Source organism: Candidatus Pseudoscillospira sp. SGI.172 (genome assembly GCF_050313575.1).
Lineage (GTDB): Bacteria > Bacillota > Clostridia > Oscillospirales > Oscillospiraceae > Vermiculatibacterium.
Genome location: NZ_JBNPLQ010000018.1, coordinates 1 through 53,662, shown reverse-complemented (window position 1 = coordinate 53,662; position 53,662 = coordinate 1). Strand labels below are relative to the sequence as shown.

Annotated in this window: 61 protein-coding genes, 2 tRNA genes and 3 pseudogenes; 31 read left to right on the top strand and 35 right to left on the bottom strand. The window is 61.0% G+C overall.

Annotation, left to right across the window (positions count from 1 at the left end; translation table 11 throughout):
• Positions 1–31: 31 nt before the first annotated feature.
• From ACQRD3_RS08460 to gudD, 3 genes and pseudogenes are all read right to left on the bottom strand, one after another.
• Positions 32–613, bottom strand: a complete 582-nt coding sequence (locus ACQRD3_RS08460; protein ID WP_158082895.1) for a LysR family transcriptional regulator — start codon at positions 611–613, stop codon at positions 32–34.
• A gap of 76 nt (positions 614–689) precedes the next feature.
• A pseudogene (locus tag ACQRD3_RS08455) lies at positions 690–1,483 on the bottom strand (DUF4147 domain-containing protein).
• Positions 1,365–1,939, bottom strand: a pseudogene (gudD, locus tag ACQRD3_RS08450) (glucarate dehydratase); the annotation flags it as partial. The pseudogenes gudD and ACQRD3_RS08455, both read right to left, overlap by 119 nt.
• Positions 1,940–2,183: 244 nt before the next feature.
• Between gudD and ACQRD3_RS08445 the strand changes: the two are divergent.
• The 4 genes from ACQRD3_RS08445 (at position 2,184) to ACQRD3_RS08430 (ending at position 6,773) form a co-directional block, all read left to right on the top strand.
• On the top strand, positions 2,184–3,053 hold the full coding sequence (locus tag ACQRD3_RS08445) for an EamA family transporter (protein WP_427780974.1): 870 nt from the start codon (positions 2,184–2,186) through the stop codon (positions 3,051–3,053).
• 50 nt (positions 3,054–3,103) lie between these two features.
• Positions 3,104–5,263, top strand: coding sequence for a Tex family protein (locus ACQRD3_RS08440; protein ID WP_427780973.1), 2,160 nt, complete (start codon positions 3,104–3,106; stop codon positions 5,261–5,263).
• 78 nt (positions 5,264–5,341) lie between these two features.
• Positions 5,342–6,007, top strand: coding sequence for a MerR family transcriptional regulator (locus ACQRD3_RS08435; protein WP_427780971.1), 666 nt, complete (start codon positions 5,342–5,344; stop codon positions 6,005–6,007).
• Positions 5,907–6,773 carry a hypothetical protein gene (locus tag ACQRD3_RS08430; protein WP_427780969.1) on the top strand — a complete coding sequence of 289 codons (867 nt, stop codon included), beginning with the start codon at positions 5,907–5,909 and terminating at the stop codon, positions 6,771–6,773. The genes ACQRD3_RS08435 and ACQRD3_RS08430 overlap by 101 nt, the downstream gene beginning before the upstream one ends.
• Positions 6,774–6,876: 103 nt before the next feature.
• On the opposite strand, the gene ACQRD3_RS08425 is transcribed toward ACQRD3_RS08430, so the two are convergent.
• Complete coding sequence (locus ACQRD3_RS08425; protein ID WP_427780968.1) at positions 6,877–8,286, bottom strand: uracil-xanthine permease family protein; 1,410 nt, start codon at positions 8,284–8,286, stop codon at positions 6,877–6,879.
• Between the two features lie 248 nt (positions 8,287–8,534).
• Between ACQRD3_RS08425 and ACQRD3_RS08420 the strand changes: the two genes are divergently transcribed.
• On the top strand, positions 8,535–8,915 hold the full coding sequence (locus ACQRD3_RS08420) for a metallopeptidase family protein (RefSeq protein ID WP_427780966.1): 381 nt from the start codon (positions 8,535–8,537) through the stop codon (positions 8,913–8,915).
• Between the two features lie 21 nt (positions 8,916–8,936).
• On the opposite strand, the gene ACQRD3_RS08415 is transcribed toward ACQRD3_RS08420, so the two are convergent.
• The 22 genes from ACQRD3_RS08415 to ACQRD3_RS08310 all read right to left on the bottom strand — a co-directional run bounded on the left by ACQRD3_RS08415 (position 8,937) and on the right by ACQRD3_RS08310 (position 29,377).
• Positions 8,937–10,670 carry an ATP-binding protein gene (locus ACQRD3_RS08415; RefSeq protein WP_080906218.1) on the bottom strand — a complete coding sequence of 578 codons (1,734 nt, stop codon included), beginning with the start codon at positions 10,668–10,670 and terminating at the stop codon, positions 8,937–8,939.
• Positions 10,671–10,785: 115 nt separating this feature from the next.
• Complete coding sequence (locus tag ACQRD3_RS08410) at positions 10,786–11,454, bottom strand: response regulator transcription factor (protein ID WP_427780963.1); 669 nt, start codon at positions 11,452–11,454, stop codon at positions 10,786–10,788.
• 22 nt (positions 11,455–11,476) lie between these two features.
• Positions 11,477–12,124, bottom strand: a complete 648-nt coding sequence (gene phoU / locus ACQRD3_RS08405) for a phosphate signaling complex protein PhoU (RefSeq protein WP_080906216.1) — start codon at positions 12,122–12,124, stop codon at positions 11,477–11,479.
• Between the two features lie 12 nt (positions 12,125–12,136).
• The gene (gene pstB, locus ACQRD3_RS08400) at positions 12,137–12,901 is read right to left on the bottom strand and encodes a phosphate ABC transporter ATP-binding protein PstB (protein WP_427780961.1); all 765 of its coding nucleotides are present in this window, start codon (positions 12,899–12,901) and stop codon (positions 12,137–12,139) included.
• A gap of 14 nt (positions 12,902–12,915) precedes the next feature.
• Positions 12,916–13,773 carry a phosphate ABC transporter permease PstA gene (gene pstA / locus ACQRD3_RS08395; RefSeq protein WP_080906214.1) on the bottom strand — a complete coding sequence of 286 codons (858 nt, stop codon included), beginning with the start codon at positions 13,771–13,773 and terminating at the stop codon, positions 12,916–12,918.
• Positions 13,774–13,800: 27 nt separating this feature from the next.
• Positions 13,801–14,649, bottom strand: coding sequence for a phosphate ABC transporter permease subunit PstC (gene pstC / locus ACQRD3_RS08390; protein WP_427780979.1), 849 nt, complete (start codon positions 14,647–14,649; stop codon positions 13,801–13,803).
• A gap of 182 nt (positions 14,650–14,831) precedes the next feature.
• Positions 14,832–15,704 (bottom strand): phosphate ABC transporter substrate-binding protein, encoded by an 873-nt coding sequence (locus ACQRD3_RS08385; protein ID WP_427780959.1) that lies wholly within the window; start codon positions 15,702–15,704, stop codon positions 14,832–14,834.
• A gap of 201 nt (positions 15,705–15,905) precedes the next feature.
• On the bottom strand, positions 15,906–16,556 hold the full coding sequence (locus tag ACQRD3_RS08380) for an HAD family hydrolase (RefSeq protein ID WP_427780957.1): 651 nt from the start codon (positions 16,554–16,556) through the stop codon (positions 15,906–15,908).
• A gap of 18 nt (positions 16,557–16,574) precedes the next feature.
• Positions 16,575–17,921, bottom strand: a complete 1,347-nt coding sequence (gene rpoN, locus ACQRD3_RS08375) for an RNA polymerase factor sigma-54 (protein ID WP_080906210.1) — start codon at positions 17,919–17,921, stop codon at positions 16,575–16,577.
• A 157-nt stretch (positions 17,922–18,078) separates the two neighbouring features.
• The gene (locus tag ACQRD3_RS08370) at positions 18,079–18,558 is read right to left on the bottom strand and encodes an L-2-amino-thiazoline-4-carboxylic acid hydrolase (RefSeq protein ID WP_198933178.1); all 480 of its coding nucleotides are present in this window, start codon (positions 18,556–18,558) and stop codon (positions 18,079–18,081) included.
• Positions 18,559–18,587: 29 nt separating this feature from the next.
• On the bottom strand, positions 18,588–20,261 hold the full coding sequence (locus ACQRD3_RS08365; protein WP_080906208.1) for a sigma 54-interacting transcriptional regulator: 1,674 nt from the start codon (positions 20,259–20,261) through the stop codon (positions 18,588–18,590).
• 15 nt (positions 20,262–20,276) lie between these two features.
• Positions 20,277–20,927, bottom strand: a complete 651-nt coding sequence (gene dhaL / locus ACQRD3_RS08360; RefSeq protein ID WP_080906207.1) for a dihydroxyacetone kinase subunit DhaL — start codon at positions 20,925–20,927, stop codon at positions 20,277–20,279.
• A gap of 13 nt (positions 20,928–20,940) precedes the next feature.
• The gene (dhaK, locus tag ACQRD3_RS08355) at positions 20,941–21,930 is read right to left on the bottom strand and encodes a dihydroxyacetone kinase subunit DhaK (protein ID WP_427780954.1); all 990 of its coding nucleotides are present in this window, start codon (positions 21,928–21,930) and stop codon (positions 20,941–20,943) included.
• 20 nt (positions 21,931–21,950) lie between these two features.
• Positions 21,951–22,655, bottom strand: coding sequence for an ABC transporter ATP-binding protein (locus ACQRD3_RS08350; RefSeq protein WP_427780952.1), 705 nt, complete (start codon positions 22,653–22,655; stop codon positions 21,951–21,953).
• Complete coding sequence (locus tag ACQRD3_RS08345; RefSeq protein ID WP_080906204.1) at positions 22,648–23,418, bottom strand: ABC transporter ATP-binding protein; 771 nt, start codon at positions 23,416–23,418, stop codon at positions 22,648–22,650. The genes ACQRD3_RS08350 and ACQRD3_RS08345 overlap by 8 nt, the downstream gene beginning before the upstream one ends.
• Before the next feature lie 15 nt (positions 23,419–23,433).
• Positions 23,434–24,492 carry a branched-chain amino acid ABC transporter permease gene (locus tag ACQRD3_RS08340; RefSeq protein ID WP_080906203.1) on the bottom strand — a complete coding sequence of 353 codons (1,059 nt, stop codon included), beginning with the start codon at positions 24,490–24,492 and terminating at the stop codon, positions 23,434–23,436.
• Between the two features lie 3 nt (positions 24,493–24,495).
• Complete coding sequence (locus ACQRD3_RS08335; protein ID WP_427780949.1) at positions 24,496–25,374, bottom strand: branched-chain amino acid ABC transporter permease; 879 nt, start codon at positions 25,372–25,374, stop codon at positions 24,496–24,498.
• 201 nt (positions 25,375–25,575) lie between these two features.
• Complete coding sequence (locus ACQRD3_RS08330) at positions 25,576–26,781, bottom strand: ABC transporter substrate-binding protein (protein WP_427780947.1); 1,206 nt, start codon at positions 26,779–26,781, stop codon at positions 25,576–25,578.
• 138 nt (positions 26,782–26,919) lie between these two features.
• The gene (locus tag ACQRD3_RS08325; RefSeq protein WP_080906201.1) at positions 26,920–28,191 is read right to left on the bottom strand and encodes an L-serine ammonia-lyase, iron-sulfur-dependent, subunit alpha; all 1,272 of its coding nucleotides are present in this window, start codon (positions 28,189–28,191) and stop codon (positions 26,920–26,922) included.
• Positions 28,192–28,669: 478 nt separating this feature from the next.
• A complete protein-coding gene (locus ACQRD3_RS08320) occupies positions 28,670–28,999 on the bottom strand; it encodes a sigma-70 family RNA polymerase sigma factor (protein WP_427780945.1) in 330 nt (109 codons plus the stop codon).
• Positions 28,980–29,192 carry a hypothetical protein gene (locus ACQRD3_RS08315; RefSeq protein WP_080906199.1) on the bottom strand — a complete coding sequence of 71 codons (213 nt, stop codon included), beginning with the start codon at positions 29,190–29,192 and terminating at the stop codon, positions 28,980–28,982. Before ACQRD3_RS08315 ends, ACQRD3_RS08320 begins: the two co-directional genes overlap by 20 nt.
• An 11-nt stretch (positions 29,193–29,203) precedes the next feature.
• Positions 29,204–29,377: a hypothetical protein gene (locus tag ACQRD3_RS08310; RefSeq protein WP_427780943.1), complete on the bottom strand. Its 174-nt coding sequence runs from the start codon at positions 29,375–29,377 to the stop codon at positions 29,204–29,206.
• Positions 29,378–29,452: 75 nt separating this feature from the next.
• Here ACQRD3_RS08310 and ACQRD3_RS08305 point away from each other — a divergent pair.
• From ACQRD3_RS08305 to ACQRD3_RS08290, 4 genes are all read left to right on the top strand, one after another.
• Positions 29,453–29,528, top strand: a tRNA-Thr gene (locus tag ACQRD3_RS08305).
• An 11-nt stretch (positions 29,529–29,539) separates the two neighbouring features.
• Positions 29,540–29,624, top strand: a tRNA-Tyr gene (locus ACQRD3_RS08300).
• A gap of 313 nt (positions 29,625–29,937) precedes the next feature.
• Positions 29,938–30,216 carry an autorepressor SdpR family transcription factor gene (locus ACQRD3_RS08295; RefSeq protein WP_080906198.1) on the top strand — a complete coding sequence of 93 codons (279 nt, stop codon included), beginning with the start codon at positions 29,938–29,940 and terminating at the stop codon, positions 30,214–30,216.
• A gap of 16 nt (positions 30,217–30,232) precedes the next feature.
• Complete coding sequence (locus tag ACQRD3_RS08290; RefSeq protein WP_427780941.1) at positions 30,233–30,856, top strand: SdpI family protein; 624 nt, start codon at positions 30,233–30,235, stop codon at positions 30,854–30,856.
• A 418-nt stretch (positions 30,857–31,274) separates the two neighbouring features.
• Here ACQRD3_RS08290 and nrdG read toward each other — a convergent pair whose 3' ends face one another.
• From nrdG to ACQRD3_RS08275, 3 genes are all read right to left on the bottom strand, one after another.
• Positions 31,275–31,799 carry an anaerobic ribonucleoside-triphosphate reductase activating protein gene (gene nrdG, locus ACQRD3_RS08285; RefSeq protein ID WP_080906196.1) on the bottom strand — a complete coding sequence of 175 codons (525 nt, stop codon included), beginning with the start codon at positions 31,797–31,799 and terminating at the stop codon, positions 31,275–31,277.
• A complete protein-coding gene (gene nrdD, locus ACQRD3_RS08280) occupies positions 31,796–33,958 on the bottom strand; it encodes an anaerobic ribonucleoside-triphosphate reductase (RefSeq protein WP_427780938.1) in 2,163 nt (720 codons plus the stop codon). Before nrdD ends, nrdG begins: the two co-directional genes overlap by 4 nt.
• 176 nt (positions 33,959–34,134) lie before the next feature.
• A complete protein-coding gene (locus ACQRD3_RS08275) occupies positions 34,135–35,208 on the bottom strand; it encodes a M24 family metallopeptidase (protein WP_427780936.1) in 1,074 nt (357 codons plus the stop codon).
• Positions 35,209–35,354: 146 nt separating this feature from the next.
• Between ACQRD3_RS08275 and ACQRD3_RS08270 the strand changes: the two genes are divergently transcribed.
• From ACQRD3_RS08270 to ACQRD3_RS08260, 3 genes and pseudogenes are all read left to right on the top strand, one after another.
• Complete coding sequence (locus tag ACQRD3_RS08270; protein ID WP_427780934.1) at positions 35,355–35,561, top strand: hypothetical protein; 207 nt, start codon at positions 35,355–35,357, stop codon at positions 35,559–35,561.
• Positions 35,562–35,576: 15 nt separating this feature from the next.
• Positions 35,577–35,792, top strand: a pseudogene (locus ACQRD3_RS08265) (class I SAM-dependent methyltransferase); the annotation flags it as partial.
• Positions 35,793–35,795: 3 nt separating this feature from the next.
• Positions 35,796–36,095, top strand: a complete 300-nt coding sequence (locus tag ACQRD3_RS08260; protein WP_427780932.1) for a hypothetical protein — start codon at positions 35,796–35,798, stop codon at positions 36,093–36,095.
• 177 nt (positions 36,096–36,272) lie between these two features.
• On the opposite strand, the gene ACQRD3_RS08255 is transcribed toward ACQRD3_RS08260, so the two are convergent.
• Positions 36,273–37,193, bottom strand: coding sequence for a pseudouridine-5'-phosphate glycosidase (locus ACQRD3_RS08255; RefSeq protein WP_080906192.1), 921 nt, complete (start codon positions 37,191–37,193; stop codon positions 36,273–36,275).
• Positions 37,194–37,236: 43 nt separating this feature from the next.
• Complete coding sequence (locus ACQRD3_RS08250; protein WP_080906191.1) at positions 37,237–38,316, bottom strand: PfkB family carbohydrate kinase; 1,080 nt, start codon at positions 38,314–38,316, stop codon at positions 37,237–37,239.
• A gap of 143 nt (positions 38,317–38,459) precedes the next feature.
• Between ACQRD3_RS08250 and ACQRD3_RS08245 the strand changes: the two genes are divergently transcribed.
• From ACQRD3_RS08245 to ACQRD3_RS08230, 4 genes are all read left to right on the top strand, one after another.
• Positions 38,460–39,221 (top strand): hypothetical protein, encoded by a 762-nt coding sequence (locus ACQRD3_RS08245; protein ID WP_427780930.1) that lies wholly within the window; start codon positions 38,460–38,462, stop codon positions 39,219–39,221.
• A 538-nt stretch (positions 39,222–39,759) separates the two neighbouring features.
• Complete coding sequence (gene asnS / locus ACQRD3_RS08240) at positions 39,760–41,154, top strand: asparagine--tRNA ligase (RefSeq protein ID WP_080906189.1); 1,395 nt, start codon at positions 39,760–39,762, stop codon at positions 41,152–41,154.
• 151 nt (positions 41,155–41,305) lie between these two features.
• Positions 41,306–42,100 carry a TIGR04255 family protein gene (locus tag ACQRD3_RS08235; RefSeq protein ID WP_080906188.1) on the top strand — a complete coding sequence of 265 codons (795 nt, stop codon included), beginning with the start codon at positions 41,306–41,308 and terminating at the stop codon, positions 42,098–42,100.
• 223 nt (positions 42,101–42,323) lie between these two features.
• Positions 42,324–43,766 carry a nicotinate phosphoribosyltransferase gene (locus ACQRD3_RS08230; RefSeq protein ID WP_427780927.1) on the top strand — a complete coding sequence of 481 codons (1,443 nt, stop codon included), beginning with the start codon at positions 42,324–42,326 and terminating at the stop codon, positions 43,764–43,766.
• 56 nt (positions 43,767–43,822) lie between these two features.
• On the opposite strand, the gene ACQRD3_RS08225 is transcribed toward ACQRD3_RS08230, so the two are convergent.
• On the bottom strand, positions 43,823–44,617 hold the full coding sequence (locus ACQRD3_RS08225; RefSeq protein WP_080906186.1) for an ATP-binding protein: 795 nt from the start codon (positions 44,615–44,617) through the stop codon (positions 43,823–43,825).
• Positions 44,618–44,843: 226 nt separating this feature from the next.
• Here ACQRD3_RS08225 and rplM point away from each other — a divergent pair, with 226 nt between their 5' ends.
• On the top strand, positions 44,844–45,275 hold the full coding sequence (gene rplM, locus ACQRD3_RS08220) for a 50S ribosomal protein L13 (RefSeq protein WP_080906185.1): 432 nt from the start codon (positions 44,844–44,846) through the stop codon (positions 45,273–45,275).
• A 19-nt stretch (positions 45,276–45,294) separates the two neighbouring features.
• Positions 45,295–45,699 (top strand): 30S ribosomal protein S9, encoded by a 405-nt coding sequence (gene rpsI / locus ACQRD3_RS08215; RefSeq protein WP_080906184.1) that lies wholly within the window; start codon positions 45,295–45,297, stop codon positions 45,697–45,699.
• Positions 45,700–45,836: 137 nt separating this feature from the next.
• Here rpsI and ACQRD3_RS08210 read toward each other — a convergent pair whose 3' ends face one another.
• Complete coding sequence (locus ACQRD3_RS08210) at positions 45,837–46,139, bottom strand: hypothetical protein (protein WP_331904474.1); 303 nt, start codon at positions 46,137–46,139, stop codon at positions 45,837–45,839.
• An 895-nt stretch (positions 46,140–47,034) separates the two neighbouring features.
• Between ACQRD3_RS08210 and ACQRD3_RS08205 the strand changes: the two genes are divergently transcribed.
• The 3 genes from ACQRD3_RS08205 (at position 47,035) to ACQRD3_RS08195 (ending at position 49,569) form a co-directional block, all read left to right on the top strand.
• Positions 47,035–47,367 (top strand): DUF6431 domain-containing protein, encoded by a 333-nt coding sequence (locus ACQRD3_RS08205; RefSeq protein WP_235254622.1) that lies wholly within the window; start codon positions 47,035–47,037, stop codon positions 47,365–47,367.
• 91 nt (positions 47,368–47,458) lie between these two features.
• A complete protein-coding gene (locus ACQRD3_RS08200; protein WP_427780923.1) occupies positions 47,459–49,321 on the top strand; it encodes an S-layer homology domain-containing protein in 1,863 nt (620 codons plus the stop codon).
• The gene (locus ACQRD3_RS08195) at positions 49,318–49,569 is read left to right on the top strand and encodes a helix-turn-helix domain-containing protein (RefSeq protein WP_235254624.1); all 252 of its coding nucleotides are present in this window, start codon (positions 49,318–49,320) and stop codon (positions 49,567–49,569) included. Before ACQRD3_RS08200 ends, ACQRD3_RS08195 begins: the two co-directional genes overlap by 4 nt.
• Positions 49,570–49,604: 35 nt before the next feature.
• On the opposite strand, the gene ACQRD3_RS08190 is transcribed toward ACQRD3_RS08195, so the two are convergent.
• Positions 49,605–49,814, bottom strand: coding sequence for a helix-turn-helix domain-containing protein (locus tag ACQRD3_RS08190; RefSeq protein WP_427780921.1), 210 nt, complete (start codon positions 49,812–49,814; stop codon positions 49,605–49,607).
• A 169-nt stretch (positions 49,815–49,983) separates the two neighbouring features.
• Here ACQRD3_RS08190 and ACQRD3_RS08185 point away from each other — a divergent pair, with 169 nt between their 5' ends.
• From ACQRD3_RS08185 to ACQRD3_RS08140, 10 genes are all read left to right on the top strand, one after another.
• Complete coding sequence (locus tag ACQRD3_RS08185) at positions 49,984–50,109, top strand: hypothetical protein (RefSeq protein WP_427780919.1); 126 nt, start codon at positions 49,984–49,986, stop codon at positions 50,107–50,109.
• Positions 50,110–50,232: 123 nt separating this feature from the next.
• Positions 50,233–50,520: a hypothetical protein gene (locus ACQRD3_RS08180; RefSeq protein WP_427780917.1), complete on the top strand. Its 288-nt coding sequence runs from the start codon at positions 50,233–50,235 to the stop codon at positions 50,518–50,520.
• A gap of 11 nt (positions 50,521–50,531) precedes the next feature.
• A complete protein-coding gene (locus tag ACQRD3_RS08175) occupies positions 50,532–50,741 on the top strand; it encodes a hypothetical protein (RefSeq protein WP_427780915.1) in 210 nt (69 codons plus the stop codon).
• Positions 50,734–50,964, top strand: a complete 231-nt coding sequence (locus tag ACQRD3_RS08170) for a hypothetical protein (RefSeq protein ID WP_118358536.1) — start codon at positions 50,734–50,736, stop codon at positions 50,962–50,964. The genes ACQRD3_RS08175 and ACQRD3_RS08170 overlap by 8 nt, the downstream gene beginning before the upstream one ends.
• 11 nt (positions 50,965–50,975) lie before the next feature.
• The gene (locus tag ACQRD3_RS08165; RefSeq protein ID WP_256152928.1) at positions 50,976–51,206 is read left to right on the top strand and encodes a hypothetical protein; all 231 of its coding nucleotides are present in this window, start codon (positions 50,976–50,978) and stop codon (positions 51,204–51,206) included.
• A gap of 49 nt (positions 51,207–51,255) precedes the next feature.
• A complete protein-coding gene (locus tag ACQRD3_RS08160; protein WP_427780913.1) occupies positions 51,256–51,513 on the top strand; it encodes a hypothetical protein in 258 nt (85 codons plus the stop codon).
• Between the two features lie 16 nt (positions 51,514–51,529).
• The gene (locus ACQRD3_RS08155) at positions 51,530–51,973 is read left to right on the top strand and encodes a hypothetical protein (protein WP_427780911.1); all 444 of its coding nucleotides are present in this window, start codon (positions 51,530–51,532) and stop codon (positions 51,971–51,973) included.
• On the top strand, positions 51,963–52,121 hold the full coding sequence (locus tag ACQRD3_RS08150; RefSeq protein WP_302635290.1) for a hypothetical protein: 159 nt from the start codon (positions 51,963–51,965) through the stop codon (positions 52,119–52,121). The genes ACQRD3_RS08155 and ACQRD3_RS08150 overlap by 11 nt, the downstream gene beginning before the upstream one ends.
• 1 nt (position 52,122) lies before the next feature.
• Entirely contained in the window at positions 52,123–52,431 is a 309-nt protein-coding gene (locus tag ACQRD3_RS08145) for a hypothetical protein (RefSeq protein ID WP_427780908.1), read from the top strand.
• A gap of 12 nt (positions 52,432–52,443) precedes the next feature.
• On the top strand, positions 52,444–52,698 hold the full coding sequence (locus ACQRD3_RS08140; protein ID WP_427780907.1) for a hypothetical protein: 255 nt from the start codon (positions 52,444–52,446) through the stop codon (positions 52,696–52,698).
• Positions 52,699–52,871: 173 nt separating this feature from the next.
• Here ACQRD3_RS08140 and ACQRD3_RS08135 read toward each other — a convergent pair whose 3' ends face one another.
• Positions 52,872–53,171: a hypothetical protein gene (locus tag ACQRD3_RS08135; protein ID WP_427780905.1), complete on the bottom strand. Its 300-nt coding sequence runs from the start codon at positions 53,169–53,171 to the stop codon at positions 52,872–52,874.
• Positions 53,172–53,662 lie beyond the last annotated feature (491 nt).

Below are 53,662 nucleotides of genomic sequence, written 5' to 3'. Positions count from 1 at the left end.
CACATACCCGCCAAAAAAGGCCCTGGGCGCATCAGCGCCCGGCGGCAGATCTCCATTGGCCCGAAGGGCGTGTCCACCTTTCGTGTCTCGTCCTCCTTCCGATCGTAAAAAGGCACTCCGTGACGCCCGCAGACGTGATCGTACCCGGCGGCCCGCATGGCCCGGCCGGTCCGGTCCCCCATCCAGAGCCCTCGATCACCGATCCCTGGCGAAACCCGTGGTCAAAAAGACACTCGATACGGCCGGAAAGCACCCCCGCATGCGTGGCGGCACCGCTCTCGGGGGCGGCGGCCACCACCAGGTCGGGCTTGAGCGCCACGTCCGCCCCCGGGAGAATGGCGTCCGCGGCGCGGGCCGCCAGATCCTGAATGATCCGATAGGCCTCCTCCTTCAGTCCCAGCATCTGCCGGGCATACCGGAGATAGATCTCCCCCGCCTCTGTGGGAACGAGCCGGTTTCTGGCGCTGTGAAACAGCCAGGCCCCCAGCTCCCGCTCCAGCTTCAAAAGCTGCTGATCCAGGGCCGACTGGGCGATAAACAGCCCTTCGGCGGCCTTTGTGACGCTCCCGGTCTCCGCAATGGCTAACATATAGCTGATCTGTCTGGTCTCCAATCCCGTTCCCTCCCTTGTAAAACTGCAAAAAGCGCCCCCCGCGGAGAAAACCTCCCGGGGAGCGCCGATGTCCGCTTCAGCGGCGGATGAGGACCACCGACACGTCGTTGACATTGGTGCCCGTGCCGCCGGTGACGATCAGCCCTCCGCAGGCCGCCAGGGCATGGTAGGCGTCGTTATCCCGAAGGACTCCAAACAGATCCGCTCCCCGCCAGGAAAGCCAGAGAACGGTCGGTGTTTTGATGGCTTCGGGCCACCGCCGCCAAAAAGTTCCCCGCCTCCCGGGCCTCACAGTCCAAGCTGTCGGTGAGGATCACCGGCTCGTAGCCCGGCTCCCGGCAGGCCCGGGCGGCGGCTTCAGGCTGTACCGCCGGACGATCTCCTCGGCCTCCGCACAGGTAGAGCGGTCCGGATGGGCCGGGCCGGAGGCAATCATGTCCAGAGGATCCCCAATAATGTCGGAGAGAACCACCTCCAGCCCCCGGGCAGGGGGACAGTGGAGCGCGAACCGCCCCCCTTTCCCCCGCACAGGCACTTGCGTACGGTGTTCATCTCCACGATATCCGCCCCGCTGGCCAGCAGCTGGCGCGTCACGTCCCGAAGATCCTCCCGGAGGGTCAGCGGCCCGATGGGGCCCTGGGCGTGTCCGTGCTTGGTGATGACGATCCCGCCGTCCACCCGCTCCCCCAGGCTTTCCCAGGCGGCCCGGGCCATGGACCAGCCGGCCTTGCCCACAGACACCAGCAGCAGCCGCCCGGGCCAGGGCCACCACGGCATCGGGGGGCAGTGCCTCCTCGTGGCGCAGCCGGTACCAGTCGCAGCCGCTGTCCGACTCGGCGCAATAGGGAAGATCGGTCTTGTTCCGCTCACCCACATAGAAAAGGCAACCCAGGAAACGCACCTCGCTGCGCTGGATCCCGTCCCCCAGCAGGGCGGCGGCAGGCACCTCGAGATACTGGCCCAGCAGATCCAGCAGCGGCGCTTCGTTGGCGGTGACTACGTGGACACCGGTACGGAGGTCAAAGGTCTGCTGCCCCCGCACATCGTCCTGGATGTGGGCGGCAAGCCAGTCTCCGACCTGCTTGAGGGTATTTTTGTAGGCGCCAAGGCTGGAGTCCTCCACAAGGTGCTTCACATCCTCCAGCGCCTTGGTGATCTTCTGTCTGCCGGGGACCTCTCCCAGGCCGGTGCGGCCGTCGGAGTCGGTGAGGACCACCGCATCGCGGGTAAAGTAGGGGGCGTGGGCGCCGGACAGGTTGAGTTCCATGCAGTCCAGGCCGGCTACGGGGAGGCCTCCAGCTGAACCACTTCCGGGGTATTTGCCATATTTGACACTCCTTTTCGCAGACTGCGGATAATGATGGGAAAGTTTCGGTAGTGAAGCGGGCTCTCCCGGTCAAAGGGGTCTTTGTCGTTCTCCCGCATTGTATCCGGGGCGGGAAAAAAGTCAAACGGATTGTGTTAACCGTCCCATTAGAAAAACTAATTTCCCCGGCCCCCTTTTCGGCTTCTTCTGGACAGGCATGCCCGGAATGGCGTATAATCGGGTGGAAAGGATCGTGTTGCTGTGATGTGGATCGTCCATGCCTTTGCCTCCGCCCTCTTTGCCGGACTCACCGCCGTGCTGGCGAAGATCGGCGTCAAAAACGTCAACTCCCATTTGGCCACTGCCCTGCGCACCATAGTGGTGGCTCTCTTTGCCTGGATCATGGTCTTTTTGGCGGGCTCTCAGGGCACCATCCGGGATGTGGAGCCCCGAACCTGGCTCTTTCTCATCCTCTCCGGCTTTGCCACCGGCGCTTCCTGGATCTGCTACTTCCGCGCCCTCCAGATCGGCTCGGTGAATCAGGTGGCTCCCATCGACAAATCCAGCACCGTGCTGACCATGCTCCTGGCCTTTCTCTTCCTCCACGAATCCATTACCCTCCCCAAGGCGGTGGGCATGGCTCTCATGCTGACAGGCACCTACCTGATGCTGGAGCGGAAGGCGGTGCCCGCCGATCCGCCGGCCCCCCAGGGACGGGGCTGGTTCTTCTGGGCCGCTCTCTCCGCCGTGTTTGCCAGCCTCACCTCCATTCTGGGCAAGGTGGGCATCCAGGGGGTGGAGTCCAACCTGGGCACTGCCATCCGCACTCTGGTGGTGCTGGCCATGGCCTGGCTCATTGTCCTGGCCCGGGGAAAACAGCGCGAGATCCCCGCCATCGAGGGGAGGAGCTGGCTCTTCCTGGTCCTCTCCGGCTTTGCTACCGGCGGCTCCTGGCTCTTCTACTACTGCGCCCTCCAGGACGGCCCGGCCAGCGTGGTGGCCCCCATCGACAAGCTGAGCATCCTGGTCACGGTGGCCTTCTCCCGGATCTTCCTGGGGGAGAAGCTCAGCCGCCGCGCCGGGCTGGGGCTGGGGCTGCTCACCGCCGGGACGCTGGCGCTGCTGATCCGATAAAATCCAACCCGCCTCACAAATCATCTTTCCGGCTCAAAGGAGTTTACCCTATGGAATCCATTGTCACCCTTCTGGCCCGGGAACTGGGCCAGAAGGAGAATTATGTCAATAACGTGGTCACCCTGCTGGACGAGGGCAACACCATCCCCTTTATCGCCCGCTACCGCAAGGAGCTCCACGGCGCCATGGACGACACCGTCCTCCGCAGCCTGGCCGACCGGCTCCAGTACCTCCGCAATCTGGACAAGCGCAGGGAGGAGGTCTGCCGCTCCATCGAAGAGCAGGGAAAACTCACGGAGGAGCTCTCCGCCGCCATTGCCGCTGCCGCCACCCTGGCTGAGGTGGAGGACCTTTACCGCCCCTACAAGCAGAAGCGCCGCACCCGGGCCGCCATCGCCCGGGAGAAGGGCCTGGAGCCTCTGGCCCGGCTTTTATTCGCGCAGGCCCCGGACTGCCCCGCCCCTGAGAAGGCCGCCCAGGCTTATGTCAATCCAGAGCTGGGCGTGGAGACGGTGGAGGAGGCCCTGGCCGGGGCCCGCGACATCATCGCCGAGGACATTTCGGACGACGCCGAACTCCGCAAGGCTCTGCGCGCCCTCTATGAACGGCGGGCGTTCCTGGTATCCAGAGCCAGGGCCGCCCAGCCCGAGGACACCGTCTACCGCCTCTACTACGACTTCCGCTCCCCCCTCTCCCGACTCCAGGGACACCAGATCCTGGCGGTCAACCGGGGAGAGCGGGAGGACATTTTAAAGGTGGATGTGGAGCTGGACCGGGGACTGGTGCTCCCCCTCATCTGCCGCCGGGCGGTCCGGCCCGGCTCGGCGGCCATGGCCTTTGTCCGCGCCGCCGCGGAGGACGCCTGGGACCGGCTCATCCAGCCCTCGGCGGAGCGGGAGATCCGAAATTCTCTCACCGAGCAGGCCAATGAGGGGGCCATCCGCATGTTCGGGGCCAATCTGAAGCCCCTGCTGATGCAGCCGCCGGTGAAGGGGAAGGTCACCATGGGCCTGGATCCCGGCTACCGCAACGGCTGCAAGGTAGCGGTGGTGGATCCCACAGGCAAGGTGCTGGATACGGCGGTGGTCTACCCCACCCTCTCCGACCGCAGGAAGCGGGAGGCCATGGACACCCTGGCCCGGCTCATCCGCAGGTACGGTGTCACCGCCATCGCCATCGGAAACGGCACCGCCTCCAGGGAGACCGAGTGCATGACCGCTGAGCTCATCCGGGAGGTGGGGAGCGGCGTGAGCTATATGGTGGTGAGCGAGGCGGGAGCCAGCGTCTACTCCGCTTCCAAGCTGGCGGCGGAGGAATTCCCCCAGTACGATGTGAACCTCCGCTCGGCGGTCTCCATCGCCCGGCGGCTCCAGGACCCCCTGGCGGAGCTGGTGAAGATCGACCCCAAGGCCATCGGCGTGGGGCAGTATCAGCACGACATGCCCCAGGCCCGTCTGGACGAGACCCTCTCCGGCGTGGTGGAGGACTGCGTCAACGCCGTGGGGGCCGACCTGAACACCGCCTCCGCCCCCCTGCTGGCCCGGGTGGCCGGCCTGAATCAGACCACCGCCAAAAACGTGGTGGCCTATCGGGAGGAACACGGGGCCTTCACCGCCCGGAAGCAGCTTTTGAAGGTGCCCAAGCTGGGACCCAAGACCTTCCAGCAGTGCGCAGGCTTCCTTCGTGTGCCTGAGAGTGCGGATGTGCTGGACCGCACTGGCGTCCACCCGGAGAGCTACGCCGCCGCCGAGGGGCTGCTGCGCCTGAGTGGTTACGACCGGAAGGCGGTGGCCGCCGGAGCGCTGGAGGAGCTTCCCCGCCGGCTGTCCGCCTACGGGGAGGAGCGGGCCGCCCGGGAGCTGGACATCGGACTGCCCACCCTCCGGGACGTGGTCAAGGAGCTGATGAAACCCGGCCGGGACCCCCGGGACGAGCTGCCCGCCCCCCATCTGCGCACCGACGTGATGGATCTGAAGGACCTCAAGCCCGGGATGGAGCTCACCGGCACGGTGCGCAACGTCATCGACTTCGGCGCCTTTGTGGACATCGGCGTCCACCAGGACGGCCTGGTCCACATCAGCCAGCTCTCCGAGCACCGGGTGAAGCATCCCGGGGAGGTGTGCGCCGTGGGAGACGTGGTCACCGTCTGGGTGCTGGAGGTGGATGAGAAGAAAAAGCGCATCGCCCTGACCATGCGGAAACCGAAATAGGGGTTTTTTCCATTTAGCCGCAAAACACTTGACTGTAAAGCCCCTTGACCCTCTATACTGCCCCCAGGAGGTGGTATGATGACCATCAAAGAACTGGAAGAGGCCGTGGGGATGACCCGGGCCAACATCCGTTTTTATGAGCAGGAGGGTCTGCTCTCCCCCGCCCGGTCTGCCAACGGCTACCGGGATTACAGCCCCGAGGACGCCGCGGCGCTGGAGAAGATCAAACTCCTCCGGCGGCTCCACTTGGACCTGAACACCCTGCGCAGGCTCCAGGCCGGGGAGCTCACACTGGCCGAGGCACTGGAGAAACAGCTCGGCCAGCTGGGGCGGGACCAGTCGGCCCTGGACCGGGCCCGGGCAGTCTGCGCCCAGCTTCGGGCAGCCGGAACGGAATATCAGCAGCTGGACGCCCACCCCTGGCTGGAGGAACTGGACCGGGCCCCGGCCTCGGAGCGGTTCGCTCCCCCCGCCGATGAACTTCCCCCCGCGCCGGGGCATCCCTGGCGGCGGTATTTTGCCCGCATGCTGGATCTGGCTTTGTATGGCCTGCCCATCACGGCGGTGGAGGTGCTGGTGCTCCACCTGTCTCCCAACCTGACCGCCAAAGCCTTTATCGCCCTCCTGGAGGGCTATCTGGGCTTTGCCCTCATGTCTTCTGGAGCCGCTTCTGCTGCATCCGGGCAAGCTTCTCTTTGGCATCGTCCTGCGGGATGCCGACGGCAGTCCGCTCTCCCTCTCTGACGCCCGAAAGCGGCTCTCTCTTCTTTTTTCCCGGGGCCTTGGCTGGGGCATCCCCATCTACAATCTGTATCGGCTCTACAAGAGCGCTTCTCTGTGCTCCGAGGGAGAGCGCAACCCCTGGGAGTGGAACGCCTCCGACGGCCGGGCCCAGCGCATGGACATCCCCGAGAACACCTGGCGATGCTTCGCCTTCGTGGGGGCTCAGGCAGCCTGCTTGGCCGTTGTGGTGCTGATCACCCTCCAGGGGCAGCTCCCCCCGCACCGGGGTGAGCTGAACGAGGCAAAATTTTACGACAACTACAATTTCTATCTGCGTTACTTCGATCTGGACGCCCGCCCTCTCGGCCCAGACGGAAGGCCGTCAGCCGCGGAGGACGGCACAGGGGGCTTCTCCATGGAGCTTTTCCCCAGCCATTCCAGCCAGTGGACGCCTCTCCTCACTGCCGGGACTGTCACGGGATTTCAATACCGGTCCGAGTTCACCGGCAGCTTTTTTCCCCTGTCCTGCCTGAACACCCCACAGTCCCTGGGCCTGCTGGCCTATGCAGGGACCCTTCCCGGGATCAACTGTCTGAACTTCAAGCCCAAGCAGTGGCTGGATCAAATCTCCGACGAGGACTGGAACTATGACGTCACCTACCGAGGTCTGCGCATGACACAAAGCGCCCGGTTTGCCAACGTCGAAAACCAGTCGGGGGCCTTTGTCACCGCCCCCGACGGACAGGAGGGCCGCCTGCTGCTGACCTTCACCGTCCAGGCCGCGTAGCGGCGGCCTCCCAAACGGAAGGGGAAAACAACAAGCGGTCCCCCGGCTTGCCGCCGGGAGACCGCTCTGATGGTTTCGTTTGACTCGGTCCCTGTTTCTTCCTTTAATACCGTCCCAGAGACGCGGCGGTGTCGGCGTTGGCGCTCTGGCCGAAGCGGAAGTCATTGCCGGGGAGGATGGCGTTGAGGACGATGCCCGCGATGGCCGCGATGGCCAGACTGGTCAGGGTGATGGTGGCCCCACCCACGGTGAAGGTCAGCCCCCCGGTAAAGCCCAGGCCGCAGACCAGGATGACGGCGGCGATGATGAGGTTGCGGGAGTTGGTGAAATCCACCTGGTTCTCCACCACGTTGCGCACGCCGATGGCGGAGATCATGCCGTAGAGAATGAAGCTCACGCCGCCGATGATGGCGGCCGGGATGGAATTGACCAGCACGGCGAACTTGGGGCTGAAGGAGAGGATCACGGCATAGAGGGCGGCCAGCCGTACCACCCGGGGATCGTGGACCTGGGAGAGGACCAGCACGCCGGTGTTCTCGCCGTAGGTGGTGTTGGCCGGGCCGCCGAAGAGGCCCGCCATGGCAGTGGCAATGCCGTCGCCCACCAGGGTGCGGTGGAGGCCCGGATCTTCAATGAAGTTCTCCCCCACGGTGGCGGAGATGGCGGACATGTCGCCGATGTGCTCCATCATGGAGGCGATGGCGATGGGGGCCATCACCATGACTGCGGAGAGATCGAACTTGGCCACGCTGCCGGAGAAGTTGGTGAAGAAGGGCTGCAGGCCGATGAGACTCGCCTCGGCCATCCCGGAGAAGTTCAGCATGGGGCCGGTGGTGCCGGAAGCGGCGTCCACAATGACGGTGGCGCCCATGGCGTTGCCGATGACGGCCACCACATACGCGCCCACCACGCCCAGCAGGATGGGGATGATCTTGATCATGCCCTTGCCCCAGATATTGGCCACAATGATGATGGCCATGGCCACCAGGGCCAGCCACCAGCAGGTGGAGGCGTTGTTGACGGCAGAGGGAGCCAGGTTGAGGCCGATGAGAATGATGATGGGGCCGGTGACCACGGGGGGCAGGAAATGCATCACCTTGTGAACGCCAACAGCTTTAATAACAAGCGCCAGCACAACATAGAGAAGGCCCGCCACCACGACACCGCCGCAGGCGTACTGGAGCTTTTCGGCCCCGCTCATGGAGGCGTAGATCCCGGCATCCATAGCCCCGATGGCGGCGAAGCCGCCCAGAAAGGCGAAGGAGGATCCCAGGAAGGCGGGCACCTTCATCTTGGTACACAGGTGGAAGAACAGGGTCCCCACACCGGCGAAAAACAGCGTTGTCTGAATGGACAGGGGCAGGCCGTAGGTGTTGACCAGAATGGGCACCAGCACCGTGGCGCCGAACATGGCGAACATGTGCTGGAGGCCCAGCACCAGCATCTTAGGCAGACCCAGAGTCCTGGCGTCCCGGATGGGGCCCTTTCCCGCGTTGGTTTTCGTTTCCTTCATTCGGATTCTCCTTTCATCTCTCACACACCGCCCAAATGGGCAAAAAAATACCGGCATTCCTGCCGGTCTACGAGGAAAACGAAAATAGGGAACAGAAAAAAGACGGTCTTCCGGGCCCGTTTTTCACACTTCCGGTTCTGCATCTCTTTTCCCTCCTCATTTTCACATTGTCGAATATTATACAAAAAGTTCTCATAGATTGCAAGCGTTATTTTTCCTTTTTTCGGAATAAATCGGGAGGTTACGACATGATCCTTTCCTTTGACCGCGTGGGAAAACTGCTGGATGAAATGGCAGAGGAGTTTCCGCCGGAGTTTTTTGAGGAACTCAGCGGGGGCATCCTGCTGGAGGCGGAGAAAAAGGAGGACCCGGACTGCCCCGGAGAAAACCTCTACCTCATGGGAGAGTTTTTCGACGATCTGCTGGGCCGCCGCATCGTGCTCTACTACGGCTCCTTCGCCGCCCTAGCCAAGCTGGAGGAGTGGACGGAATGGGACTGGGCCGGGGAGCTCTACACAACCCTGGCCCACGAGCTGACCCACCACATGGAGGGTCGGGCGGGCCTGCGGGATCTGGAGGTCAAGGATGAGGAGGAAATGGAAGCATTCCGCCGGGAGCGGGGCAAATAGCCCCACTCCCGGCGGTCTCTTTTATTCCTCCGTGCCGCCCGCGGGCAGGCGGACGGTGAACACGCTCCCTTTGCCCGGCTCGCTCTTCAGAGACACCGAGCCGCCGTAGAGCTGGCAGATATGCTTGACGATGGCCAGCCCCAGACCGGTACCGCCGTTTTTCCGGGCACGGCCCCGGTCCACCCGGTAGAACCGCTCGAAGATCCGCTCCTGAGCCTCGGGGGGAATGCCGATACCCGTATCTGAAACCGTGATCGTCATGTCCGCGCCCTCCGCGGCCACGGCCACACTCACCCGCCCGCCGGGTTCATTGTACTTCACACCGTTTTCCATCAGATTCAGCAGCAGCTCCTTGAGCCGCCCGGCAGAGATCCGGGCCAGCCCCGGCTGGCCGCCGATCTCCATCGTCACGCCTGCCGCGCCTGCCTCCGGGCCCAGCAGTCCGGCCACTTCCCGGGCGGTGTCCAGCGGCGAGGCGGACTCCTCGCTCTGGTCGATGGCCACGCTCTCCAGCTCAGAGAGCTTCAAAATGTCGTTGATCAGCTCAATCAGGCGATCTACCTCTACTCCGATCATGGTGAGGAAGCGCTTCTGATCCTCCTCGCTTTTCACCATCCCGGTGGCCAGCATGTCGGTAAAGCCCTTGATGGAAGTGAGGGGAGTCTTGAGCTCATGGGAGACGTTGGCGGTAAACTGGGCCCGGATCCCCTCCGCTTTTTTCAGCTCGGTGACATCGGAGATGAGTACCGAGGTACCCACGCTCTCCCCCTCGTACCGCCGCCCGGTGACCGGGGAGAGGAACATCCGCAGCTCCCGCCCGGCGAAGGCGGGATCGGTGAGGTCCAGGACCACGGGAGTCTTGTCCCTGCGGGTATCCTCCAGTGCCTGACGCACTCTCCGGCTCCGCATGAGGACCTGGACACTGCCCCCCTCCGCCCCCTCGCTCAGGCCAAAGAGCTTGCGGGCGGCCCGGTTGATGGCCAGTATGTCATCCTCCTCATCCAGGAGAAGGAGTCCTTCGTCCATGCAGTCCAGAATCAGTCCCACCTTGTCCCGCTCGGCCTTCACCTGGTCCAGATACTCCCCCAGCCGGCCGATGAGCTTTTCCAGATAGCGAAGGATGGGCCTCAGCTCGTCGTCCCCCTCGTAACCGGCCAGCTCCTCGCCGGTCCCGGTCCCGTCCAGCACCCCCTGGATGGCATCGCCCACCACGTTCAGAGGCTCCAGCAGCCGCCGGGCCATCCGTCCGGCCAGCAGGAAGGCCAGCAGCAGGGCGGCCAGCGTGGCCACGCCCAGCGGGAACAGTCCAGAGCGCACCAGGGTGTCGATGGAGGACAGCGGCATGGCCGCCCGGCCCACAATGCCGTCGGTAAAGGTTTTCGCCACATAAAACAGGGGCATCCCCACCGTCTCGGAGGGACGTGTGGCCTCTCCCCAGCCCGTTTGAAGGGCAGCCTGAAACTCCGGCCGGTCGGCATGGTTTTCCGTGGTCGCGCTGTCCGAGTCGACCACCACGCTGCCGTCCGGGGCAATGAGGGTCAGCCGTTTCTCCGGGGCGGCGGCGCGAAACACCGCCATGGCCCGCTCGGGGTCGGTGACCTGATTCTGTGCGTCCACCATGTTCAGCAGCTCGTGCAGACTCTGGCGGGCGGTGTCCATCTCCCGCTGGTGGAGAGTCCAGACCTCCACCGCGCCGGAGATCAGCAGGGCCAGCACCACAATGAGCATGGTGCCCGCCGTCAATCGTTTTTTCAAGTCTCTCCCTCCCGGCAGTAAAATATGAAAGTTCTTTTTGTCTGCTTCTTCCATACGAAACAGCAAAACTACGGGACTTATTTTTGCCTGCTTTTTCTTTCCAGGAAAAAGCAGGTCAGGGAATTTTATAGCCGACGCCGCGGACGGTGTCGATGATGTGCTCGCCCAGCTTCTGGCGGAGGGCCTTGACGTGCATGTCCACGGTGCGGGTCTCGCCGGTGTAGTCGTAGTCCCACACGGCCCGGAGGATCTCATCCCGGGTAAGGGCCACGCCCCGGCGGGAAGCCAGCAGCCGCAGCAGTTCAAATTCCTTGTAGGTCAGCTCCACCGGCTCCCCTGCCCGGCGCACCTCCCGGGCGGCGGAGTCGATCTCCAGCTCGCCCAGCCGGAGCACCCGGCCTGCGGGCCCCTTGGCCCGACGGAGCACCGCCTTGACCCGGGCCTGGAGTTCCATGATACCGAAGGGCTTGACCACATAGTCGTCCGCCCCCGCCTCCAGTCCGGCCACCCGGTCCATCTCGGCGGTGCGGGCGGTGAGAAAGATCACCGGAACCTCCGCCGTAGCTCCCCCGGCGCGCAGACGGCGCAGGATCTCCACACCGTCCATTCCGGGGAGCATAATATCCAGGATATACAGGGCGGGGGGCGTCAGCCCCGCCTCGCCCGTGAGCATGGCCTCTCCCGAATCGTACCCCCTGGCCTCATAACCTACGGTCTGGAAGTAATAGCGCAGCATCTCCCGGATGCTCTCGTCGTCTTCCACCACCACAATGGCGTCCGCCATGCTCTCTCCCCCCTGTCTTTGTTTACCCCACAAGCTCGCCGGTGACGCAGTAGATGCCCCACTGGGCGATGTTCACCGCGTGGTCGGCGATGCGCTCCAGATACTTGGCGATGATGATGAGGTCAATGGCCCGGTCGGCCTCCTCCCGGCTCTCCACCAGCAGCTCCACCAGCTCCCGCTTGACCCGCTGAAAGAGCTCATCCACCTCGTCGTCCAGGTCGATGACCGCCTTGGCGGCCTCCACATCCCGGTTGGCGTAGGCGAAAATGGAGCGCTTCACCATGACGGCGGCCTTCTGGCTCATGGCCCGGATGTTGGCCAGATCCTGGGCCTTCTGGGTGGTGCCCGGCCACAGCAGGGAGAGCTCGGCGATATTGGCGCACTGGTCGCCGATGCGCTGGAGGTCGGTGACCATCTTCAGCGCCGCCGACACCGTCCGCAGATCCCGGGCCACCGGCTGCTGCTGGAGCAGAAGGCGGAAGCAGCGGTTTTCAATGTCCCGCTCCATCTCGTCCATGCTCCGGGTCAGCTCCATGGCCTCCCGGGCCGAGGATTCCTCGTCGGCGGAGAGGGACTGGGTCACCGTGTCGATGGCGTCCTCGGCGGCGGCGGCCATGTTGATCATCTCGTAGTTGAGCTCCTGGAGCTCGGCGTCAAAGGTCTTTCTCATTTTCCTGCCTCCTTATCCGAACCGTCCGGTGATATAATCCTCGGTGCGCTTATCCCGGGGCACCGAGAAGAGCTGGGTGGTGTCCCCAAATTCAATGAGCTGCCCCAGCAGGAAAAAGGCGCACTTGTCGGACACCCGGGTGGCCTGCTGCATGTTATGGGTGACGATGATAATGGTGTACTCCCGCTTCAGATCGGAGATCAGGTCCTCGATCTTGGAGGTGGAGATGGGGTCCAGAGCGGAGGTGGCCTCATCCATGAGAAGGATGTCCGGCTCCACCGCCAGGGCCCGGGCGATGCACACCCGCTGCTGCTGACCGCCGGAGAGACCCAGGGCCGACTTCTTCAGCCGGTCCTTCACCTCGTCCCAGATGGCCGCGCCCCGAAGGGACTTCTCCACAATATCGTCCAGCGCCGCCTTGTTGCGCACCCCGTGGGTCCGGGGGCCGTAGGCGATGTTGTCGTAAATGGACATGGGGAAAGGATTGGGCTTTTGGAACACCATGCCCACCTGCTTGCGCAGCCACGTCACATCCACCTGGGGATCGTAGATCTCCTGCCCCCGGTAGGTCACCGAGCCGGTGATTTTGATCCCGGGCACCAGATCGTTCATCCGATCCAGGGTCTTGAGGAAGGTGGACTTGCCGCAGCCGGAGGGGCCGATGAGGGCTGTGACCTGTTTTTCCGGAATGTCGATATCAATGCTGTGGAGCGCCTGGGTCTGGCCATACCAGAGATCCAGGCCACGGGTGGCGATGATGGGACTCTGCACTTCCATAGATTCGCCCCTCCTTACTTTCGTTTGAGTTTTCCGCCCAGCCATTTGGCGGACAGATTGATGACCAGGGTGAGGATCATGAGGATGGACGCGATGGCGAAGCCGGTGGCGATCTTGCCCCGCTCCATGGTGTACATGTAGAGGGCCACGGTCAGGCTCCCGCCGGAGGTGGTGAGCAGCTTTCTCAGGCTCCCCACCAGCACCGAGGCCGAGCCCGCGGTGTAAAGCAGGGCGGCCGACTCTCCCACGATGCGTCCGATGGACAGGATGCAGCCGGTGACGATCCCGTCCACCGAGGAGGGAAGCACCACCGTGCGGATCATATGCCACTTGCCGCTGCCCAGTCCCAGGGCGGCCTCCCGGTAGGCCTGGGGCACCGTCTTGAGGGACTCCTGGGTGGTGCGGACGATGGTGGGCAGGATCATGATGACCAGGGTGAAGATGCCCGCCCGGATGGAGCCGCCCCAGCCCAGGAACTGGACGAAGAAGAGCATGCCCACCAGGCCGTAGAGGATGGAGGGGATGCCGGTAAGGGTCTCGGTGGCAAATTCGATGAGCTCCACCACCCGGCGGCTCCTGGCGTACTCGGTGAGGTAGATGGCGGCTCCCACGCCCAGAGGCAGGACGATGAGCAGGGTCCCCACGATGAGCGCCAGGGTGTTGATGAGGTTGGGCAGGATGCCGATGACGTCCCGCAGAACGCTGGGCTCAGTGGTCAGCATCTCCCAGGACACCTCGGGCAGGCCCCGGTAGAAAATATATCCGATCAGCACCACCAGCATCGTGCAGGTGAGCAGGGCGGAAAAATAGAGGAGAAACCGCAGCACCCGGTCATAGAGCACCCGCCGGGGGGAGAGGTGTTTCATTTCCATCAGTATAACATCCCTTTCTCCGAAATTCTATCCTTTGTTCCGATCCCGTTTGAGCAGGGCGTTGAGCAGGATGTTGATGAGCATGATAAAGAGGAACAGCACCAGGGCAATGGAGAACAGGGCGTTGCGCTGGAGGCTTCCCACCGAGGAATAGGACATCTCGGAGGCGATGGCGGTGGTGAGGAAGCGGACGCTTTTGAAGAGGCCGGGCATGTTGGCCACGTTGCCCGCCACCATCATGATGGCCATAGCCTCGCCGATGGCCCGCCCGATGCCAAGCACCACGGCGGCGGCGATACCGCTGGCGGCGGCGGGGGCGCTCACCCGGAAATAGGTCTCGATCTCAGTGGCCCCCAGGGCCAGGGACGCCTCCTCATACTCCTTGGGAACCGCGTTGAGAGCGGTCTCGGACACCGAGATGATGGAGGGGAGGATCATCACCGCCAGCACCACCATGGCCGCCAGCAGGGTGGCACCCGAGGACAGGTCGAAGGCCACCCGCACGGCGGGCACCAGCACCGTCATGCCGATGAGACCATAGACCACTGAGGGAATGCCGGCCAGCAGATCCACCGCTGTCCGGATCACCGCCGCCGTCCGGCGGGGAGCCAGTTTGGAGAGAAATACCGCCGTGAGAAAGCCCACCGGCACACCGATCACGATGGCCCCGGCCGTGCCGTAAATAGAGGTGAGAATAAAAGGCAGGATGCCGAATTTGGGATCTGTCTTGTTGGTGGAGGCCCACTCGGTCCCAAATAGGAAGTCGGTCAGGCCGATCTGGCGAATGGCGGGAAGGCCGGAAATGACCAGGTAAGCCGTGATAAAGAGGACGAAGGCCACGGCTACCAGGCCGCAGAGGAAGAACAGGCCGTTCATTCCCTTCTCCAGCAGATCCCGGGCTCCCCGTTTTTTCACCCCCGGCGCGCCGGGGTCTTGTTTTGTGCGGGTCATAGGCGTGGCCACCTTTCGTAAAGAAGCGGTAAAGTCCAATCGTGAGAACTCGGCGCTCCCCAGCGGGGTGCCGGGGAGCGCCGAATGTCAAAGAGTGGGGAAGCGGTTCAGCTGTTGGCGGGAACCACGCCGGCGGTAGTGTAGAGCCCGGCGTTGGCGGGATCCATGGCGAAGTCATAGAAGGCCTGCGCAGCCTCGCTGAGGGTACTGCCGGTCTTGGTGGCAAAGACAAAGGGACGCTGGATGGCGTAGGTACCGTCCAGAACAGTCTCCTCGGTGCACTCCACGCCGCCCACCTTCAGGGCTTTGACGGAATCCTCCACGCTGGACAGGGAGGCGTAGCCGATGGCATTGGGGGTGGTGGAGACAGCGGTGATGACGGCACCGGTGGAAGTCAGCTCCTGAGTGTACTTGCAGCCGTCGACGGTCTCGGTCAGCTCCTCAAAGGCGCCGCGGGTGCCGGAGCCGGCCTCACGGCCGATGAAGGCGATCTCGCCGTCGGCGCCGCCCACCTCGGACCAGTTGGTGATCTCGCCCTTGGCGATGGCGGCGATCTGCTCCACGGTCAGGTCTTCCACACCGTTTTCAGGATTGACGATCACGGCGATGCCGTCCTTGGCGACGACGGTCTCGGTAAGGTTCGCCTTCTCCTCGTCCTTCAGGCCGCGGGAGGACAGGCCGATATCGGCAGAGCCGTTGGAAGCGGCCTCGATGCCGGTGCCGGAACCGGTGGGATCATAGGTCACGGTGATGCCGGGCTCCACGGTCTTAAACTGCTCGATGAGAGCGCCCATCACCTTCTCCATGGAGGTGGAGCCGTTGGTGGACACAGTGCCGGACAGGGCGGCGGCGGCGCTCTGGGCAGGGGCGGAGCTTTCGGCGGGAGCGGCACTTTCGGTGGAACCGCCGTTGCCGCCGCAGGCGGCCAGCAGGCCCACGCACAGGGCGGCGGAAAGAATCATGGAAGCAGTCTTTTTCATTCTCTTCATTCTCCAATCATACATACAATCATTTCAATTCCTGGGACATTTTTTAGTATACCGGCCCTTTGTAAAGTTGTCTCTCAGGCTTTTGTAAAGTGTGTGTAAAGTCCTGTTTTTCTTTACATTTCCCATTTTAGGCAAAAAGATGCCCCCGGGACGGCAAAAACGCCGTCCCGGGGGCATCTTTTCAAGTTCCTTTTACAATCCGAGCCAGGCCCGCAGATCGGGGAGGTCCGGAGAGATATGGACGCTGGGATAGTTTGTAAAGTCTCCGGCGGGGGTGGTGCCGTTCAAAACGGCCGCAAAATCCACTCCGGCCCGCCGGGCCGTCTCGGCGTCGATGACCGTATCTCCGCAGTAGAGCACATTGGCGGGGCCCACCCCCAGGGCGGCCATCCCTCCATTGAGTCCCTCGGGGTCGGGCTTGGGACACCTGACGTTTTCTCCGCCCACGGTATAGTTCATCAGCTCGGTCAGCCCATAGCGCGTCAGGATCTTTTCCAGAGTGGTCGCCCGCTTGCTGGTGACCACCCCCACCTTCACCCCCGCACCCCGGAGGGCCCGCAGCAGCTCCTCCGCACCGGGGAGCAGGACGGTCTTTTCCGCCTGGGTGTCTCCCACCTTCTCCTGGAACCAGCGGCGGAACTCCGCCCGCCGGGCCGGATCGTCCTCTCCGGTGAGCATGGTGAACTCATCCTCCAGTATGTGGCCCACCGTGCGCCGCACTTCCTCCAGCCCAGGGGCCGGATAGCCCATCTGGGAGAACGCGTAGGCAAAGCCCTCATAAATGGAGGCCGTGGCATCTCCAAGCGTATAGTCAAAATCGAAAAAAACGGCCTGATACTTCATTGGTTTCCGCCTTTGCTCTTATTTTTTCCGCCCGGAGGCGTTTGGAATATTCAGCTCCTCCCGGTACTTGGCCACCGTCCGCCGGGACAGGATGCAGCCCCTCCGGGCCATCTCCTCGCACAGTTTCTGGTCGGAGAGGGGTTTGTCCTCCTCCTCCACCAAACGCTTGAGCAGGATCTTGGCCGCCTCGGGGGAGCCGTCCTGGGTCCCCAGTGAGCGGGAGAAGAAGTAGCTCAGGGGGTAGACCCCCCAGTCGCACTGGAGATACTTGTCCCGCACTGTCCGGCTGACCGTGGACTCGTGCACGCCGATCTGGTCGGCCACCTCCCCCATGGTCAGGGGACGCAGATGGCCCGGCCCCTGGCGGAAAAAGAGTTCCTGCCGCTCCACCACCCACTGGGCGCACTGGAGCAGGGTGGAACGCCGCTGGTCGATGCTGCGCACCACCCACTTGGCCTGATTGGCCTTTTCGGACAGATAATCCTTGACCTCCCGGTCCTGGGTCTCCTTCATCAGCTGGCTGTAATAGGAGCTGAGCTTGAGCTGAGGGATCAGCGTATCGTTGGCGGTGATCTCAAAGTGATCGGGGAAAGTCACCACCTGCACGTCTGGGGTGATGTACACCAGGTTTTCCCGGGCGGCAAAGCCGGTGGCGGGGCGGGGATTGAGGGTCCGGATCAGATCGCAGGCGGCGCGCACGTCCTTCTCAGGTACGTTGAGCTCCCGGCTGATGAGCCCGTAACGGGCCCTGGCCAGCTCGTCCAGATACCGCTCCACCACCATGAGGGCCACCCGGTGGTCCCCCGCCCGGCGCTCGATCTGCAGCCGGAGGCACTCTGTGAGGCTCCGGGCGCCCACGCCCGCAGGTTCGGCCGCCTGAAGCTCGATGAGCGCCCGGCCGATCACCTGCTGGGACAGCCCCGCAGCCTCCGCCAGCGCGGGCAGTTCCTCGTCCAGAAAGCCGTTCTGATCCAACTGGCTGACCAGGAACTCCACCCCCCGCATGACCTCCGGCTCCAGATCGGTCCCCATGAACTGGGAGAGGATGTATCGCTCCAGATCCTCCTCCTCGTCCAGAAAACAGCCCACATTGGCCAGGGGATCGTTTTCGTCCCCCTCGGCGTCCTGGCGATGGTAATAGGTGTTCTGACAGTCGTTGGCCTCCAGCCACTCCAGCTTTCGGGTAAAATCCTCTTCCCGGCGGATCTCCTCTCCGGGCTCCGGCAGCTCCAGCACCGGATTCTCCTGGATCGCTTCCTCGATGTACTCCCGCAGTTCCTGGATCCCCATCTGAAGGATCTTCATGGACTGCATCATCTGAGGAGAAAGTGTCTGGGTCTGCTTTTGACTCTGACTGAGCTCCATGGACACACCTCCCTAACCCTTTTGATCGCATTATTTTTATAATACCACAAAATCCCCCTTTTTTCAACCTGCTTCCCTGATTCCCAAAAGAAGCCTCACAAAAAGGGAGAGGCGGAAACCGCCTCTCCCCTCTGTATGACTGCTTCGCAGGATGTACTCAGACCTTCTTAAAGCGGACCTCGCAGATGTCGTCGCCGGCGGCGATGGTCTTGCCCAGGTTAAACTCAAAATGGGGGAAGGTGGAGGCGATGCCCCGGTCGCCGTCCATGGCGATCTGGCACAGCTCGGCGCACTCCTCATCGGTGGCGCCCAGCTTCTTCCACGCGGATACCAGGGGGCAGTAGTGGAAGTCGATGGCCATCTCTTCGGGAGAGGTCTTGACGTCCATCTGGAAAATGTCCACTACGTTCTGGTTGGCAAACTCAGGGGCAAAGGCCATGAGATCGTCGGTCTTAGTGTACTTGTTGTCGCCGTGGAAGCAGCCGCAGGCCTTGATGGCGTCGTGGGCAAAGCTGGTGTCCAGGCCCTTCTTCTGCGCTTCCTTGATAAGCAGATACATCCAGCTGGCGCGGTGCTCGATGGCGTCGCGCAGGTCCTTGATGTGCTGGCCTCTGTCCTCAGGAATGTTCTTAATCATAATCATGCGCTCCTTTTTATTATATTGGTTTATAGGAATTGGTATTGCTTGATCTTACGATAGAGGGTCGCCCTGCTGATCCCCAGCAGGCGGGCGATCTCCTCTTTGGAATAGCGTTGCCGCAGCAGCTCGCCGATCCGCTCCCGCTCCATCTCCTCCACGGACAGGACCTTCTGCCTGGAAAAGGCGGGGAGCTGCTCCAAACTGTCGGCGGTGATCTCCTGCTCCGCCCGGCGGACCAGCTGATCCAGCGCCTGGTCCAGCTCGGTGAGGTTTCCCGGCCAGTCCCAGCGGCACAGCCGCTCCAGTGCCCGGGAGGAGAGGGTCAGTTCCGGCTTGTGATAGCAGCTTCTGTAAAAGCGGATCCCGTTTTCTATCATGCGCCGCAGCTGTTCCGGATCTTCCCGGATGGGAGGGATGGTGAGCGTGCGCTCCGAGATGCGGTAGTAGAGGGGTTCCAGAAACGTCCCCGCCTCAGTCATGGCATGCAGATCCGCGGTGGTGGAGCAGATGACCCGCACATCCACCCGGACCTGGCCGCCGTTTTCGTGGTTGAGCACGCCGCTCCGGAGAAAATCCACCAGCTTTTCCTGGAGGTAGTAGGGCAGCAGCTCCACATTCTGAAAGTACACGGTGCCCCCGTGGGCCAGGTGGAGCTGGCCCAGTTCGCCGAAGATGATCTGCTCCCGCAGATCCCGGGCATAGCCGCAGTCCACGGTGACCAGACTCAGGTGGCTCCGGTCGGAGTAGTTGTGGATGCACCGGGCCAGCAGCTTCTCCCCCGCGCCCGGAGCGCTTTGGATCAGGACGGTCTGCCCGCCCACCGCCAGGCGCTTGGCCTCATCTGTGACTGCCCGCGGAAAGGTCTGTTCCTCATAGCGGGCAAAGGTGGCCTTGGTGTCCGGCCGCACGATCTCGGAAAAGTCGGAGTTGATCTGGGAGACCGGTTTGAAGATGAAGAGCGCCCCGGTGTGCTGGCCCCGGATGACAATGTCGCTGCAGGTGGCCAGTCCGTAAAAGGATCCCCTGCCGTTGTCGATGAAGATCAGCTGATTCTCCGCCCGCACCTGGCGGCTGAGGAAGTCTGTGATGACCCGGTGGGGGACGAACTCATAGATGGGCTTGCCCACACAGTTCTTCTCCTGCCGGAAATACTCGGAGAACTGCTTGTTGTGATAGTTGATGACCCCCAGGTTGTCGGTGGAGACGATGGCATACCCCACCTCGTCCATGAGGATCTCCCGCTCCTGTTTGATGACGTCCAGAGCGGAGTAGTCGTCGCTGTCCTGAAGCTTGCTGGAGAGAAGCGCGGACATATTCTGAAGGAACTCCACCGAGTTGTTCACGTCCCGGAAAATGTTTGCTACCTTCTGCTGGGGAATGATGAGCGCAATGGCCCCCACCACCGTGTCCCGATAAAAGATGGGCACGGCAATCAGTCCCCGCATCTCGCAGGTCTCATATTCCGGGCAGGCCTGGCAGGTGCCGAACTTCCTCCGGTCCTCGATGGCCACCACTTCCCGGGTGGAGATGCACTGGCCGATGATGGACACCCGCCGGATCACCTCGTACTGGTCAAAGTAGCGAAACGTGGAGCCGACCACCTTGAGATTGCTGTCCACGATCAGGACATCCACATCCAGGGTCTTGGAGATGGTGTTCGCAAATTTGGAAAGAGCTCCCTTGATCCTCGCCAGCAGCATTACCTTTTACCCCCGTCACCCCTCCAGCTTAGCCGCGATGCAGTCCATGAGGGTGGCAACTTGATAATACATGGTCACAGCGCCGGGGTCAAGATGGCCCAGGCCCTTGTTGGCCTGATAATAAGCCCGGCCCCGGATGGCTTCCATATCCCGGGTGCTCTCATAGCCCGCCTCGGCGGCCTTTTTGACCTGCTCCAGCGTCTCCCGCTCGCCGGTGCCCTTGTCCAGGCATTCCTTATAGCAGGCCACCGCGGGGGCCAGCGTGTCCAGCATGGTCTTGTCTCCGGGCTTGGACTTGCCCCGGGTCATGATACCGTTCATCATGGCCTCCAGAATGGCGCACACGTCGGCGCTGCCCAAGCTCTCCTTGCCCTTGACGGTCTTGGCAGCCTCCATGTAGGCGCTGCCGTAGAGCACGCCGCCGCTGCCGCCGATGACGCTCATCATGGTCATGCTGATCTTCTTGAAGGCGGTGAAAAGGTCCATGGTCTCCAGCTCGGGGGCCAGCTCCACCAGCTTTTCAAAACCCATGTTGATATTGGTCCAGTGGTCGCCGTCGCCGGTGGCTGAGTCCAGCTCGGTGACATAGTCGCCGTTGGCGTGGATGAGGTCATACGCCTTTTTGATGTAGTCCACGTAATCCTTTGTGGTCAGTTGAAATCCCATTTTCAGCGCCTCCTTACAGCACTTTGAGGGCCGGGGTGTCCGCCGGGGCGTCCAGCAGGGCCTTCAGCTCATCGTCCAGCTTCATCAGGGTCAGGGAGCAGCCGGCCATCTCGATGGCGGTCATGTAGTTGCCCACAAAGGTCTTGTAGACCCTGACCCCGGCCTTTTCCAGCAGGGCCTGCACCTCGTTGTTGAGGATGTAGAGCTCGGCCAGAGGGGTCCCGCCCAGGCCGTTGACCAGAAGAGCCACCTCGCTGCCGGTGTAGTCGTAGTCGGCCAGGATCTTGTCCAGCAGGATCCGGGCCACCTCGGCCGCTGTCTTGAGGGAGGTGCGCTCCACGCCGGGCTCGCCGTGGATACCCATGCCGATCTCGATCTCGTCGTCGCCCAGCGAGAAGCCAGGCTTGCCCACGGCGGGGAGGATGCAGGGGGTCATGGCCATACCCATGGAGCGGATATTGGCAATGGCCTTCTCGGCGGCCGCCTTCACTTCAGCCAGAGGCGCGCCGGTCTCGGCCTTGGCCCCCGCGATCTTGTGAACGAACACGGTGCCCGCGATGCCACGGCGGCCGGTGGAATAGGTGGAGTCGGGCACGGCCACGTCGTCCCGGACCACCACGGCCTCCACGGGGATGTCGTCCATCTCGGCCATGTCCTTGGCCATTTCAAAGTTCATGATGTCGCCGGAGTAGTTCTTGATGACCAGCAGCACGCCCGCGCCCGAGTTGGCCTCCTCGATGCCCTTGATGATCCGGTCGGGGCTGGGAGAGGAGAACATGTTGCCCGCCACGGCGGCATCCAGCATGCCCTTGCCCACATAGCCGGCGTGGGCCGGCTCGTGGCCGGAGCCTCCGCCGGAGACCACGCCCACCTTGCCGGGGGTCTTTTCCCGGCGGGAGATGACCTCCAAGTCGGGGGTGTACTTCAGAGAGGGATGCGCCTTCTCCATGCCCATCAGGGTCTCGGAGACCACTTTCGCGGGGTCGTTGATGATTTTCTTCATTTCGTTGCCTCCTTGCAGCGTTACATGGCGAGATACGCCTTTTTCACTCGGGAGTCGTCGGCCAGCTCATGGGCGTCGCCGCTCATGGAGATCCGCCCGGTCTCCAGCACGTAGGCCCGGTTGGAGACCGACAGAGCCATATTGGCGTTCTGCTCGATGAGCAGGATGGTGGTTCCCTGCCGGTTGATGTCGGTGATGAGGCCGAAGATCTGCTGGACGATGTTGGGGGCCAGGCCCAGAGAGGGCTCATCCAGCAGCAGGAGCCTGGGCTCGCTCATGAGGGCCCGCCCGATGGCCAGCATCTGCTGCTCGCCGCCGGAGAGGGTGCCCGCCTGCTGATTGATGCGCTCCTTGAGCCGGGGAAAGAGGTCGTAGACCCGCTGGAAGGAGGCGTCGATGGCCCCCTTGTCCTTTTTGGAATAGGCCCCCAGGCGGAGGTTTTCCTGGACGGTAAGGGCGGCAAAGACCTCGCGCCCCTCGGGAGAGAGGCTCATGCCCTGATCCACCAGCTTGTAGGCCGGCACGTTGGTGATGTCCTTGCCCCGGAAGGTGATCTTCCCCTGGGAGGCGTGGATCAGTCCGGCAATGGTGTTGAGGGTGGTGGACTTGCCCGCGCCGTTGGAGCCGATGAGGGAGACGATCTCCCCGTCGTCGATTTCCATGTCGATGCCCTTGAGGGCGTGGATGTTGCCGTAATGGGTGTGCAGTCCCTCGATCTTAAGCATCTTTCTTCACCCCTCCCAGGTAGGCCTCAATGACCTGCTCGTTGGAGGCGATCTCCGCCGGCAGCCCCTCGGCGATCTGCTTGCCGTGGTCGATGACATAGATCCGGTCGGAGATGTTCATCACCACGCTCATGTCGTGCTCGATGAGGATGATGGTGTAGCCCTTGTCCCGCAGCTCCCGGATGAAGCGGAGCAGTTCCTCCGACTCCTGGGGGTTCATGCCCGCCGCCGGCTCGTCCAGAAGAATGATCCTGGCGTCGGTGGCAATGGCCCGGGCGATCTCGATCTTCCGCTGGTCGCCGTAGGGCAGGTTGCGGGCGTAATTGTTCACCTGATCTCCAAGGCCGATGGACTCCAGGATCTCAATGGCCTTGACGGTGAGCTGCGCCTCCTCCTCCTGAAAACGCGGCGTACGGAAGAGGGAGGAAAAAAAGTTGTACTTGGTGTGGATGTGGGTGCCCACCAGCACGTTCTCAATGACCCGTAGGTTGGGGAAAAGCCGGATGTTCTGGAACGTGCGGGAGATACCCGCCTTCACGATCTCCTGAGGTGCGTGATTGTGGATGGGCTTGCCGTCGAAGATGATCTCACCCTGGTCGATTTCGTAGACACCGGTGAGCATGTTGAACACCGTGGTCTTGCCCGCGCCGTTGGGGCCGATGATGGAGACGATCTCCCCCCGGTCCACGTGGAAGGTGACGTTGTCCACGGCCACCAGTCCGCCGAAAACCTTGGTGATGCCCTTCACTTCAAGAAATGCCATTTTCCGCTCCTCCTTTCAACCGTTGGCCGTCTGGGCCGGCTCATTTTTCCCGGCCAGGAGCGCCTTGGCCCGTTTGGAGAGCTTGTAGGGCATCTGGGACTTCCAGCCCAGCAGGCCCTGAGGACGGAAGCGCATCATCACCACCAGCAGCAGGCCGTAGACCACGAAGCGGTACTCCATGAGGGAGCGGGAGACTTCCGGGAAGGCGATAAGGAGGGCCGCGCCCAGGAACATGCCGCGCATGGTGCCCATGCCGCCCACGATGACCACCGAGATGATGAGGGTGGAGACGTCAAAGGTGAAGGAGTTGGCGTCGATAAAGCCCACCAGGGTGGCGTAGAACGCGCCGGCAATGCCGGTGATGAAGGCGGAGATCACGAAGGCCAGCACCTTGTAGCGCATGGTGCGGATGCCCATCATGGTGGCGGCCATCTCGTCCTCCTTGATGGCCTGGAACGCCCGGCCGGTGTTGGAGCGGATGATGGCCATGCTGGCCACCGCCACCAGAAACACCATGATCAGCATCGTGTAATAGAGCCCGTTGTTGGCCAGGGTCATGCTGACGCCGAAGAAGGCGGGCTTGGGGATGTTCTTCAGACCCAGAGTGCCGTTGGTGACCGCGTCCCAGTTGACGATGATCATCTTGACGATCTCACCGAAGCCCAGGGTGACAATGGTCAGGTAGCTGCCGCTGAGCCGCAGGGAGGGCAGACCCAGCAGCAGGCCCACCGCGCCGGTGAGACAGGCCGCGCAGATCATGGCGGCCAGAAAGGGCACATTGAGCCGCAGCATCAGCAGCGACGAGGTGTACGCGCCGATGGCGAAGAAGCCCGCGTGGCCCAGGGAGACAAGGCCGGTGTAGCCGGTGAGGATGTTCAGGCCCATGCCCAGAATAGAGTAGATGCCGATCATGATAAAGATCCGCATGAGATACTGGCTGAAGCCGAAGGCCGGTACCGCCAGCAGCAGAGCCGCCCCCGCAATGCACACGGGGAGCTTGTATTTGTCGAGGAAGGATTCCATCTGGAAGATGAAGCCCGTTCCCTCGGTCTTTTTCTCATTTAATTTCGTCATACCTTACACCTTTGTGATCCCTTTCTTGCCGAAGAGTCCGGTGGGCCGGACGATCAGCACCACGATCAGAATGATAAAGGCGACGGAATCCCGGTAGGTGGAGTTGATAAAGGTTGCCGCCAGGCACTCGGACACACCCACCACCAATCCGCCCACCACAGCGCCGGGCAGCGAGCCGATACCGCCCAGGACCGAGGCTGCGAAGGCCTTCAGACCGGCCATGAAGCCCATGCCGGGATAGACGATCTGATAATAGCCGCTGATGAGTCCGCCGGCGATGGCCGCGGAGGCGCCCGCCAGGAAGAAGGTGAAGGAGATGACAAAGTTGACGTTGACGCCCATGAGCTTGGCCGCCTTGGGGTTCTGTTCGGTGGCCCGCATGGCAAGGCCGATCTTGGTCTTGTTGATGACCAGGGTCAGCACCAGCAGAAGGATCAGAGACACCACGCACATCATGAGCTGGGTGGACTGGATCCGGAAGCCGCCGATCTCGATCATGGGAAGGTTGAACACTGCGGGGAACGCTTTTTTCTCACTGCCGAACCAGATCATCAACAGGTTTTGAATGATGTTGGAGACGCCGATGGTGGTGATAAGGGCCGCGATGGGGACCGAGTTCTTCTTGCGAAGGGGCTCCAGGGCCGCCTTGTCAATGAGGATGCCCAGCAGGCCTGTGCACACCATGCTCAGCAGGATGGCGGGCAGGACGCCGAACTCAAATCCGACGAACAGGAGCGCCGCATGGGCGCCGAAGGCATAAATGGAGCCATGGGAGAAATTGACCAGCCTTAGGATACCGAATACCAGGGAGTAACCGACCGCGATGAGCGCATACGCCATGCCCAGGGCCAGGCCGTTGAGGACTTGTTGTACAATAAGCACTTCCGCCACGATTGCGGGCCGTTTCCGCAATACTCCTTTCTATTTGACATTCACGCAGCGCGAAGCGGCCTTCACCGAGCGCCCGGCGCGACACAGGCGCTCTCCGGAAGGCCGGCGACGGAGCGGAAGCATCCGCCCCGCCGCCCGCACAGCCTGGAGATTAGCCTTAAGAAATAACGGCTTGTTTCAGAAAGGCGGGAATTAGAAACTGGCCTCCGCGAACTGGCCGTCCTTGATGGTGAGCTTGACAAAGCTCTTCTGCACGTCGCCGATGTCGTTGAAGGTGGTCTCGCCGGTGACGCCCGGATAGTCGATCTTGGCCAGCTCGTCGCGGACCTTGGCCGAGTCGGTGGTACCGGCACTCTCGATGGCGGTGAGGAGCATACCGACGGAGTCATAGGCCTGAGAGGTCAGAGCGCTGGGCTGCGCGCCGTACTTCTCCTTGTAGGTCTCCACATAGGTCTTGACGGCGGGATCGTCGGAGCCGGAGTAGAAGATGACGGGGAAGCAAACGCCCTCCACGGCGTCGCCGCCCAGCTCCAACAGCTGCTGGGTGTAGGCGTTGGAGAAGCCCACGATGGCGATGTCGGGGTTGACCTGCTTATACTGCTTGGCCACAGGAGCCAGGGTGGAGTACATGCTCACGCAGATCACCACGTCGGCGCCGGCGGCGTCCAGCTTGGCAATGGCGGGAGAGTAGTCGTCGGAGCCCTCCATGACTTCCTCGTGGGCCACGACCTTGGCGCCGGTGTCGGCCATGCCCGCCACGAGCTCGTTGACGATCTTGGCGGTGTTGGTGCCCCAGTCGGTCTTGATGGAGATGATGCCGATGTTCTTCTTGCCCAGGTCGTTGACGGCGATGTCAAGGCCGGCGGCAGCTTCCACGTTGATGACGGTGTTGTTGCGGAAAATGTAGTCGCCGATGCCGGAGTAGTCGGGGTGAGAGGAGGACGGGGAGATCTCAATGATCTTGTTCTCCTGATACACGGGGGCGGCAGTCATGCACACGCCGGAGGCGAAGTGGCCGATGACGCCGGCGATGTCGCCCTCGGAGACGATCTTCTGAGCGATGGAGGCAGCTTCCTCAGAGGAGTTCTTGTCGTCGTACTGGACGATCTCGACCTGACGGCCGCCCAGCACACCGCCCTTGGCGTTCCACTCTTCCGCCTTCATCACGGCGGCGTTGTAGAAGCCCTGGCCGTACTCGGCGTTGTCGCCGGTCATGGGGGCGGCAACCGCAATCTTGATGGGAGCGCCGCTGGCGGCGGGGGCGCCGGACTCAGCCGCGGCGGACTCGGCGGGAGCGGCAGACTCGGCGGGCTTGTTCCCGCCGCAGCCGGCGAGGAGGGAAAGGGTGAGGGCAGAGGAGAGGATGATTCCAAGAGCGCGTTTCAGATTCGTTTTCATTGTCTGCGTTGGCCGCCGGAGCTTCCAGGCGGCCATCTCCTTTCTCAATTTCGATTTTTTGACTGGCGTTTCTTAAGGCTATTTCAATCGGGCGCGGTTTCCCGTGCCGGAATGAACACGGTCGGGGTGGAGCTGACTTCAGCCCACCATGATCTTCAGGATCTCGCTGTCGGTCTCCCGCATGCCCTCGCGGGCCAGCTGGCCCACGCTCTCCACGGTGGCCTCCACGCCCTCCTTGACGATCCCCTCGCCGGGACGGAAGTAACGATCCTTCATGGCCATGCTCACCGCCAGGATGGCGGCGTCCACGCTGGAGGCGATTTTGGCCGCGCAGGAGGGCTTGGCGCCGTCGCAGACGATGCCGGAGACGTTGCCCAGGGTGTTGACGATGACCTTCTCGATCTCCTCTTCCCCGCCGCCGCAGAGGTAGCAGATCCCCGCCCCCGCGCCGGTGGCGGCGCTCACCGCGCCGCAGTAGGCGGAGAGCTTGCCGATCTTGGCCTTCTGGTGGATTGCGGTAAGGTTGCTGACACACAGAGCCCGATAGAGCTTCTCCCGGTCGGCCCCCAGGGCCTTGGCGTACTCAATGACCGGCAGAGAGACCGTCATGCCTTGGTTGCCGCTGCCCGAATTGATGACCACCGGCAGTTCACAGCCGCTCATGCGGGCATCGCTCCCGGCGGCGGCGGCGGCCCGGGCCCGAATCTTCACGTCGTCGCCATAGAGACTGAGCAGAGTGGCTCCCACCTGGGCGCCGTAGCCCTCCTCCAGGCCCGCCTTGGAGATGGCGGTGTTGTACTCGATCTGGCGGTCGAGCACCTCTCTGACGTCGTCCAGATCCGCCTCTTCGGCAAAACGGAGGATGTTGGCGATGGAAAGACAGCCGCGGTCGGCCCCCTCCTCCTCCCCCTCTTCCTCGGTGTGGGGAACGTCCACCAACGCCTTGCCGTCCCGCTCCACCCGGACCACATTGGCGTGGCTGTGGATGATCTCGGCCATGGAAGTGTGCCCCCCGCCGGACATCCGGATGATGATATGTAGCTTGGCCGGGGTGTCCAGCAGCTTCTCCTCGCACAGGCCCTGCTCCAACAGGACCCGGACCCGGTCCACATCCTCGGGTTTCACCGAGGTGAGCACCTCCAGCTCCCGGTCGGGGTCTCCTCCCACCGCGCCCAGGATGGCAGCTGCCCGGGTTCCCCGCAGGTCTCCGGTGGTGGGAACGATGACGCCCTTGACATTTTTAATGATATTCCCGCTGCACTCGGCGGTCATTTTCTCCGGCATGCAGCCAAGTGCCTGCCGCGCTCTGGCGGCGGCGTAAGCTACCGCGATGGGCTCGGTACAGCCCAGCGCGGGCACCAGTTCCTCTTTTAAGATCGCCACACAGTTTTGGTAAACTTTTTGGTCCATACTTTATCATTCCCCTTGGATCTTCATTTGAAGTCTCATTTTGAGACTCCCTTTTCTCTTCTTACGATGAATTATCGCATGTCATTTCCGCAGATTCAAGTGGTTTTGACCGGTTTCAGCGGTTTAAACAGTGTAATATCGGCTCAAATCGACATTTTGACCAACGAGTCTAGTAAAATCGTCTCAAAATAAAACGTTTTGTCTGTTTTGCCCATTGACTTTCCCGACAGGATCCGACCGTCTGGGACACCCAGGGCCCCATGCCGTCCCGGCGGGGAAGTGGCTTTCAGTATCTCAATATGAAATATTTCCTCTTTGAAAATGCAAAAAGGCGCGTGTCCGCAACTTTGCAGGACACGCGCCTTTGCTGTGTGTCAACAGAATACTGCCTTTTTTCCTCCTGTCAATTCTTTTCTCAAATTGACCCATTTCAATTTTTTTGTAAGCAGCCCGCCATTTGTCTCAAAGCTTCTCCCCTTTACAGGGGCCGTTCCTCCAGCAAAAAGCGTTTTGCGCCGTACCGCAGGCACCGCCGCAGTCTGGCCTCCCCCCGCTTGATGGTACGGGAGACCGTGGACTTGTCCACCCCCAGACGGTCTCCGATCTCGCTCATGTTGAGCCCCTCCCCGTAGTAGAGCAGCAGGTACTGCCGCTGCCGCTGGGTCACGTCCTCGTGGAGGGCCCGCCAGAGGGCCACCTTGCTCCGGTCCAGCTCCTCGGCGTTGGTGTTCTCCTCCGAGATCATCCGGGCATACCGGGCCATATCCGCAGCGTAAAGGCCGCCTCTCCTATATCGCGTACCGCTCATTCTTCCGGTACCCCCTCTCATAGTATCGTTCGCAGATCACCGCCACATCCCGCGCCTCCCGGCGCATGGTCTCCAGCAACCTCAGCCGGTCGGCCTTCCGCCTCCGCTCCGCCCCGGTTCGGGCGGGCAGTTCTGCGACCACCTGGATCCGGTGGCGCAGCACGTCGGCCTGGATGCGATAGCTCTTCGACATTTGCCTGAGTGTCATTCCGATCTCTTGTCCTCCCTCTCTTGTTCCTCTGCCTGACAGCTTGGGCACAGGGGAGACGCCTCCCCATAGATCTCTCCCCGGCAGCGCCGGCACCAGGCCGCAGGCTCCTCTCTCTGGGGATCCCGCAGCGGGCTGAGACAGGCGCGTTTCCCCACCTTTTTCCACATTTGAAAAATGTACAACTTTTTTCTTGACAACCTCCCGTTGTTCTGATAGAATAATCACTGCTGTTGGACAGCCACGCTGGTGTAGCTCAGTTGGTAGAGCAGCTGATTTGTAATCAGCAGGTCGGGGGTTCAAGTCCGTCCACCAGCTCCACAACTTCATACGGAGGAGTTCCAGAGTGGCCAAATGGGGCAGACTGTAAATCTGTTGCGTATCGCTTCGGTGGTTCGAATCCACCCTCCTCCACCAAACCGGTCGACCAATAGGGTCGGCCGGTTTTTTTGCTCTCTCATGCCGACATCCTCCTCTCTCGAAAATAGAACGTATGTTCTAACCACACGCTTATGGTAACACGATTTTCCATCGTATGCAATACAACTAATGAAATTTACGCCCAAAAGTTTTGCGGCACAGTCCCCTTTCCTGGACTGCCCCCCCGCGGCCCTGAGCGCTCCAGGCATTTCTGTGCTTTTAACATTTAGACGCTGGTCTAAATTTCTTCTTGACAGCGCGCCTCTTTCCTGCTATCATTTAGACAGATTTCAAAATGAGAGGTGAGTCCATGAGCTTTCAGGAGACCTTCAAGGCCCTGAGCGACCCCACTCGGCGGGCCATTCTGGACATTCTGAAGGACGGGGCGAAGACCGCCGGGGAGATCGGCTCCCGGTTCGACATGACGGGAGCCACCGTCTCCCACCACCTGTCGGTGCTGAAGGAGGCGGGGCTGGTCAGCGATGACCGGCGGGGAAAATATATCTACTACGAGCTCAATGTGTCCGTGCTGGACGAGATCACCGGCTGGGTAGCCGGTCTGAGAGGAGAAAAACACCATGAAAAATAAACGCGCCATTTGTATCATGTGGATTTTATCCCTGCTGCCGGCGGCGCTGGTGATGGCCTGTGCCTCCCGCCTGCCGGCCCAGGTGCCCATCCACTGGAACCTGGACGGGACAGTGGATTACGCTCCGGCCTGGAACCTGTGGCTTCTCGCCGCCCTCTCCCCGGCTCTGGCTCTGCTGTTCCAGTTTCTTCCCCGCATTGACCCGCGGCGGGCCAACTATGAGAAATTTCAGGGCCGGTACGACACCTTCAGCATGGCCCTTCCTTTGCTCCTGCTGGTGCTGACGGCCATCACCCTTTCCGAGACCTTTTACCCCGGCCGGATCAACGTGGGCCGGGCGACCGGGCTGCTCATCGGGGTCCTGTTTCTCTTCATAGGCAACATGATGGGCAAGCTCAAAAGCAACTACTTTATCGGCTGCCGCACCCCTTGGGCTCTGGCCGATCCCGACGTGTGGAACAAAACGCAGCGCATGGGCGGCTATGTGTTTTTCATCACCGGTCTGGCCGCCGTTCTCCTCAGTCTTTTTGCCCCCGAAAAGGTCTTTTTCTGGGTGTTCCTGGCCCTCCTGCTGGGCGGGATCGTCCTGACCGCCTTCATGAGCTGGAAGTGGTACCAGGACAAGCAAAGGGAAAATTGACTCCCCACAAAATAAAAAATGCCCCCGAAGGGCTCCGCCGAGTGCGGAGATCTCTTCGGGGGCGGCTTTTTTCAGGGGCACTCAGGGCATCATTCCGGGAATAAACGCCACAGCGCCCCAGAGCAGCGCCAGCAGCATCCCATTGAGGGCGGTAAAGGCCCCCCAGATAGGCCAGAGGCCGCGCACGGTCCGCGGCGGCCGCCGCCCCGGCCAGCGCGGCGCCCCAGGGGAGAATGCGGAGTACCGGGTCTTTTTTGAGCAGCGACCGCATGGGAGTTCCTCTTTTCGTGCCGTTTCGGTCAAATTGTTTTTGGGTATACCACTTTTCGATGGAAAGGAACAAAATTTTTACAGGGCGCGGAACAGAAAAAGGCCGCCCGCCGGGAAGGTTCCCGGCGAGCGGCCGCACACACCTGATTTATTTGTCCCAGAGGACCACCCGACCCGCCGCCCGGGTGGCGGGCAGGTCGATGATCCGCTGGTTGGACGAGCCCCGGAAGCGCAGGGTGATGTCCTTGAGGGCCTCCACAAATTCCCCGTCCACCAGCACATCGACGAAAGAGAGCATCTCGTCCGTGACCTCGCACCGGGCCCGGGAGGGTACCGCCCCGGTCAGCTCCTCCAGGGTGTAGCCCGAGTAGGCCCACACCGTCTTGCCCGGCAGCGCGGCGCGCAGGCGGCGGAGAAAGGGGAGCAGCGCGCGCTGGTTGTCCGGCTCAAAGGGCTCGCCCCCCAGGAGGGTCAGCCCGTCGATGAAGTCGTGGGACAGCTCATCCAGCAGCTCGGCCTCGGTCCCGGCGGTAAAGGGGCGGCCGTAGGCGAAGTCCCAGGTCTCGGGCTGGAAGCAGTTTTTGCAGTGGTGGGTGCAGCCGGAGACAAAGAGGGTGGTGCGCACGCCGACGCCGTCGGCGATGTCCCGGCGTTTGATATTGCCGTAATTCATAGATGGAGCACCCGCTCCTTGATCTCCTGGGTGCGGCCCTGGTTCCAAAACTGGGTGCCGATGTAGCCGCAGGTCCTTCTTGCCACGTTCATCTTGTCCTGATCCCGGTTGTGGCAGTGGGGGCACTCCCACACCAGCTTTCCGTCGTCCTCCACGATCTGGATCTCCCCGTCAAAGCCGCACACCTGGCAGTAGTCCGACTTGGTGTTCAGCTCGGCGTACATGATATTGTCGTAAATGAACCGGATGATGGACAGCACCGCGGGAAGGTTGTTCTGCATGTTGGGAACCTCCACATAGCTGATGGCTCCGCCGGTGGAGAGGGCCTGGAACTGCGCCTCAAAGGCCAGCTTGTCGAAGGCATCGATGTGCTCCGTGACGTGAACGTGATAGCTGTTTGTAATATACGCCTTGTCGGTTACGCCGGGTATCATCCCGAACCGCTTCTGGAGGCACTTGGCAAAGCGGTAGGTGGTGGACTCCAGGGGAGTGCCGTAGATGCCGAAGCCGATGGAGGTCTCCTTTTTCCAGCGGGTGCAGGCCTCGTTCATGTGCTCCATGACCCGGAGAGCAAAGGGGGTGGCCGAGGGGTCGGTGTGGGACTTTCCCGTCATGTACCGCACGCACTCGCAGAGGCCGGCGTAGCCCAGGGAGATGGTGGAGTAGCCGCCGTAGAGGAGCTTGTCGATGGGCTCTCCCTTCTTCAGCCGGGCGATGGCCCCGTACTGCCAGAGGATGGGGGCGGCGTCGGACAAGGTGCCCTTGAGCCGCTCGTGGCGGCACATGAGGGCCCGGTAGCAGAGCGCCAGCCGCTCGTCGAAGATTCTCCAGAAGGCGTCCATGTCCCCGCCGGAGGAGAGGGCTACATCCACCAGGTTGATGGTGACCACACCCTGGTTGAACCGGCCGTAGAACTTGTAATTGCCGTTCTCGTCCTTCCAGGGGGAGAGGTTGGAGCGGCAGCCCATGACGGGGAAGCAGTTGCCCTCCTTGAGCTCCTTCATCTTCTTTTCGGAGATGTAGTCGGGCACCAGCCGCTTGGCGGTACACTTGGCGGCCAGCTCGGTGAGGTACCAGTAGGGGGAATCCTCGTGGATGTTGTCCTCCTCCAGCACATAGATGAGCTTGGGGAAAGCGGGGGTGACGTAGACGCCCGTCTCGTTCTTCACACCCTCATAGCGCTGGAGCAAGGTCTCCTCAATGATGACCGCCAGATCCTGCTTCTCCTGCTCGCTCTTGGCCTCTCCCAGATACATGAACACGGTGATGAAGGGGGCCTGGCCGTTGGTGGTCATGAGGGTGACCACCTGGTACTGGATGGTCTGCACGCCCTTGCGGATCTCCTCCCGCAGGCGCTTCTCCACGATCCGGGAGACGGCGTCCTCATTCACTGCCCCGTCGTTGAGAAGCCTGCACTCTTCCATGACGTCCCGGCGGATCTTCTTCCGGGAGACATCCACAAAGGGAGCCAGGTGGGCCAGGGAGATGGACTGCCCGCCGTACTGGTTGGAGGCCACCTGGGCGATGATCTGGGTGGCGATGTTGCAGGCGGTGGAGAAGGAGTGGGGCTTTTCGATCATGGTGCCCGAGATGACGGTGCCGTTTTGCAGCATGTCCTCCAGATTCACCAGGTCGCAGTTGTGCATGTGCTGGGCGAAGTAGTCCATGTCGTGGAAGTGGATGATGCCCTGCTGATGGGCCTCCACGATCTCCTGGGGCAGGAGGATGCGGCGGGTGATGTCCTTGGACACCTCGCCCGCCATGTAGTCCCGCTGGACGGCGTTGACCTTGGGATCCTTGTTGGAGTTCTCCTGCTTGACCTCCTCGTTGTTGCTCTCGATGAGGGTGAGGATCTGCTCGTCGGTGGTGTTGGCGGCCCGGGCCAGGGAGCGGGTGTACCGGTAGCGGATGTACCGCTTGGCGGTCTCATAGGCCCCCTCCTTCATCAGCTCGGTCTCCACCAGCTCCTGGATCTCCTCCACCGACAGGGTGCGGCTCATGGCGGAGGCGGCGGCCTCCACCCGGTCGGCAAGGCCCCGGATCTGGCCGGGGGTAAGCTCCCGGGCCCCGGTGGTGGCAGCGTTGGCTTTGGCGGCGGCAGCAGCGATCTTTTCGGAATCAAAAGCGACTTCGACACCGCTTCGTTTGATGATCTTCATGGCAAGCTCCTCTTTCTATGTGGGTGGTTAAGACATTCCTAAGTATAAACGAAGGCAGCCAGAAAATCAATATGTAGTAGATAAGAATTTCAAAAAATCTATATCTAGCAAAAGAAGCGGGAGTCCACCGTTCCGGATGGGCTCCCGCTTCCGACCAGGCCTCCGTTTGAGCCCCCTCAGTCTCCGATGACCTGAAGCTCTTTGGGATATTGGTTGAGCACCTCACAGCCGTCCTCCGTGACCATCACCAGATCCTCGATGCGCACACCGAATTCCCCTGGGAGATAGATGCCCGGCTCCACGGAAAAGACCATGCCGGGGCGGCAGACGGCCTCGGAGGCCCCGGAGACGTCGGGAGGCTCGTGGCAGTCGATGCCGCAGCCGTGGCCCAGCCGGTGGGTGAAGCAGGGGCCGAAGCCCCCGTCGGCGATGATCCCCCGGGCGATGCCGTCCAGCTCGGAGAGCGGCACGCCGGGGCGCACAGCGGCCTCGGCGGCGGCGTTGGCCCTGCGCACCAGCTCATAGACCCGGCGCTGCCGGTCGCTGACGGTCTTGTAAAACACAGTGCGGGTCATGTCGCACCAGTAGCGGGAGATGGGGGTGAAGATGTCGAAGATGATGCTGTCCCCCGGCTTTAACACAGTGGAATCCCCGCTGTGGTGGGGGTCTGCGCCGTTGGGGCCGAAGCACACCAGCTGAGTGCCCTCGCAGTCGGCCCCCCGGGACAGGAACTCCCGGTTGACCAGGGCTGCCAGCTCGTTTTCCCGGACGCCGGCATGGACCGCGCCGATGGCGGCGGCCACCACCTGATCGTTTTGGGCCGAGGCGCGGCGCATGGCGTCCCGCTCGGCGCCGTCCTTGGTCATCCGGCACAGATCCACCGGGAAGGAGCCCTCCAGCGGGGTCACATCCGGGCGGCGGGCCATGAGTCCGATCAGGAATTTGCTGTACCAGAACTTGTCGATGCCCAGCTTCCCGGGGCGGACGGCCCCGGCCAGACCGGCCACCGGGTCCTCCCCGTCTTTGTGGGAGACGAAGGGCAGGTCGGGAGCGGAGGTCAGGCCGAAGATCTCATTGCCGAAGAGGGTCGCTCTGCCGTCGGCGGTGAGCCAGAGGGCGATCATCCGCTCATGGGGCTCCACCCAGTGGCCGGTGAGGTAGAAAAGGGACGTAGTGGCGGTGACCAGGATCTGCTCCAGCCCCGCCTCTTTCATGCGGGCGGTGACCCGCTGCACTCTGACAGGATCCATGCGAAAACGACCTTTCCAAAAAAACAGCGCCCTCGGGCGCATTTTTTTCTCATTTTCTGTTTTTATGATACCACAAATTGGGTTTTATTTCAAGTCTTGTTCCAAATCGGAAACGGGTGTAAGAAGAATGGATGAGGTGATGAAACATGGAAAACAGCAGCATGACCGCGCGGGTGAGCGCTTTTGCCAGGGCCTGTCACGCCCGGGAGACGGAGCCCAAAATTTTTGACGACTCCATGGCGGAGGCCCTGTTGGGAAAAGCGGAATACGACGCCGTCGCCGGTTCCCTGGCGGGTGGGATCGGCTGCTTCTGTCCCGGATTTTCCGGAAGCCGGGCGGAGGCCGTGAACTGAGCGGTCCGCCGCCGGCTGGCCCCCACCCCGCTGGCCCGGGCCGCCTTTGCCGAGAACGCCCTGGCCCGGGCGGGCACCGTTCCGCCGGAAAATCTGCGTCTCGTCCCCGCCGACCTGTCCGATCCGAACTGGCCCCGGGCGCTGGAAGAGGCAGGCTTTGATGCGCGGGCGCGCTCCTTTTGCTCCCTGCTGGGGCTGGTCTGCTACCTTTCGCCGGAGGAATTCAACGGCCTTTTGGCAGCTCTCTCCGCCCGGATGCCCAGGGGCAGCGCCCTGGCCTTCGACTACCCGGTCCGGGCGGCCGCGGCCCCGGAGCAGGCCGAGCTGGCCCGGGCCGCCGGAGAAGAGATGCGGGGGGCCTACACCCGGGGCGAGCCGGAGCGCCTGCTGGCCGGGACAGGCTTTCTGGCCTACGAGCACCCCGGTCCGGCAGAGCTCACGGACCGGGTTTTTCGATCCTGCAACGCCGCCCACCCGGAGGCCCCCATGGCGGCGGAGGAGCGGGTAAACTGCTGTCTGGCCGTTCGGCAGTGACCCTTCGAGCTCCGTCGAAAAAACGGATGCCGCCCTTCGGGGCGGCATCCGCATTGTGGGTACGGGGCGGAAAACCGCCTCTCCGACGGGCCGAAAACCGCCCACTAACGAACCAAATAGAACAAACCTGATCGAACGAACCCGACAGAGCGATCCCCGCAGCGGGAAAGGCGCACTTTACAGTGCGCTCAGCTCCGCGGCGGTGCGGGCGGCCAGACGGGCGTTGTTGAACACCAGCTGGATGTTGGAGTCCAGGGAGTCGCCGCCGGTGAGCTCTTTGACCTTGGCCAGGAGGAAGGGGGTGGTCTCCTTGCCGTGGATCCCCCGGGCGGCGGCCTGGGCAATGGCCTCGTCGATGGCGGCGTTGATGACCGCCGGGTCCATGGAGAACGCCTCGGGGATGGGGTTGGTCACCAGCATGCCGCCCCCCAGGCCCAGCTCCTGCTGGACGTGGAACGCCCGGGCCAGCTCGGCGGGGGTGTCGATCTCGTAGTCCACGGCAAAGCCGCTCTTCCGGGTGTAGAAGGCGGGCAGCTCCTTGGTGCCGTAGCCGATGACGGGCACGCCGTGGGTCTCCAGATACTCCAGGGTGAGCCCCAGATCCAGAATGGACTTGGCTCCCGCGCACACCACCATCACAGGGGTGTGCGCCAGCTCCTCCAGGTCGGCTGAGATGTCCATGGTGGTCTCGGCCCCCCGGTGTACCCCGCCGATGCCGCCGGTGGCGAAGACGCGGATGCCCGCCATGTGGGCGATGATCATGGTTGTGGTGACGGTGGTGGCCCCGTCCTCCCCCCGGGCCACCAGCACGGCCAGATCCCGGCGGCTGGCTTTGGCCACGTCGTGGCCCTTTTTGCCCAGCACCTCGATGTCATCCCGGGAGCAGCCGGCCTTCAGCCGCCCGCCGATGACGGCGATGGTGGCGGGGACGGCCCCGTTCTCCCGGATGATCTCCTCCACCTTGAGGGCGGTCTCCACATTCTGGGGATAGGGCATGCCGTGGGAGATGATGGTGGACTCCAGCGCCACCACCGGCTTGTTGTGGGCAATGGCCTCGGCCACCTCGGGGGCGACGTCCAGATATTGATTGAGCTTCATATCGATTTCCTCCTGATTTGAAAATGAGTGATTGGATTCCGGTTCACAGCCCCGCCCTGGCCCGAACGGTCTGGGCGCTGAGCGCGGGATTGATGGTCTCTGCCCCCTCCAGGGCGATGGCGGCGGCCGCCTGGGCCAGACGGGTGGTGTCGGCCAGACCGGTCCCCTCCAGATAAGCCCAGGCCAGCGCGGCCATGAAGGCGTCCCCCGCCCCCGTGGCGTTCACCGACTCCGCCGGACAGCAGGGCAGACGCAGCGCGCCGCTGCGGTCGGCGGCGTAGACCCCGTCCTTTCCCAGAGAGAGAAATACCCGGCGCAGTCCGGTGTCCAGCAGGACCTTGGCGGCCTTTTCCAGGCTGGCGCTGTCGGTGATGGCCACCCCGGAGAGGAGCTCTGCCTCCATGCGGTTGGGCTTGAGGGTGTGGAGCTTTCCCAGCACCGGCTTGAGCCGCACCGCCTTGGCGGTGGAGACCGGGTCGGCAAAGATGGGGACCCGGATATTTTCGCACAGCCAGCGGATGGACTCGGCCGGGATGTTGGTGTCGATGACGATCAGCTGGGCGTTGTCCAGAAGGGCCCGCCGGGACTGGAGGTAGGCCGGGGTGACGTGGTCGTAGATGTCCATGTCGCTCACCGCCAGGGCCATGTCCCCGTCCGGGCCGGAGAGAAACAAATAGGTGGAGGTGGCCGCTCCGGGGACCTGAAGGGCCTGGGAGATGTCGATCCCCAGCTCCCCGCAGGAGGCGGCGATCTTCTGGGCATAGAGGTCGTCGCCGAAGGCGGTGAGCATCCGCACGTCGGCCCCCAGCAGAGCCAGGTTGTGGGCGATGTTCCGCCCCACGCCCCCCAGGCTCATCCGCACCTGCCCGGGATTGGAGTCGGCCATCACCAGCGGCGCGGCGGCGCGGCCCCCGATGTCCATGTTCACGCCTCCCACCACAGCAGCGTAGGAGGCGGAGCGCAGGACGTAGCCCCTGCCCGCGATATAGCCCTTCTTCATCAGGTTGGAGATGTGGACCGCCACCGACGAGCGGGTGATCCCCGCCTTTTCCGCCAGCTCCTGCTGGGAGATCAGCGGATTTTCGGCGATCCAGTTGAGCAGTTCCCGCTCCCGCTGGGTCATAGCGCCGCCCCCCTTTATAAAAGTTTACTTGTTAAGCATAAGTTTAGTATATCCATTCCTTTACGGTTGTCAAGAAAAAATTTGAGAAAACAGGAAACAAAATTTACCTTCTTTCGTCTAAAAACAAAAAGGAGGACAAAAACGTGAAACTTTGGACCTGTTTCTCACCTGTTTGTATCAGCCTGCTCCTGCTGGCAGGGTGCGCTGCCGAGACCGCGGAGGAGACGCCCGGTCAGGCCGCCGCGCCGGAGGAGGCAGCCGCCCGGCTGGAGGCCCGGATCGCGGACGGCGCCGAGACGGGAGAACTGCTGCTGGCGGGCGAGGACGGCCGGCTCTACGCTCTGAGCGTCCGGGAGACACCGGTGACGCTGGACGGGAGCGAGGCGGCGGGAACAGATCTGCGGGATGGGATGCGGGTGACTGTGTGTCACAGCGGCTCCATTCAGGAAACCTATCCCGCCCGGTTTGGGGCAGTCTCCGCTCTCGAGGCCGAGAGCGGAGGGACGGAGGACCGGTGTGGGCTCTATCTCCGGGTGCTGGAGGACCTGTGGAACACAGACAGCGGTCTCAACGACGGCATCACCCAGATGGGGATGGATCTGTCCCAGGTGACCGATCTTACCCAAGGCGAAAAGGCTGCGGTGATCTGGCGGTTTGGTGAGAACCGGGGGCTGGCCCCCATCCAGGGGACCTTCGACGAGCTGGCGGAGGCGGGGTACATCGACCGGGTGCACTTGGTCTGGAAGGACGGGGTCCTCTTCACCCTTTCCGGCTCTGCGGAGGAGGGCTTTGACGCGGAGAAATGGCGATCTGGGACAGGGGCGTATTTCTTTACCAACTGCATCGCCAAGGCGGAAGATTCCGGCGCATGGGACTACGCCGTGGGGGCGGAGGCCGTCTCCTAACTGGGAGGGATGGGCAGACAGAAGCTCATGCCGCCCGTGCGGAACGTGATTGCCCGCTCTGCGTAGGTGCCCCTGAAAATCCATTCTTTTTGATCGGGAACGCAAGCGGTACCGTCTGGCTGTCAGGAGATCGCTCCTCCTGTGTGCGTGCTCTGACAGGCCGCGCTTTCAGGCGCTTCCCGGTTGGCCGCTGTCTCCGATGGATCCGTAAATCGGCAGCGGCAGCGGGGCAGACGATGCTGTGAGTGCTGCTTCGTATCAGCCGGTCGTAACGGGTCGTCAGTAAAATTTTTCTTGGAGAGCTCGGGCGGCTGTTCTTTTTTAAAAAAGAACAGCCGCCCGAACCACGCACCTGAAGGCCTGCGATCACATCGCAGCCAAGCGGCTCCGCCCGACCGGCGCTCCCAATCCCCTCAGCCAAAGAATCCGCCCTCTTTCCCACAAACACCTTGTAAATTCCCGCCAAAGTCCTTATAATATGGGTATCTTTTTGGAATCCCGCGGAAGAGAAACAAACAACGTAGAGAGGAAGAACCCAATGGAACGCACACAGATCGCCCGCGTGTTTGCCGATCAGGAGACATTCGGCGGGAAAACAGTCACCGTCTGCGGCTGGGCCCGCACCATCCGCGACATGAAGACCTTCGGCTTTATCGAGCTCAACGACGGCTCCTGCTTGAAAAACCTCCAGGTGGTGATGGAGGCCGCGCGCCTGGATAACTTCAAGGAGATCGCCAAGCAGAACGTGGGGGCCTCCCTGGTGGTCACCGGCACCGTGGTCCTCACTCCCGAGGCCAAGCAGCCTCTGGAGCTCAAGGCGGACACCATTGCCGTGGAGGGTCCCTCCGCCCCCGACTACCCCCTCCAGAAGAAGCGTCACTCGGTGGAGTTTTTGCGCACCATCCAGCACCTGCGCCCCCGCACCAACCTCTTCTCCGCCGCCTTCCGGGTGCGCTCCGCCGCGGCCTACGCCATCCACAACTTCTTCCAGAGCCAGGGCTTTGTGTACGTCCACACCCCCATCGTCACCGCCTCCGACTGCGAGGGCGCCGGCGAAATGTTCCGGGTGACCACTCTGGACCCCCAGAACCCGCCCCTCACCCCCGACGGCAAGGTGGACTTCTCCCAGGACTTCTTCGGCAAGCCCGCCAGCCTGACCGTCTCCGGCCAGCTCAACGCCGAGAACTTCGCCATGGCCTTCGGGGACGTGTACACCTTCGGCCCCACCTTCCGGGCCGAAAAGTCCAACACCCAGCGCCACGCCGCCGAGTTTTGGATGATCGAGCCGGAGATGGCCTTCTGCGACCTGGACGGCGACATGGATGTGGCTGAGGCCATGATCAAGGCGGTCATCCGGGAGGTACTGGAGAAGTGCCCCGACGAGATCGACTTTTTCAACAGCTTTGTGGACAAGGGCCTGAAAGAGCGGCTGGAGCACGTGGCCTCCAGCGCTTTTGGCCGGGTCACCTACACCGAGGCCATCGACATCCTGCTCCAGTCCGGCCACACCTTTGAGTACCCCGTGTCCTGGGGCTGCGATTTGCAGACCGAGCACGAGCGGTTCCTCACCGAGCAGCATTTCAAGAAGCCGGTATTCGTCACCGATTACCCCAAAGAGATCAAGGCCTTCTACATGCGGGCCAACGACGACGGCAAGACGGTGGCGGCGGCCGACTGCCTGGTGCCCGGCATCGGCGAGATCATCGGCGGCAGCCAGCGCGAGGAGCGGCTGGATCTGCTGGAGGCGCGCATCCGGGAGCTGGGCATGGACCCCGCCGACTACTGGTGGTATCTGGACCTGCGGCGCTACGGCTCCTGCCGGCACGCGGGCTTCGGCCTGGGCTTCGAGCGGCTGGTGATGTACCTCACGGGCATCTCCAACATCCGCGACGTGCTCCCCCACCCCCGCACTGTGGGAAGCGCGGACTTTTGATCGGAGAAAACGGCCTGTCCGGGCGGCACTGCGCGGACAGGCCGCTTTTCCTGCTCTCCCATCCTCCGGAAACCGGATACTTTCTTTTGACATTGCGCCCCAATGCGGTTACAATAGCCTTGCAATCACCTGTGAAAGGAGCCAATTTATCATGCTGTTTTCCGACAACACTCGTTATTCATACGCCCGCCCCCAGCTCATCGAGGTCATCTGCCAGCTCCGCTTCCCCACCATCCTCTCCATCGGCAGCGCCGACCCCGCCCAGTTCCAGGAGGCCGTCCGCGCCGACTACCCCCGCTATGTGGCCCGTCAGGACGCCCAGCCGCCCAGGGTGGTCAACCCCGGCACCCCCCAGGCCAAGTTGGAGCAGCAGCCCCCCATCACCAATTACAACTTCATCTCCTCGGACGGGCTGTGGAAGCTCAACCTGACCCAGAACTTCATCGCCCTGTCCACCCTGCGCTACATCCGGTGGGAGGACTTTGCCCAGAAGCTGGACAAGGTCCTGGCCCTCTTCATCCAGATCTACCGGCCCGCCTTCTTCGAGCGCATCGGTCTGCGGTATGTCAATGCGTTCTCCCGCCGGGCCCTGGGACTTCAGGAAGCGCTGTGGGACGACCTCATCAACACCCCCTTCGTGGGCGTCCTGTCCGAGCCCGATGTGGATGAAAAGCTGGTGGGCAAGAGCGCCCTGGATGTGGAACTGAGCCTGGGTGAGAACCGCCGGATGAAGCTCCACGCGGGCCCGGGCCTCCTCAACGGCGGCAAGCAGGACACTGAGCCCAAGTTCATCCTGGACGGAGACTTCTCCGTGCTGGACAAGGAGATCCCCGCCGACCGCATCCCCGCCGATCTGGACAGCCTCCACGACCACGCCGTGCGCCTGTTCAACTCCGCCATCACCCGGGAGCTGCGGGATGCCATGGGCCCCACGCCCCTGGCCTGATCCACCCCGCATTTTCGCCCTGCTCCGGCCTGTGTGCCGGGGCGGGGCTTTTCTTCTCTCCAAACCGCCCCTCTTTTCCGAGAAAAGGGCCTTTTTCTCCCTTCCTGTCAGAAATTTTGCTTCCTTTTCCAAACAAAGAGGGTTATAATAAAAAAAATCGCTTCCGCGAGGCTGACTCACCCGTTTCGGCGGAGAGTCACCCGCTGAAAGAGAGGTCTTTATCATGAAGCAGCATCTCAACTACACCATGCTCTGTGATTTTTACGAGCTGACCATGGGCAACGGCTATTTCCAAACCGGCCTGGGCGACCAGATCTGCTATTTCGACGTGTTCTTCCGCACCGTTCCAGACGGGGGCGGCTTTGCCATCGCAGCCGGGCTGGAGCAGGTCATCGACTATATCGAGAACCTCAGCTTTGACGAAGAGGATCTGGAATACCTCTGCGGAAAGAAATGCTTCAGCGAAGCCTTCCTGAACTATCTCCGCCGCTTTCGCTTCACCGGCGACATCTGGGCCGTGCCCGAGGGCACCCCCATCTTTCCGGGCGAGCCCATCCTCACCGTCCGGGCCCCCGCCATTCAGGCCCAGTTTGTGGAGACCTTCATCCTCCTCACTCTGAACCACCAGTCCCTCATCGCCACCAAAACCAACCGCATCGTCCGTTCGGCTCAGGGCCGCCCGGTGAGCGAGTTCGGCTCCCGCCGGGCCCAGGGGCCCGACGCCGCCATTCTGGGCGCCCGTGCCTCCTATATCGCGGGCTGCTCCGGCACCGCCTGCACCCAGGCCGACGAGCTCTACGGCTCTCCCGCCGGGGGCACCATGGCCCACTCCTGGGTCCAGATGTTCCCCGACGAGCTCACCGCCTTCAAGACTTACTGCCAGCTCTATCCCCACAACGCCACTCTGCTGGTGGACACCTACAATGTGCTGAACTCCGGCGTCCCCAACGCCATCAAGGCCTTCCAGGAGGTCCTTCTTCCCCAGGGCATCACCTCCTGCGGCATCCGGCTGGACTCGGGCGACCTGACCTACCTGTCCCGGAAGGCCCGGCAGATGCTGGACGCCGCCGGGCTTACCGGCTGCAAGATCTTCGTCTCCAACGCGTTGGACGAATACCTCATCCGGGATTTGCTGCTCCAGGGGGCCGCCATCGACGCCTTCGGCGTGGGCGAGCGGCTCATCACCTCCCGCAGCGAGCCGGTTTTCGGCGGGGTATACAAGCTGGCGGCAGTGGAGGATTCGGAGGGCAACATCATCCCCAAGATCAAGATCAGCGAAAACCCCTCGAAGATTACGACTCCCCACTTTAAAAAGGTCTACCGCCTGTTTGACAGAGACGGCGGCAAGGCGTTTGCCGACCTGGTGACCCTTCACGACGAGACGGTGGACGACACCAGGCCCCTGGAACTCTTCGACCCCGCCGCCACCTGGAAGCGCAAAACGTTCACCAATTTCACCGCGGTGGAACTTCTTCAGCCCATTTTCCGGGGCGGAGAACTGGTCTACCGGGTCCCCACCATTGAAGAGGTCCGGGCCTACTGCGCCCGCCAGGTGGACTTGCAGTGGGATGAGGTCAAGCGGTTTGAAAACCCCCACAACTACTATGTGGATCTGTCTCAGAAGCTCTGGGACATCAAACAGCAGCTGCTGAAAAATCAGCGCTGAGGAGACGCGGGACCGCCGCCGTGCACGCACGGCGGCGGTCCTGTCTTTGTTGGCGTTCAGGCCTTCGGCCTCTCCGGCCGGCCACTTTCAGCGGGCTCCTCCTCGGCCAGCGGACGTCTCCGGTGCTCCAGGGGCCCCCACTCGGGCAGGGGCAGGCGCTGCATGGAACCAAACACCCGCTCCTTGAGCCCCGGGTACCTGTGCTCCAGCTCGGCCACCAGCTCCTTGACCTCTTGGCGCTTGGTATAACCGTCGGCAGGGCAGGGATTGAACACCACCGGCAGGTTGTTCCGCCGGGCCGCCCCCCGCACCATGCCCTCGCCGCAGTAGAGCAGCGGGCGGATCTGGGTGATCCCCGTGCGGGACAGCTCGGTCACCGGCTGAAAGCAGGACAGCCGCCCCTCGTAAAAAAGGGAGAGGAAAAAGGTCTCCACCGCGTCGTCGAAGTGGTGGCCCAGGGCGATCTTCCGGATGCCCCGCTGAGCGATGGCATTGTGGAGCGCCCCCCGGCGCATTTTGGCGCACATGGAACAGGGGTTTTTCTCCTTCCGAAGGTCGAAGATGATGTGGCTGATCTCGCTGGGAAGAAGCGTAAAGGGCACGCCCAGCGTCTCGCAGTAGCCGGACACCGGGCCGAAGTCAATGCCTTCCCCGCCGTCCACCGCCCCCATGTCCAGGGTGAAGGCCTCCACCGTAAAGGGCTTGGGGTAAAACCGGGACAGCTTGGCCAGCGCGGTGAGGGTCACCAGGGAGTCCTTGCCCCCCGAAACGCCCACCGCCACCCGGTCGCCCGCCTGGATCATATCGTAGTCCTCCACACACCGCCGGACCAGAGAGAGTATTTTCTCCATAAAACGCCTCCGAAAATTTAAAAATTGAAACCGAGTATTTAAGAGATTTCGGAAGAGAAACGGTGATTTCAAGAGATTTTAACTTTCTAAATTAAAAAACTCAAAAAAGCCGTTGACACTTCAATGCCTTCGTATTATAATACAAAACGCTCCAACCGTCCAGGTTTGGGGCACTTTCTCTGTGAAAACGCTCATTTTCCGAGCATTAGAAATTGGAGGTTTCACCATGTCCACTTTTATGGCAAACAAGGGCAACATTGTCCGCAAGTGGTATATCCTCGATGCGGCAGGCAAGCCCCTGGGCAAGACTGCTGTCATCGCCGCTGACCTGCTGCGGGGCAAGCGCAAGCCCGAGTACACTCCCCACGCCGACTGCGGTGACTACGTCATCATCCTCAACGCCGAGAAGGCCGTCCTGACCGGCAAGAAGCCCGAGCAGAAGTTCTACCGTCATCACACCGGCTGGGTGGGCGGCCTGAAGGAGATCAACTACCGTCTGCTGATGGAAAAGGATCCCGAGCTGGCCGTCAAGCTGGCCGTGCGCGGCATGATGCCCCGCAACACCATCACCAAGGACTCCCTCTCCCGGCTGCACATCTGCCGCGGCAGCGAGCACAAGTATGCCGCCCAGAAGCCCGAGCCCTGGACGATGAATTGAGCAGGAGGTAATCTGAATTATGTATAAGAGCAAGAAGCCTTATCTCTACGGCACCGGCCGCCGCAAGTCCTCCGTGGCCCGGGTGCATCTCTTCCCCAACGGCACCGGCACCATCACCATCAACGGCCGTGACATCGACGACTACTTCGGCCTGGACACCCTGAAGCTCATCGTCCGCCAGCCTCTGGTCACCACCGACCTGGTGGGCAAGGTGGACATTGAGGCCACCGTCACCGGCGGCGGCGTGACCGGCCAGGCCGGCGCCATCCGCCACGGCATCGCCCGCGCCCTGCTGGAGGTCAATCCCGAGTACCGTGCGGCCCTGAAGTCCGCCGGCTTCCTGACCCGCGACCCTCGTATGAAGGAGCGGAAGAAGTACGGTTTGAAAGCGGCAAGAAGAGCCCCCCAGTTCTCCAAGCGCTGATTTATCAAGAAAAGCCAGAAGCCGCAACGGTTTCTGGCTTTTTTCTTTGGGCTTGCTTTGATTCGTTTTGACTTGTAAGAGCACTTTTGGAATGGGCTAAAACTGGGCTAAATCCAGAAAAAGGGCTAAAAATTGGGCTAATTTTTCTGCTCTTTTCTCTTGCGTATTTGCTCGTCAAGCCACTCAGCTGCACCCGGCTTTTTTAGAAAATTTCTGTAACATTCCAGTGTTACTGCAGCGAGTCTATTCCTGACATGATCCGGAATAGATTCCAGGTCGAATACAACACGGTCGGTGCGGTCATAGATGATCCCATCATGTTCGATACTCTCCTCTTTTGGCTCGCTCCCATCTAAATTGACAACTGCGATATACTGCGTAGGCCCTGTCCTGCTTTTGTACACTGCGGAATCCGATTTATTTTCGTTCTTCTGCTTCACGATCAATACCTCCATAGTTATTCGGACTATCGGTCCACCCACAATATAGCATAACATCACCGCCTCCGGGCGATGCTCCAGTGCAATTCTGGTGAGTCCCGCATTCGGACATAAAAAAAGACCCGACTGCTGCAACAGTCGGGCTTTGTGTTCCTCTGGGTACGGTAATGAACATCAATACCATATCACAATTTACGCAGACAGTCAAGCCGGCTGGACTGCGCAAGGAAGGAGGCGCGCCATGTCTGAAGCTATTGATGTCATTACCGAGGAAACGGAGGTAAGCACGACAGAGATGGCGACGGTGCTGGACGTGTCTGTCCGGCAAACAATAGGTGATATGAAAATCTAAGCGGCAGCTGCCATGAGAGCAGTTGCCGCTTTAATATTTCCGATTGCTCCGATGGCGCGAGTAATATCCAATCCATTTTCCTGTTGTTATCCTGGCGTCACATGGCCGACCTGCATCTTTAGGAATAATCCAGGCATGGCCGACCTTTCCGGCCCCAGCGATCCTGCCGAGGTTGCACAGGCGAAGCACGCTTGCCATGGTCATACCCCACTGCTCCGCAGCTTCCCTCGTAGACATGTAATCGTCAACAGCCATATTCCCCGTCCCTTTCGCCAAAACAATACCAAAAGTAGCTGATATTTAACCGATTTTTCCAACGCAAAGCGGAACGGAAATGACAATTTTTCGCTCCGGCAACTACGCGAAAATCGGGGTCGGCGAGCCCGCGGCAAAGGGCCGCCCCCTCTTCACAGTACCTTGCGCCTCTGGCGTCATGATACCAGCTCGGAACGCTTTGGAACAGGCAAACCGGGTGGGTGATCTTGCGCTTTCCCACAGTCCTCCTTTCGTGCGATATGCTCTTTGCACGAAAGGAGGACTTTTATGCTTGTTGCAACGCACTACACGGTATCTTTAGACATTGGCAAGGGTGTTTATGTGGTGAGGAACAAAGACGCACCTATGTGTCCTGAATGCGGTGTTCTGATGTCCGGCTACGATCACCGGAAAAGGAAGGCCATAGGAGCAGACGGCAAGCCTCGCATCTTTCTGATCCGGCGCCTGCGCTGCCCGGTGTGTAGACAGATCCATGCTGAGATCCCAGACAGCTTGATCCCGTACAAGCACTATGCGTCTGAGGTCATCAAGACTGTACAGCAGGGGGATGATTCTCTCTGTCCAGCCGATGATTCCACAATCCGCAGGTGGAAAAAATGAGTTTACCCACCTGCTTTGCCTGTACTTATCCGCTCCGGCTCAGTATGCTTTATATGAACGAATTCGTATCACCTTGTAGTAGGAGGGGATATTGGAACAGTTGCACCGGGCATTTATCAAAAATAGAAAGGAGCGAAATATCATGAAGAAATCATCAAAACTGTTCTCTGCAATTTTGGCTGTGATGCTTATGGTTTCCGCTTTGGGCGCTATTCCCGCAAATGCCGTCGAAGCCGAGGTGACAGTGAATTCTCTGCCAGAGCTTGAGGAGGCTATAGCTGCAGCAGTCAATGGGGATATGATCTACATTGCCAAGGATATAGATATCCAGGAGGAAGTAAGCTTAGGAACCGTTGACAAGACCGTGTTCCTCGCCGGAGCCGAAGGGACAAGCGTTGTCCTTTCAATATCGCCGGATTTTCCAGATGGGCAGTCTGTCTCTTTTGCGAATCTTGTATTTTGCGGCGGTCAGAGCAGCGGCCTTTCATTTGTCCAGAGCGGGGGCACCTCTTATTTCCAGACAGTGAGATTTCAACACCCGAATGAGAGTTCGGGGAAAAGCGCCTGTCTCGTTGAAGCTGGTAATGCTACTTTTTCAAACTGCCACTTCGAGGAAGGCCGCGCAGAAAAAGGCGGTCACATCTATGCGGGAACCGATGCCGCAGTCCACGCGGATAACTGTGTCTTTATGACAGGGGCTGCGTCTGAATGCGGCGGCTCCATTTACGCGCTCGGCCCTGTCAATATTACGGACTGCTCTTTTTCCAATGGCTGTGCTGAAAATGCTGGAGGCAGCGTCTACGCGGCGGGACCGCTGCGGTTGGTAGACTGCACCTTTTATGGCGGCAATTCCGGCATGGGCGGACAGCTCTTTTGTTCCGATACCGCCGCTGAAATCATAGGCTGCTCTTTCACTCAGGGGTACGCTTCACAATATGGGGGAGGAATCGGCTCGGATGGAGACATCTCCATTGCCGATTGCACGATCACCAGCTGCTCTGCTGGACAGTACGGCGGCGGAGTATGGAGCGCAGGTACCGCCGAGATCCAGCGGTGTAAAATCTATGGCAACTCCGCAGAAATTGCGGGTGCAGACTTATATGCAGCGAATGGCCTCACAGCACTTGACTCCGCTGGGGACTACCTGACGCTTTATGAAAGCGAACTCGCCGCCGCAGAGATGAACGCCGCAGGCTGGTATCTTGATGACGCCTCGCAGCGCTATGCCGGAAATTCTCCAACTATGGCATTTGCAACTCCGAGCGAAGCCAACGGCCAGCCGATTGCGTTGGCATTCGCCCTTAGCCGGGTTTCGTTGCCCGATCCGCCGGAGGAGGATTCCGGCAATGACTCCCAGTCCGATCCGCCGGTGCCAACAACGCCGCCTTCATCGTCTTCCAGACATCACAGCAGTGGGACAACTTCACCGGCGCAAAATAATAAACCAACAAGAACTCCGTTGCGTTGCGGCACCGCCGAGATCAACACTTCTGCAGCAGCTGAGTTGTGCCAAGTACTGCCGAAATATATTCCAGAAGGCAAGATTATCTCCCGCGCGGAAGCAACCGGCTATCTCTATGGGATTTTGGATCGCGAAGAAACCGCTGGCACTTCTCCAAAGACGCTGGCCTTTTATTCCGACACAGAGAACATTGCCTATCGGAAGGAAATAGATTCGCTCACTGAGGATGGAATATTCTCTGGATGCGGAAATAGCAGGTTCGCCCCAGACAGTCCTCTGACCCGCGCGCAGATGATTATGATCTTCGCTCGCTTTGTTGAGCCGCAAGAGTACAGCATCAGGCATATGGACATAACTGGTCACTGGGCGGAATCTGGGATAAAAACAGCAGTTGCGTTGGGCTGGATGGAGGACAACCCGATCGATCTTCATGCTGCAATTACTCTAAGTGATTTCGTGTCCTTCTTGTCTAAGGTCGTAAACGCGCAATGATCAGAATTCAGCTATCAAAGCTCTTGGGTGAGAAGCGGCTGACCCAGGCAGACATAGCAAGGATGACCGGGATCAGGGCTGGTACGATCAACGACCTCTACCATGAAATCGCCACACGAATCAGCCTTGAGCATCTGGACCTGCTTTGTGAGGCCCTCGACTGCGATATAAGTGACCTGCTCACCCGAAGCAAAAGAGATTCGCCCTATGTAGCACAGCAACTCCGCCACCGTGCCGGGCATAAATGAAGAAATAGCAGGCGCCGCTCTGACGCCTGCTATTTTTATATCTCTGTCCCATCGGGAAATTTGAAATAACAAACAAATTTCGCTCCAAGCGCGGAAGCAATCGCGTCAAGATCGGAAGAAGAGAACTTTCCAGTCTTGATGCGCTGACCGAAGGCCTGTGAAGTCGTCCCCATTTTGCGGGCAAGTTCGGCTTCGCTCATTTTCGCATAGGTTTCCGCGAGCTTGATCTTTGTTGAAATATCCATGTGCACACCTCCTGAACATAATATAAACGAAAACCTTTCTAATGTCAAATGAAAATTTTCAAATATACAGGAAAACATTAAAGAAAACCGTTGACATTTGAAAGGAAATCCTTTATAATAATACTCGTAAGGCAGAGGTCGAAAGCCTCTTACGAAAGGAAGTGAGGACTTGGACGAGATGACAACCGCCGAGCTCAATCAGTTCTTAGAGAACATCGCAAAGCTGATTGAAGCAACCGCCGACGATCCGGCTGCCGCCGCAAAGATCGTGCGAGATAGCAAGGTCAAGGCATAAAAAAGAGTAGCGACCCCCGCTAAAGCGCCGCTACTCAAACACCCCTAAAGGCGAACGGGAAGCCTTACTCCCGCCGCCTTGATTATAACCGAGTAAGGCAAAAATATCAAGGAGGAAAAAGCAATGACGATTCAGGAAAAACGCTGGATGGATATGGACAATCTCCGGGCGCTGTGCATCAGGCACGGTTGGTTCACGCGGGGCGATTGCAAGGCATACGACAAGTTTTTGAATATGCCGTACGATGCCAAAGGCACCCAGCGGAACATCACTACTAAGCTGCTGTATAGCATGGCGCGGACAATCATGCAGTACAGCGATCCGGAAACCTACGACATTATCGAGGTCGCTGGAATCATGTACAGCCTCGGTCAGATTTGCAACACCACGTTTTACGTTTCCGAAGTGTGAGGAGGTTCATCATGGAAAAGCTGATTTATTCCACCTTCCGCGAAGGTTACGGTATCGACCAAGTCAACCGGACAATGACCGCTGGCGAGTTGATTAACTTCCTCGCGCAGTACGATGAAGACACGCCTATCTATCTGAGCTTCGACAACGGCTACACCTACGGTGGCATTACCGAGGAGCGCTTTGAAGAAGACTATGGGGAGGATAAGGACGATGAATAAGATTCGTCGCAAGAATTTGCAGAGTATCATCGACCAGCTGGAGGAGCTGAAAGGCAGCCTCGAAGACCTCCAGGCTGAGGAGGAAGAGTACCGCGACAATATCCCTGAGAATATGCAGGAGAGCGAACGATACGAAAAGGCAGACGAGGCCTGCGACAACCTTTCCGAAGCCGTGGATAACCTGGAGGAAGTCATCAGCAGCATCGAAGCTGCCATTGAGTGAAAGGAGCGAGCATGAGGAAAATTACCGTCTTCGACTTTTGTAGTCAGATCGGCGCGGCCAGTGAGGAAATTCCCGTTGTGGTGAAAGCCGGTATGAGGGAAATCGGCCGCTTCCGTAGCTTATACAAGATCCCGGCGCAAGCGATGCCGGGAGTGCTGGAAGCCAAAATCACCTATGTTACCATGGGGCGCGAAGAAATCATCATCCAGGTCGCATTGAAAGACTACAACACCAAGCTGTAACTGCATGACTGGCTGACCTATCGGCGCGACGGGGAGAAAGAGTATCGCAATGGAAAAGAAAGATTTGACCTTTGCATTTGACCCCAATGATTTGGGCAGTATGTGCGAGCTGATGGACAAGTATGGCGATAGCGACACGATGTTCATGGGCGTCAATACCGAATTTGAGGAAACGGAGATTTCCATCTTTCCCGATAAGATCGTCTATGCGACCTATCAGCACAACGGCTGGAAGCGCGAGAATGTTTACTGGCGCGATGGTACTCGCGAAGAAACATTTAAAGGCCGCTGGAAGCCCAGAAATTAACATGAGGAGGTACACCATGGAGAACAGGTTTTGGACGGTCACCTATCGCAATCGTGACAACGACCAGCGGATCACCGCCGCCGTATTCGCGGCAGATCAGCGGCAGGCGCAGGAAAAGGCTCAAGACGATGGCCGGATCGACGACCGCGAGGTGTGGGAAATCGAGAGCGTCGAGCCACACGAGGAAACGCTGGCGCGGATTCTCGTTGCTGAATTCAGCAAGAAGCAGCAGGGCGGGCGTTTTGCCTGCCCCCGCTGCGGGAAGATGACGATGGACGCGGAGAGCGTCACGCACAATGCCCTAAGCCGCCGCGCCACCGTCTATATCTGCGACGCCTGTGGGATGCAGGAAGCGCTGGAGGACATGATGGACAGCCGCACCCCGCTGACCGCATGGGCTATCGTCGCCGCGCCGGGAAACTGGCGCATGGAGGAGGGAGGCAATGAGTGTGAAGCGTGACGACGAGCTGATGTTCTACACAGAGTGCTGGCGTGAGCTGCGAAGCTTTCTATCAGAGGTCGTGCGGGACAACACGGGCGAATATCCTTTCGCGCAGGATGTCTTGAATCTGATGCGCAGCATCGAACGGAAATACGAGGGGTGCTGATATGAGCAAATCTTGGACGCCCGAGGAACTGGCCGCTGCCAGTGCCGCGATGAAAGCGGAGGGCCACATGAGCTACGAGGAGTTCTGCGCCGCGCCAGTGCTGCGGCTGGAACACAGAGGCCGCGACAGCTGGGGTCGCCCCGTCTACGAGTGCGACGGTCGGCTCTATGTCGATGTCGACCCGCGCCGGAGCAGACCGGCCGACATCTGCACGAAGCAGGGCAACGCCTTTGACGGTGAGCCGTGCGACCCCGTGCCGAGGGAGACCATCATCGAGTTTATTCCGGAGCGGGACACATGGCCGTTTTGAGGAGGTGCGACAATGGCCAAATATATTGACTGCGACGCATTTAAGGCAAAATATCTATGCTGCGGCTATTTGCCTGAAATGTCGGAGGAAGATTTCGACCGATTCCCTACCGCTGATGTCGCGCCTGTGGTACGATGCGAAAGTTGCTGCTATGCAACATGGGCGGCATGGGCGAACAAATACTCTTGCGGTCAAGTTCACGGATTGTTGGTCTTTGGAGATCATTTCTGTGCATTCGGCAAACGAGAGAGGACGGAGGGCGAATAAAAAGCCCCTCTCGCCGCCGTAGGCGAGTTGCAACACGCCCTTTGCATCGTGGGAGGGTAGACGCACACCCAAGCCGCAAAAAGCGCCACAGCGCCACGTAAACGCGAAAGCGCCGGAAAATAGAAAAAGCCCCCTCGACAGGACGGTAAAATCCTGCGAGGGGGCTTTCGGATTTATTGCTCTTTGTGAAGGAGGCCGTGCACCAGCTCACGAGCATTTGCTGCGTTGGCGTTTTCCTGTGGGGGCTGCGCAAGCAAGGCCTTTACCCTGGCGCGCGCAGCGTCCATTGGCTTCTGTACCGGTGGCGCTGCAGCTGCCTGTGCTGAACCCCATCGAAGGGCTGCTCGAAGCAAGCCGTAGGGGTCAGTATCCTTGGATGCTGCTTTTTTATATGCTTTTCCAAAGGTTGCGACTGCGCGATCTCTGTTCGTAGCACTTTGAGCAAAAGCATGAGAGAACACATCTTTTGCCATGTTTTGTTTCACCTGCCTTGAATTCTTGAATTTATAACCCTCTGCGGTCATCCTGGGCTGACGAAGGAGGAACGCGCTGACTATGACGCGTAATGAAGAAGGGCGGTGCACCGGATGACCGCAGATGGCGGATAGATTATCCTACGGGAGGTCCCCGAATGGCATTTTGGAAAGGTCCTGTCATCTGAATATGTGCCTCCATGCATGGTGTTTTTGACATGGTATTACCTTGGGGCAGAGGATTTCTCGCTTAACTGTCGGGAGTTTCCTTGTCGAGATCATTTCCCCAGCGAAGTAAGGGGCGGTATCATTTGAGTATCCGCTTGCTGCTTTGCCTGCGGAGATGCAAAATCGCCCGGGGCATGGCGCTCTGCACGGCTTTTCCTACTCTGCCGCTTATCCCTGCGAGCAATTTTGTCGTACGGTCAAGGGATTCTCCGTCGAAAGATTCATTTTTGACAAAGCCCATTTACGAGCGACATCCTATTTGC

What these genes read in the sequence shown, in the direction of transcription:
- ACQRD3_RS08445 (WP_427780974.1), top strand. Translation starts at nt 2,184, where the DNA reads ATGTGGATCGTCCATGCCTTTGCCTCCGCCCTCTTTGCCGGACTCACC.
- ACQRD3_RS08440 (WP_427780973.1), top strand. Translation starts at nt 3,104, where the DNA reads ATGGAATCCATTGTCACCCTTCTGGCCCGGGAACTGGGCCAGAAGGAG.
- ACQRD3_RS08435 (WP_427780971.1), top strand. Translation starts at nt 5,342, where the DNA reads ATGACCATCAAAGAACTGGAAGAGGCCGTGGGGATGACCCGGGCCAAC.
- ACQRD3_RS08425 (WP_427780968.1), bottom strand. Translation starts at nt 8,286, where the DNA reads ATGAAGGAAACGAAAACCAACGCGGGAAAGGGCCCCATCCGGGACGCC.
- ACQRD3_RS08420 (WP_427780966.1), top strand. Translation starts at nt 8,535, where the DNA reads ATGATCCTTTCCTTTGACCGCGTGGGAAAACTGCTGGATGAAATGGCA.
- ACQRD3_RS08410 (WP_427780963.1), bottom strand. Translation starts at nt 11,454, where the DNA reads ATGGCGGACGCCATTGTGGTGGTGGAAGACGACGAGAGCATCCGGGAG.
- phoU (WP_080906216.1), bottom strand. Translation starts at nt 12,124, where the DNA reads ATGAGAAAGACCTTTGACGCCGAGCTCCAGGAGCTCAACTACGAGATG.
- pstB (WP_427780961.1), bottom strand. Translation starts at nt 12,901, where the DNA reads ATGGAAGTGCAGAGTCCCATCATCGCCACCCGTGGCCTGGATCTCTGG.
- pstA (WP_080906214.1), bottom strand. Translation starts at nt 13,773, where the DNA reads ATGGAAATGAAACACCTCTCCCCCCGGCGGGTGCTCTATGACCGGGTG.
- pstC (WP_427780979.1), bottom strand. Translation starts at nt 14,649, where the DNA reads ATGAACGGCCTGTTCTTCCTCTGCGGCCTGGTAGCCGTGGCCTTCGTC.
- ACQRD3_RS08385 (WP_427780959.1), bottom strand. Translation starts at nt 15,704, where the DNA reads ATGAAAAAGACTGCTTCCATGATTCTTTCCGCCGCCCTGTGCGTGGGC.
- ACQRD3_RS08380 (WP_427780957.1), bottom strand. Translation starts at nt 16,556, where the DNA reads ATGAAGTATCAGGCCGTTTTTTTCGATTTTGACTATACGCTTGGAGAT.
- rpoN (WP_080906210.1), bottom strand. Translation starts at nt 17,921, where the DNA reads ATGGAGCTCAGTCAGAGTCAAAAGCAGACCCAGACACTTTCTCCTCAG.
- ACQRD3_RS08370 (WP_198933178.1), bottom strand. Translation starts at nt 18,558, where the DNA reads ATGATTAAGAACATTCCTGAGGACAGAGGCCAGCACATCAAGGACCTG.
- ACQRD3_RS08365 (WP_080906208.1), bottom strand. Translation starts at nt 20,261, where the DNA reads ATGCTGCTGGCGAGGATCAAGGGAGCTCTTTCCAAATTTGCGAACACC.
- dhaL (WP_080906207.1), bottom strand. Translation starts at nt 20,927, where the DNA reads ATGGGATTTCAACTGACCACAAAGGATTACGTGGACTACATCAAAAAG.
- dhaK (WP_427780954.1), bottom strand. Translation starts at nt 21,930, where the DNA reads ATGAAGAAAATCATCAACGACCCCGCGAAAGTGGTCTCCGAGACCCTG.
- ACQRD3_RS08350 (WP_427780952.1), bottom strand. Translation starts at nt 22,655, where the DNA reads ATGCTTAAGATCGAGGGACTGCACACCCATTACGGCAACATCCACGCC.
- ACQRD3_RS08345 (WP_080906204.1), bottom strand. Translation starts at nt 23,418, where the DNA reads ATGGCATTTCTTGAAGTGAAGGGCATCACCAAGGTTTTCGGCGGACTG.
- ACQRD3_RS08340 (WP_080906203.1), bottom strand. Translation starts at nt 24,492, where the DNA reads ATGACGAAATTAAATGAGAAAAAGACCGAGGGAACGGGCTTCATCTTC.
- ACQRD3_RS08330 (WP_427780947.1), bottom strand. Translation starts at nt 26,781, where the DNA reads ATGAAAACGAATCTGAAACGCGCTCTTGGAATCATCCTCTCCTCTGCC.
- ACQRD3_RS08325 (WP_080906201.1), bottom strand. Translation starts at nt 28,191, where the DNA reads ATGGACCAAAAAGTTTACCAAAACTGTGTGGCGATCTTAAAAGAGGAA.
- ACQRD3_RS08320 (WP_427780945.1), bottom strand. Translation starts at nt 28,999, where the DNA reads ATGAGCGGTACGCGATATAGGAGAGGCGGCCTTTACGCTGCGGATATG.
- ACQRD3_RS08315 (WP_080906199.1), bottom strand. Translation starts at nt 29,192, where the DNA reads ATGTCGAAGAGCTATCGCATCCAGGCCGACGTGCTGCGCCACCGGATC.
- ACQRD3_RS08310 (WP_427780943.1), bottom strand. Translation starts at nt 29,377, where the DNA reads ATGTGGAAAAAGGTGGGGAAACGCGCCTGTCTCAGCCCGCTGCGGGAT.
- ACQRD3_RS08295 (WP_080906198.1), top strand. Translation starts at nt 29,938, where the DNA reads ATGAGCTTTCAGGAGACCTTCAAGGCCCTGAGCGACCCCACTCGGCGG.
- ACQRD3_RS08290 (WP_427780941.1), top strand. Translation starts at nt 30,233, where the DNA reads ATGTGGATTTTATCCCTGCTGCCGGCGGCGCTGGTGATGGCCTGTGCC.
- nrdG (WP_080906196.1), bottom strand. Translation starts at nt 31,799, where the DNA reads ATGAATTACGGCAATATCAAACGCCGGGACATCGCCGACGGCGTCGGC.
- nrdD (WP_427780938.1), bottom strand. Translation starts at nt 33,958, where the DNA reads ATGAAGATCATCAAACGAAGCGGTGTCGAAGTCGCTTTTGATTCCGAA.
- ACQRD3_RS08275 (WP_427780936.1), bottom strand. Translation starts at nt 35,208, where the DNA reads ATGGATCCTGTCAGAGTGCAGCGGGTCACCGCCCGCATGAAAGAGGCG.
- ACQRD3_RS08270 (WP_427780934.1), top strand. Translation starts at nt 35,355, where the DNA reads ATGGAAAACAGCAGCATGACCGCGCGGGTGAGCGCTTTTGCCAGGGCC.
- ACQRD3_RS08255 (WP_080906192.1), bottom strand. Translation starts at nt 37,193, where the DNA reads ATGAAGCTCAATCAATATCTGGACGTCGCCCCCGAGGTGGCCGAGGCC.
- ACQRD3_RS08250 (WP_080906191.1), bottom strand. Translation starts at nt 38,316, where the DNA reads ATGACCCAGCGGGAGCGGGAACTGCTCAACTGGATCGCCGAAAATCCG.
- asnS (WP_080906189.1), top strand. Translation starts at nt 39,760, where the DNA reads ATGGAACGCACACAGATCGCCCGCGTGTTTGCCGATCAGGAGACATTC.
- ACQRD3_RS08235 (WP_080906188.1), top strand. Translation starts at nt 41,306, where the DNA reads ATGCTGTTTTCCGACAACACTCGTTATTCATACGCCCGCCCCCAGCTC.
- ACQRD3_RS08230 (WP_427780927.1), top strand. Translation starts at nt 42,324, where the DNA reads ATGAAGCAGCATCTCAACTACACCATGCTCTGTGATTTTTACGAGCTG.
- ACQRD3_RS08225 (WP_080906186.1), bottom strand. Translation starts at nt 44,617, where the DNA reads ATGGAGAAAATACTCTCTCTGGTCCGGCGGTGTGTGGAGGACTACGAT.
- rplM (WP_080906185.1), top strand. Translation starts at nt 44,844, where the DNA reads ATGTCCACTTTTATGGCAAACAAGGGCAACATTGTCCGCAAGTGGTAT.
- rpsI (WP_080906184.1), top strand. Translation starts at nt 45,295, where the DNA reads ATGTATAAGAGCAAGAAGCCTTATCTCTACGGCACCGGCCGCCGCAAG.
- ACQRD3_RS08205 (WP_235254622.1), top strand. Translation starts at nt 47,035, where the DNA reads ATGCTTGTTGCAACGCACTACACGGTATCTTTAGACATTGGCAAGGGT.
- ACQRD3_RS08195 (WP_235254624.1), top strand. Translation starts at nt 49,318, where the DNA reads ATGATCAGAATTCAGCTATCAAAGCTCTTGGGTGAGAAGCGGCTGACC.
- ACQRD3_RS08190 (WP_427780921.1), bottom strand. Translation starts at nt 49,814, where the DNA reads ATGGATATTTCAACAAAGATCAAGCTCGCGGAAACCTATGCGAAAATG.
- ACQRD3_RS08180 (WP_427780917.1), top strand. Translation starts at nt 50,233, where the DNA reads ATGACGATTCAGGAAAAACGCTGGATGGATATGGACAATCTCCGGGCG.
- ACQRD3_RS08175 (WP_427780915.1), top strand. Translation starts at nt 50,532, where the DNA reads ATGGAAAAGCTGATTTATTCCACCTTCCGCGAAGGTTACGGTATCGAC.
- ACQRD3_RS08170 (WP_118358536.1), top strand. Translation starts at nt 50,734, where the DNA reads ATGAATAAGATTCGTCGCAAGAATTTGCAGAGTATCATCGACCAGCTG.
- ACQRD3_RS08165 (WP_256152928.1), top strand. Translation starts at nt 50,976, where the DNA reads ATGAGGAAAATTACCGTCTTCGACTTTTGTAGTCAGATCGGCGCGGCC.
- ACQRD3_RS08160 (WP_427780913.1), top strand. Translation starts at nt 51,256, where the DNA reads ATGGAAAAGAAAGATTTGACCTTTGCATTTGACCCCAATGATTTGGGC.
- ACQRD3_RS08155 (WP_427780911.1), top strand. Translation starts at nt 51,530, where the DNA reads ATGGAGAACAGGTTTTGGACGGTCACCTATCGCAATCGTGACAACGAC.
- ACQRD3_RS08145 (WP_427780908.1), top strand. Translation starts at nt 52,123, where the DNA reads ATGAGCAAATCTTGGACGCCCGAGGAACTGGCCGCTGCCAGTGCCGCG.
- ACQRD3_RS08140 (WP_427780907.1), top strand. Translation starts at nt 52,444, where the DNA reads ATGGCCAAATATATTGACTGCGACGCATTTAAGGCAAAATATCTATGC.
- ACQRD3_RS08135 (WP_427780905.1), bottom strand. Translation starts at nt 53,171, where the DNA reads ATGGCAAAAGATGTGTTCTCTCATGCTTTTGCTCAAAGTGCTACGAAC.